Origin of the sequence: Corynebacterium sp. HMSC08F01, assembly GCF_001807545.1 — a bacterium.
Taxonomy (GTDB): domain Bacteria; phylum Actinomycetota; class Actinomycetes; order Mycobacteriales; family Mycobacteriaceae; genus Corynebacterium; species Corynebacterium coyleae.
In genome coordinates this window covers 57,672-112,556 of the sequence record NZ_KV789314.1, presented here as the reverse complement: position 1 = coordinate 112,556, position 54,885 = coordinate 57,672, and the positions used below count along the sequence as shown (strand labels likewise).

Genomic DNA, 54,885 nt, shown 5'->3' with positions numbered 1-54,885 from the left:
TCGCCCGAGAGTGCCACGTTGTCAGTGTTCATCACCCCGTGGACGAAACCGATGCGCATCCAGTGCGCAACCAGGTCGAAGTGGCGGCGGGTGACGGTTTCGAGCAGGCTGGCTGCATTGTCGAAACCGGCAGCGGTGACGATCTGGCGTACAAGGTCCTCGGATTGCGTTGCCGCGTACTGGACGCTGCCGACACGAAGATGGCTTTTCGCCACGCGGACCACGATGCCGCCGGGTACGGCGCCGTTTTGGCGGATCACCTTTTCGCCGGTGGTAAGTACTGCGAGGGAACGTGTCGTCGGTACGCCGACGGCGTGCATGAACGTAGAGACGAGGTGTTCGCGCAACATCGGGCCGATCGCACCGACGCCGTCAGATCCACGCCGTGAAAACACTGTCAGGCCGGATCCTTTGAGTTGGATCTCGTGGCCGGCGATGTTGCCGAGCAGCAACGCGCGGCCGTCGCCAAGCAATGGCACAAACTGACCGAACTGATGGCCCGCATATGCCAATGCGTGCCCGCCCTGGGCGCCGGTAAGCCAGGCGAGGCCGTCGCTGCTACGCAACCAAGCGACATCGAGCCCAAGTTCTACTGCGAGAGGCTCGTTGAGGGCAACCATCTGGGGGTTCTCAAAACTTCTGCCTGGTTCAGCGTGGGCGAGCTCGGGCAGGTTCTCGGCGAATGTGTGGTCGAGCTGGGGTCGTGTCATGGTGCCACCCTAGACTGTGTCGCTATGACGAAAGGCCACATCACTCTTGTCGGCGGCGGCCCAGGCGCATGGGACCTGCTCACCATCCGAGGCTTGCGCGCGCTGGAAGCAGCGGACGTAATCCTTGCGGACCATCTTGGGCCGGCCGCGGAGCTTGAGGATTTTCTGGATCTGACCGGCAAAGAAGTCGTAGACGTGGCCAAGTTGCCCTACGCGCGCCAGGTCGCGCAGGAGCGTATCAACGAGATGCTGGTGTCCTATGCGCGTGAGGGCAAGCAGGTCGTGCGGCTCAAAGGCGGCGACCCGTACGTGTTCGGTCGCGGCTTTGAGGAGCTGCAGGCATGCGCGACTGCCGGTCTTGAGTGCTCGGTAATCCCGGGCGTGACGTCCGCGGTGTCCGTTCCTGCGGCGGCAAACGTGCCCGTGACGCAACGCGGGGTGACGCATGCGTTCACCGTGGTGTCGGGACACTTGCCGCCGGAGCATCCCAAGTCGCTCGTGGATTGGTCCGCGCTTGCACAGGTCGGTGGCACTATCGTGGTGGTGATGGGGGTGCGCAACGTGCGTGCGATCGTCGAGAAGCTGCTGGAGGCATCGCTGTCCCCGGATACGCCCGCAGCGGTGATCCAGGAAGGCGAAACCGACGCGCAGCGCGTGTTCTTCGCTACCGCCGCCACCTTGCCAGATGTGATGGAGAACAACGATGTGACTTCGCCTGCTGTGTACGTTTTTGGGGAGGTCGCAGGCCTTGCGCACGCTGGATAGTCTGATTTGGGACACGGCCGATGTTGCTGCGGGAGAGGTCGTCCTCGTGTGCAACGACCCGACACTCGATCTCACCCGCACCGCACTCGCTGCTGGGGCGAAGGTCGTGTTTTTGGACTCCGACTACTCACGCTGCCAGGAAGCAGCGTCGCTCGGTGCGGAGATTGCGGGCGATATGCGTATCGACGACTACCTTGCCGGCTCTTCAGGCACAGCCGTTGCCATTGGGGAGATGCCGAAGTCCCTGGCGCGGCTGGACTACCTGGCACGCTCGATTGCGGGAGCTGGGTTTGCTTCGGCGCGGGTGGTGTTCGGCGCGAACAATAAACACTTGTCTCGTGGCATGAATGTGGTGCTGGGCGAATCGTTCGACCAGGTGGCGGCCTCCCGTGGGCGCGGGAAGTTTCGCTGTCTTGTGGCGTCTGGGCCGCGCGAGGTGTCCTATGAGCCCGTACGCGGCGATGGACTTGTCGCCATCGGAGGCGTGTTCTCAGGGGCGAAGCCCGACCGTGGTGGGGAACTGCTGCGCTCCTGCCTGCCGGCAGAGCCTGGACGACTGTTGGACCTGGGGTGCGGCAACGGCTCTGTCACGCGTGGCTTGGAGGCAGTGGCCACAGACGCTGACGCAGACGCGGTGCTCTCCGCCCGCGCCATCGGGCTGGAAGCGACCTGGGATGACGCCGGCTCACAGTTCCCGGACGGCTCCTTCGACACCATTGCGCTCAACCCACCGTTCCACGACGGGACCACCGTCGACGCAACCCTCGTCCAGCACCTCCTCGACGCCTCCAAGCGACTACTCGCGCCGGGCGGCACGCTCTACCTGGTCCACAATTCGCACCTGCGTTACCGCGGCGAGGTGGAGCAAAGGTTCGGCGCCGTGGAGCAGGTCACCCGCGATAAGACCTTCACGGTCCTGCGTGCTTCACTCTAGAGTGTGGTACCGTATTGCGGTACCACTCGGAGGAGGTTGTGATGTCTATCAGTGCATCTGAAGCGCGGCGCACGCTATATCCGCTCATCGAGCGTGTGAACAATGATCGCGATCCCGTTGAAATCGTGTCGCGTCACGGTAATGCAGTATTGATGGCTGCAGATGACTACGCGGCATGGGTTGAGACTGCCTACCTGTTTAAATCGCCAGAGAATGCGCGACGCCTGACTCAGGCCTACGAGGAAGCACTTAACGGGGCAGTGGCCGAACACGACATCGACCTGGACGCGTAATGCGGCTTGTGTGGACCACCAACGCGTGGGAGGACTACCTGTACTGGCAGGGCAACGACAAGAAAACGCTGAGGCGAGTCAACCAGCTTCTGCGCGACACCTTAAGGGATCCGTTTGAAGGCATAGGGAAACCCGAACCGCTGAAGTACGGAGCTGAAGGGGCGTGGTCGAGGAGGATCACGCAAGAACACCGCTTGGTCTATACGGTCGCTGGGACAGATTTGGTGATTCTCCAAGCCCGGTACCACTACTAACCCAGCAGCTTCGGCAGGGCGTTGGCGGCGGTGTCCTCGATGACCACGTCGGCGATATGCGACAGGTCCGTGCGCATCGGGGTGACCTCAATGATGGGGATTTCGCGCGCGTGCGCCATTAGCGGCAGGCCAGCGGCGGGGTAGACCACGCCAGAAGTGCCGACGATGATCAACGCGTCAGCGGTGCGCATGCGACGCTCCGCCTCCTTCCACTCAGCTTGGGGCAACATCTCGCCGAACCACACCACGCCGGGACGCACCGGCCCGCCACATAACGGGCACTGGGGCGGAGTGATCGTCGGGACAGGCTCCTCGGGCAGTGGGATTGGGTCGGTGTAGGGCTCGTCGCAAAGCGAACAGCGAAACGCGAAGAGCGAGCCGTGCAGGTGGACGACATTGTCGCTGCCAGCACGCTCGTGAAGGTTGTCGATGTTTTGCGTGGTTACCGTCGTCTTCGGCGATTGCGCGATGGCGAGATGTCCTGCATTTGGCTCGGCGCGCTGGGCGAGTTGGGCGCGCCAGAGGTACCAGGCGAGCATTGTGTCCGGGTCGGTGTGCCAGGCGCCGATAGACGCCATGGCCTGTGGGTCCACGTTCTCCCACAACCCGGTTTGTGCGTCGCGATAGGTCACAAGGCCACTGTCGGCGCTCATGCCGGCGCCGGTGAAGACCTCGATACGGCTGGCGTCGGCGAGTAGTGCGCGGGCGTTGTCGATTGTGGTCATGGTTTAAACGCTACCGGGAGAAGCAAAGGAGCGTGTTCTTTGTCACAAACCGTGTGCGCGCTTTAGACTCTTCGAGATCGACAGACATCTAACAGAGAGGTGGCCGCCGATGGCGATTGAATTCAACATGATCCAAACCATCGGCTTCGCCGTGCTCCTGCTCGTCGTTGGACGCTGGCTGCGCAACAACGTGGCGTTCTTTGAGCGCTTCGCCATCCCAGCGCCGGTGATCGGCGGGTTCCTTTTCGCCCTGTTCAACCTGGTGTTCAAACTCACCGGTTGGGTGGACATCACCTTCGACACCACCTTGCAGGGCTTCTTCATGACGATGTTCTTCACCACCGTCGGCTTCGGCGCCAGTGTCGCGCTTCTTGGCAAAGCCGGCAAGATGGTCACCCGCTTCCTTCTCGTCGCCTCTGTGCTGGTGGTGCTACAGAACCTTCTTGCGGTGCTGCTCGCGCCGATTGTGGACATCCCGTCCGCGCTCGCGCTGATGACCGGATCCGTTTCCATGACCGGCGGCCACGGTGTTTCCGGTGGTATGGCCCCGCTCGTGGAGGCGCAGGGTGTGGAGCGCGCAGAAACCGTCGCCTACACCGCAGCAACGTTCGGCCTGCTGATGGGCTCGCTCATAGGAGGGCCTGTCGGCGACCGTCTGATCAAACGCAACCGCCTCCAATCCAGCGGCACCCGCAATGTCGACGTGGACGATAGTTTGCTCACTGCGTATCGACGAGACCTGCGCAGCGACCAGGTCATGCAAGCCTTCATCGTCATCCTCATCGCGATGTTTATCGGCACCTACATCACCGACGGCATCAACTGGATCATCAGCCAGTTCACCGACAAAGCCGCCTTCCCGAACTACCTGGGTGCCATGCTCGTCGGCATTCTGTTCCGCTACATCTCAGACACGCGCAACCAGCGCCAGTACCACGAGTTTGTGCCCACACAAGAGGTGGAGATCATCGGCAGTGTTGCGCTCGCACTTTTCCTCGCGCAAGCACTGATGACGATCAAACTGTGGGAACTGGCAGACCTTGCCATCCCGCTTGTCATTCTGCTCATCGCCCAGACCGTGCTGATGCTCCTCTTCGCCCGCTTTGTCACATTCCGAGCGATGGGCAGCGACTACGACGCCGCCGTCCTGTCCGCCGGCCACTGCGGTTTTGGCATGGGCGCAACCCCCAACGGTGTGGCCAACATGGAGTCGGTGGTGCAGAAGTACTCGCCGTCGCGCCTAGCGTTTTTCGTTTTACCAATCGTCGGCGGGATGTTCATCGACTTCGTCAACATCCTCGTGGTGACGGTGTTCCTCAACGTGCTGTAGCCGTTAGATAAACACAAACAGGAGACAGACCACCAGGACTGCGACGACGCTTGTCATCACACGCCACAGGTAACGCTTGCCCGGCGCGTGTGCCGTGTTGACCGAGATCTTGCCCGGGGCCTGCGGCAGCACCGCGGCGACCATTGGGTCGTTCGGCTCCTTGTAGGTGCCCATGCCACCCTGCATCCGCAGCAGGTGGTTGCGTTGTTGCTCCGCTTCGTCGGGTTCGATGCCGTCCTTGGCCGTGGTCATGCGGATTGCTACGACGACGATGTAGACGGTGAATGCGATCCACAGTGCGATCTCCAGCCAGAATGGCAGCGAGATGTCCGGCAGCATCATCGAGACGTTGGTCAGCGCGAACAAGACCGCCATAGCGAGGAGGGTCTTCGACATGAAATCGGCTGTGGCATCGCACAGCTTCTCGACGCGCGCCGCCGCCGTCTCCGAATACGGCAACGCCTTGTCCTCCGGTACGTTCACGGTCTGGCGTGCGAGGGTTTTCGGCGGTACGCACGCGAGCATCGATATGGAGATGGCGATGCCGATTGTGATCAAGAACGTCGCGTGAAGCAGGGTTTTCGGTTCGAATCCGTCCGCGTCGCCGTTGACGTTGAAATGGACCGGCACCGGGTCGGGGATCGCGTCCCAACGCAGCAGGATGTACGCGAACGCGGCTGCGTAGGCCAGGGCAGCGAGGGCATAGCGACGGTAATGGGCAGGCATGTAGGCGATCTTAGACACAGCCCAAAAGACGATATCGTCTTTTGTGCCGGCGATGGAGCCGCGACCTGGGGTTTTAGATCCGCGCAAATGCTAAAAGACGATATCGTCTTTTAGGCTGTGGATAACCGGCGCGAAAGTATCCGGAGTTACCCGAAGTTATCCACAAAAACGGGCGGGGTCTTCCGCCGACACGGGATCTCTGCAATCGTTGTGGCATGGATATGGGGAGGCAACGGGAGATCCTGAGCAAGGTGATCGACCGTAGAGATACACAAGCAGGTAGGACAGTCGCGTTGTCGGCAAGGCATGCGATGCTACAGGCCGACTTTCACGCGTTGGCGTTTTACGAAAAGCGCTGGGTGCAGGCGGTTGCAGCAGGTCAGGCAGCGAGGAAGGCGGCGCTGGCTGGCAGGTCTGCGGCGCGTGTACTGGGGATGTGGCTGGTGACCACGGACTCAAACGAACCGGTAGAACTGTTGCTCCCGAACGGCAGGACACCATCGAGAAGACAGTGGCCGGACAATACCGTCTATCACCGTGCGCGCAACTGCGAGACTGTGATCAAGCACTTTGACACATTGCGCGTTACCGACGAGCTGACCACCGCATTCGAGATCGCCCTGCGCTACGGGTTCAGGGAGGGGCTGGTGGCGATGGACTGGGTGCTCAAACACCACACCGATCGTGCGACCGTGGAGGCGGAAGCCGACAAGCTTGGCCGTGTCAAGGGGATAGGTGTATTGCGGAAAGTGCTGCGATACGCGGTGGGTAACTCGCGGTCGCCGTTCGAGTCGTACGCACGCGCCGTGTTGATTGAGCGGGTGGCCGACGGCTGGATCGTCAACGGCATGTTCGCGGGCTACGAGGTGGACCTACGCCTCGGGGCACTGATCTTGGAGATCGACGGGGATTACAAATACGACGGGGTCACGTTTAAGAAAACCGACGAGACGCTGCGACAAGAGCGCAAGCGGGAGAAACATCTGCTCAAACGTGGTGTGTTCCTGCTCAGGGCGTCGCCGCATGATCTGTTGTTTAAGGAAGACGAGTTTGTCGACGACGCCCGCGCCCTGCTCGCCCTCGCCCAGGCGCGAGAAGCAGACAACGGGGCAGCACACACCCAGGCGGCGTGACACCTACACACGCATGGTCAACAGCGTGCCGTCGACAGACACGTCGAAGCCCGCAGCCACGGACAGGTCCACGACCTCCGAAGCAGACGCAGCGTCGTGTGGCGCCAGAACCCGGGCCAGCTCGCCCTTGTACTTCTTGTTGAAGTGGCTGACCACCTTGCCGGTGTCGGCCTGTTCCACGCGGATGGTCAGCGCGCCGGGGACAGGGCCGAGGTTCTGGTAGGCGCCGGAGCGCATGTCGATGACAAAGCCGCAGTCTGCAAGTGCATCCGTCACGGCGGATCCCCACCAGGCGCGCAACGTCTTGCCGCCCAGTTTCATCCCGGCGGACAGGCGGTAGCGGGGGATGAGGTCGCCCGCACGGACTACGCCGAACAGCGCGGAGCCAACGGCAAGGCGCGATAGCGCATCGGCGGACAACGTGGAGGCATCGAGCGAGTCGTACAGCACACCCGTGTAGCGCTCGATGGCATGCGTCACCGGATTGTCACGCAACGTGAGGTTCTCCTCCGCCTCTGCCTGCTTGGAGGCGGGGGTGTCGACGAGGGTGTGGGTGAGTTCGTCGAGAAGCGAATTGCGAATGGGATCCAACGACGGAAACGACAACGCCATCGCAGCGTCGGTGCCGCCGGGCGCTTTGGTTTCGGAAGGAGGGAGGACGATCAGCATGACGAACAAGCTACCGGGTAAACTGCCCCGCATGATTACTCGCCTGTCCACGCTGTTCCTGCGCACTCTGCGCGAAGACCCGGCCGACGCTGAAGTGCCGAGCCACAAACTGCTTGTCCGTGCTGGTTACGTCCGCCGTGCCGCGCCGGGCGTGTACTCCTGGCTGCCGCTTGGTCTGCGTGCGCTGCGCAAGATCGAGGGTGTGGTGCGCGAGGAGATGGACGCAATGGGTGGCCAGGAACTGCTGTTTCCGGCACTGCTGCCGCGCGAGCCCTACGAGGCGACGAACCGCTGGACCGAATACGGCGATGACCTGTTCCGCCTGAAGGACCGTAAGGGTGCGGACATGCTGCTCGGCCCGACGCATGAGGAGATGTTCACTACGGCGGTGAAGGATCTGTACTCGTCGTATAAGGATTTCCCGGTCACGCTGTACCAGATTCAGACGAAGTACCGCGATGAGGCACGTCCGCGCGCGGGCATCCTTCGCGGGCGTGAGTTTGTGATGAAGGATTCCTACTCCTTCGACATGTCGGACGAGGGCCTGGATGAGTCGTATGCAAACCACCGTGCGACCTACCAGCGCATCTTCGACCGCGTGGGATTGAAGTACGAGATCTGCCAGGCCACTTCCGGCGCCATGGGTGGCTCCGCATCCGAGGAGTTCCTCGCGTACTCCGACAACGGCGAGGACACTTTCGTGGTGTCCACCGCAGGCGATTACGCCGCCAACGTCGAGGCCGTGACCACGGTCGCTCCGGAAGCCCGTGCGGTCGAAGGGCTGCCTGAGGCTGTCGAGCACGACACCCCGAAGTCCGAGACCATCGCGGCACTCGTGGAGTGGGCGCAGAGCGCAGGAGTGCTTATCGACGACCGCCCTGCCGAAGCCTCCGACACCCTCAAGTGCATGATGATCAAGGTCAACGATCCGCGCGCCGTGGATGAGGACGGCAAGCCGGTCGGCCCACAGTTGGTCGGCGTGCTCATCCCGGGTGACCGCGAACTGGACGAGAAGCGCCTGGAATCATCGCTCGAGCCGGCGACCTTCGAGTTGGCAAGCGACGAAGACTTTGCCAAGAATGATTTCCTGGTCAAGGGCTACGTTGGTCCGCGTGCGCTCCAGGCCAACGGTGTGCGTGTGCTCGCAGACCCGCGTGTGGTCGAAGGCTCCGCGTGGATCACCGGTGCGGACGCTCCGCAGAAGCACGTCGTCGGACTGGTCGCTGGTCGCGACTTCACCGTCGACGGCTACATCGAGGCCGCCGAGATCAAGGAAGGCGACCCGTCGCCGTCCGGCAACGGCACCGTGAAACTCGCCCGCGGCATCGAGCTTGGCCACATCTTCCAGCTGGGCCGCAAGTACACCGAAGCCATGGACGTGCAGATCCTGGACGAAAACGGCAAGCGTGCCGTGCCGACCATGGGTTCCTACGGCATCGGTATCTCTCGCATGCTCGCTGTGGTGGCGGAGCAGCGCCACGACGACAAGGGCCTGGTCTGGCCGGTGGAGATCGCCCCGTACCAGGTGCATGTGGCTGTGGCGAACAAGGACGCTGCTGCGCTCGAGGCAGGCGACCGCATCGCGGCTGAACTCTCCGACGCCGGGCTCGAGGTGCTTTTCGACGACCGCCCGAAGGTCTCCCCAGGCGTCAAGTTCAAGGATGCGGAACTGCTCGGCATGCCGTTCATCGTGATCCTGGGCCGCGCATTCGCAGACGGCATCGTCGAGCTGCGTATCCGCGGTGGCGAGACTCTCGAAGTCCCTGCCGACGAGATCGTGGCGAAGGTCCAGGAACTGGTCGCAGAGCGCCGCGGCTAGGCGCTCAGGCTAGACGCGACGGCTAGGCCCGCTGGGCGTGGGCGGCGAGTTGGATTGCCGCCTTGCGCCACTGCTTGGTCTCTGCGTGAGCGGCGGCGTAGCGCCACTGTTTGACAAGGTCACCGTGCATCGTTTCGACGAGCGCGGTGGCCTCTTGCGTTGTCTGGGGGTCGTTGTAGCCGTCCGCGAAGGTGTATCCGGCGGCGGGAACTAACGATTGGCCGTCTGTGTCGCCGAGCAGTTCCGTAAGCGCCTCGGTGCGTTCGTGGGATGCCTCGCGCAGTTCGCTAATGCGGGTGCGCAAAGCCTCGTCGGCATGGGCGAGCGCGAGGCCGAGGCCGTAATACATCGCGTTTTCGCGGGCGAGGAGGTCGGCGGCGGATTGGGTCGCGGCGTCGTCGTCAAGCGGGCCCTCGATCTCAATCTTGACAGGAGTGAGCGCAAGTGCATCGATGGCTTGGGCTACTACGAGGTCAACCGAATCGTCAGGCACCTTGTCGGCGGCGGTGACGGTGTGCTCCAAAAGGGCTGCGCCGTCCGCTGCTGCCGGAAGGTCGGTGTCGCCATACCCGACGTTGCAGGACTGCGGGGTCTGTCCAGTTTCGTCCGTGCCGCACAGGCGCAGTGCTTCGTCTTGAAGCTGCTCGCTCTGGAACTTGCGCAGTTCCGCCCACTCGGGGTGCTCCCCGAACACCCAATCAGCGGAGGCTTGCTTGGCCAGCGACATGATCTCGCCGTTGGCGCGAGGGCCGACAACATCCATCACTGTGCAACTGGTCAGGAGCAGTACAGCTGGCAAAACAAGCAGTTTCTTCACCCGCTGCACGTTACACGCTAGGTTTGACGCATGGCATTTCCCACAAATAACGAACTTGAACAATTGGTCGCCCCTGTCGTGAAGGCGTACGCGATGGACATTGAGAACATTCGCACCGTCAAGGCGGGGAAGAAATCGCAGGTCGTTATTGCGCTCGACTCGGATACGCACCCGACGCTGGATGAGTTGGAGGAAGTGTCCAATGAGCTATCAACGCTTTTCGACGACCTCGAGCAGCGCGGGGAAGTCAACTTCGGCGCCGGATACACGCTTGAACTGACCACCCCTGGTGTGGATATGCCGCTGACGCAGCCGCGACACTTCCGTCGCAACCAGGGCCGTCTGATTAAGGCGGGTGAGCAGAAGTGGCGCATCGCCGTACTGGATGAGGCGCAGGAGCATGTTGCGCTGGTGCGTTCGTCGAAAAAGGGCGATGAGGTGCGAATTGCACCGGTTTCAGAAATTGCTGGTGCAGTGGTAGAAATTGAGTTCAACGCGCCGCCAGCAGCAGAAGTTGAGCTGGCGGATCAGACGTTTGCAGAGCTCGAAGCCGCAGCGGCGGCACAGGAAGGAAACAAGTGAATATCGACTTGAACGCGCTGAAAACCATCGAAGAGCAGCAGGGCATTTCGATGGAGGATCTGCTGACCACCATCGCAAACGCGTTGCTGTTTTCATACCGCGAGTTCAAGGAGGAAAGCGGTACGGAGCGTTCCAAGGCGCGTGTGGACATTGACACCGAAACGGGCGACGTTGCCGTTATCGTCAGCGAGCTCGACGCCGAAGGCGAAGTCATCTCTGAATACGACGACACGCCGGTGAACTTCTCCCGAATTGGTTCCGTCGCCGTGCGTGACGCGATCAAGGGCCGTCTGCGCCAAGCGGAGGCTGGCCGCGTTTACGGCGAGTACGCCGAACTCGAGGGCCAGATTGTCTCTGGGCTGGTCCAGCGCGATGCCCACGCAGAGGCGCGCGGCATCAGCATCGTCCAGCTCGGTACGGAGGCAGACCCGCAGGACGGCATCCTGCTGCCGGCAGAGAAGATCCCGGGCGAAGTGTTGCGCCACGGCGATCGCATCAAGGCTTACGTGGTGGGTGTGAACAAGGGCGACAAGCGCGTGCAGGTCAACCTGTCGCGCACGCACCCCGAGTTGGTTCGAGGCCTGTTCGCACTCGAGGTGCCGGAGGTAGCCGACGGTTCGGTAGAGATTGTCAGCATCGCGCGCGAGGCAGGCCACCGCTCCAAGGTTGCGGTGCGTGCAACCGTCAAGGGTGTCAACGCCAAGGGCGCGTGCATCGGGCCTCGAGGAGCGCGCGTGACCAACATCATGCAGCAGCTCGGCGGCGAGAAGATCGACATCATCGATTGGGATGCGGACCCGGCGAAGTACGTCGGTAACTCCCTGGCCCCCTCGAAAGTGGTGGATGTCACGGTGCTCGATGCGGATATGCAAGCGGCTCGCGTGACGGTGCCGGACTATCAGCTCTCCTTGGCCATCGGCAAGGAAGGCCAAAACGCCCGCCTGGCCGCCCGCCTGACCGGCTGGAAGATCGACATCCGCTCCGACGCTGATATCGCCGACGACGAATAAGGTCTTTGCCAACGTTTATGAAACCCGCAGGAAGTACAGATTCTGCGGGTTTTCGCGTACAGTGTTTAACGGCTTTGCGTCCGCACGTTGGGTGCGGCGGCCCACCACGCACACGAGTGCGCCGGTGTGAGACATAACGGCACAGTGTTAGACGGCAGATAGGTTGCGGGAAGGATGCGAATGAGCGGAATGCGTAAGCACCCCATCCGCACACGTACCTGTATTGCCACCCGAAAAACTCACCCCGACGTCGAACTGTTGCGCGTGGTCGCCGATCCGGACGTGCCGGGGAAGATCCTCGCCGACCCGGACCGGAAACTGCCTGGTCGGGGAGCATGGATTACCCCGTCGTTGGACGCAGTCGAGCTGGCGGAACAACGCCGCGCCTTTGGGCGAGCGCTCCGTCTGTCTGCGAAAGTAGACCTAGGTCATGTACGTACGTACCTCGCCTCGTCGCAAAGCAGAAGCGCCGAGGCGGTCGACCCAGAGAATGAAGGAAAGACCGAACACTGATGAGTACGCAACCATGAAGCAGCATCAGCGATGAAAGTCACTGACCACGTCTAGGGGCCGGTAGCCGAAGGGCACTGGGCTCCTAGCATGAACAACAAGGAGACATGTGTCCGGAAAGCTACGCGTACACGAGTTGGCTAAGCAGCTCGGCGTAACAAGTAAGGAATTACTCGCAACCCTGAAAGAACAGGGTGAGTTTGTGAAGACGGCGTCGTCGACCATTGAGCCGCCTGTCATCAAGAAGATGAAGGCGCACTACGCCAAGCTCAATGGCGGTGGCGCAGACGACAACGAAAAGAAGGAAGCACCGACTCCGGCGAAACCGCCGCTGAAGAAGCCTGGCCAGAACCGTGCCAAGCCTGCAGCGCCGAAGCCCGCCGGTTCCGCACCAAAGCCGGGCGAGGCTGCGAAGCCGAAGCCGGCTCCGGCTGCTCCGAAGGCACCGGCTGCGAAGGCTGCGGGTGAGCCGGCCCAGAAGCCAGGCGCCCCGAAGCCGGGCGCACCGAAGCCTGCAGCGCCGAAGCCTGCGGGTTCCGCCCCGAAGCCAGGCGCACCTAAACCCGCAGCTCCAAAGCCCGCAGCTCCAAAGCCTGCAGCGCCGAAGCCGGCTGCTGCGAAGAAGGACGGCCCGACTCCGGGCGGTATGCCTCGCCCGATGCCGAAGCCTGGTGGACGCCCGCGCGTTGCTAACAACCCGTTCTCGTCCAATACCGGCGGTGGGCAGCGCCCGCCGCGTCCGGGTGGACGTCCGGGGCAGGGTCGCGGTGGCCAGGGCCAGGGCGGCCCACGCCCGGGTGGTGCCCGTCAGGGTGGCGGCAACCGTCCGTCCCCGGCGGATATGCCGGCAGGTCCGTCGCCGACACAAATGCCTGCGAAGGCTGCACCGGCCGGTGGCCGCGGCGGTGGCCGTGGTCGTGGCCGTGGTGGCCAGAACGGGCCACAGCGTGGCGGTTTCGGCGGACCGGGTGGCGGTTTCCGCGGTCGCGGCGGACGTCGCGGCGGTACCGCAGGTGCATTCGGCCGTCCGGGTGGTGCACCCGGCAAGCGCCGCAAGTCCAAGGGCCAGAAGAGGGCTGAGTACGAGGAGATGCACAAGCCGAACGTCATCGGTGGCGTTCGTCTCCCCGACGGCGGTGGCAAGACCGTCCGCCTGCGCCAAGGCGCGACCCTGTCTGACCTCGCTGAGAAGATCAACACCGATGCATCGTCGCTGGTGCAGGCGCTGTTCAACCTCGGTGAGATGGTGACGGCAACGCAGTCCGTGTCTGAGGACACCCTGCAGCTGCTCGGCGCTGAGATCAACTACGAGGTCCAGATTGTCTCGCCGGAGGACGAGGACCGTGAACTGCTCGAATCCTTCGACCTGCAGTTCGGTGAGGACGAAGGCGGCGAAGAGGAGCTCGAGCAGCGTCCTCCAGTGGTCTCCGTCATGGGTCACGTCGACCACGGTAAGACCCGCCTGTTGGACTCCATCCGCAAGGCAAACGTGGGTCGTGGCGAGGCCGGCGGTATTACCCAGGGCATTGGTGCATACCAGACCGAGGTCACCCTCGACGGCCACCCGCGTAAGATCACGTTCCTGGATACCCCGGGCCACGAGGCGTTTACCGCCATGCGTGCCCGTGGTGCGAAGTCGACCGACTTGGCCATCCTCGTGGTGGCAGCGGACGACGGCGTCATGCCGCAGACCGTTGAGGCGATTAACCACGCCAAGGCTGCGGAACTGCCGATCGTGGTTGCAGTGAACAAGGTGGATAAGCCGGAGGCTTCCCCGGAGAAGATCCGTGGCCAGCTCACCGAGTACGGCCTCGTGCCGGAAGAGTACGGCGGCGACACCATGTTCATTGACATCTCCGCGAAGCAGGGCACCGGTATCGACAACCTGCTGGAGGCTGTGCTCCTGACCGCAGATGCGGCGCTTGAGCTCACGGCGAACCCAGACATGGACGCACAAGGTATTGCCATCGAGTCCCACCTGGACCGTGGCCGTGGCCCGGTGTCCACCGTCATCGTGCAGCGCGGCACCCTACGCGTCGGTGACTCGATTGTCGTCGGCGGCAACTTCGGTCGCGTGCGTCGCATGGTCGACGAGTGGGGCGAGGACGTGGAAGAGGCAGGCCCGTCCCGTCCGGTTCAGGTCCAGGGCCTCAACGGTGTTCCTGGCCCGGGCGACAACTTGCTCGTGGTTGAGGATGACCGTGTGGCTCGCCAGATTGCTGCGCAGCGTGACGCTCGTCAGCGTGCGGCGATGCAGGCACGTCGTAAGAAGCGTGTCTCTTTGGAGAACCTGGATCAGGCTCTCAAGGAGCGCAGCCAGCTCAACCTAATCCTCAAGGGCGACAACGCCGGTTCGGTGGAAGCCCTCGAGGAGGCGCTGCTCAAGATCGAGGTCGACGACGAGGTGCAGGTCAACATCATCGACCGTGGCGTCGGTGCTGTGACCCAGACCAACGTCACCCTCGCGGCGGCATCCGACGCCATCATCATTGGCTTCAACGTCCGCGCGGACGGCAAGGCCACGGAAGAGGCGAATGCCGAAGGCGTGGAGATCCGCTACTACTCGGTCATCTACCAGGCGATCGAGGATGTGGAGCAGGCGCTCAAGGGCATGCTCAAGCCGATCTACGAAGAGCGCGACCTGGGCGAAGCCGAGATACGTCAGATCTTCAAGGCTTCCGCAGTCGGCCTCATCGCAGGTTGCATGGTTACCGAGGGCAAGGTCAAGCGCGGTGCGAAGCTGCGCCTGGTCCGCGACGGCAACGTCATTACTCCGGATGCGTCGATCGATTCGCTGCGCCGCGAGAAGGACGACGTCAACGAGGTAGCCAAGGGCTACGAGTGCGGCATGGTGCTGTCCTACCCGGATATCCAGGTGGGCGACATCATTCAGACCTACGAGATGGTCGAGGTCCCGCGCGACTAGTCGTCGCAAAGCAATTGCTTATCGACGAAACCCCCGCCCCGCACGCACGTGCTCGGCGGGGGTTACACTATGCAGAAGTTTTGAGGAGGAGTGACATGGCTGATAACACCCGCGCCCAGCGGTTGGCGAAGCAGATTCAGACGATTGTTGCTTCCGCGATTGAGCGGGAGATTAAGGACCGCCGGCTGGAGTTGGTCACTGTGACCGACACCCGAGTCACCGGGGACCTTCATGACGCCACCATTTACTACACAGTGCGTGGCCAAGAGATCGACGACGAACCTGACTACGAGCAGGCCGCTGAGGCGCTCAACCGTGCTCGCGGGCAGATCCGCAAGATCGTGGGAGATCAGCTTTCGGTTCGGTTCACGCCGACCATCTCGTTTGAGCGCGATACCGTGCCGGAAGCTTCCGCGCACATGGAGGAGCTGCTCAACCGTGCCCGCGCGCGTGACGAGGAGCTAGCAAAGCTGCGCGCAAATGCGAAGCCGGCTGGCGATGCTGACCCGTACAAGCGCTCCGGTGAAGGGGAGTAGTGCCCTGAACAGCCAGCTGTTTGCGGAGCATGCTCCGCTATTTGCCGAGGTTGCCGCTCGTATCCGCGCCGCGGACCGCGTCAACGTGGTCGCACACATCAACCCCGATGCGGATGCGATCGGGTCGGCGTGTGCGCTCGCAAAGGGGCTCACGGCGCTTGGTATCGACAACGACGTTTACATTGGCCAGCCGTTGCCGCACCCGGCGAATATGCGCACTATCCCGGGAGTCGATGAGATCATCTACGGCGAAACTTTGCCGGAGGATGGCCTTGTTGTCACCGTGGATTGTGCCTCCGCAGATCGCACAGGAGCATTCCTGATTGATGTTACGGATAACCCGTCGCGCGTTGTTGTCATCGATCACCACAACACCAACCCCGGTTTCGGCGACATGAATTTGATCGTCGAGTCCGAATCGACCACAACGATGATCCGCGAGTTGCTTGATCATCTTGGGGTGGAGCTTGACGAGGACATCGCGTACTGCCTGTACGCGGGCTTGGTCACCGACACCGGCAGCTTCCGGTGGGGCACACCGAGGATGCACCGTTTGGCCGCGGAGCTGATGGGCTACGGCCTGAATACTCGCCAGATTGCGCTGGACCTGATGGACACGATGAGTGCGACTGACCTCCAGCTCATGGGCGCGGTGTTGGCGGAAACCCAGATCATTCCGGTCAAGGGGCTCTCCGTTGCAGTGCTCACCATCCCCACGGGGTTGTTAGCGCGAATGAGTCAGCCAACGGTCGAGGCGATCATCGACTACGCCCGTGCCCTTGAAGGCACCGACGTCGGCGTGGTGTTGAAGCAGTACAGCAGCAAGCACTGGGCGATGTCGCTGCGTTCTACGGTGCTGAACGTTTCAACCGTCGCGCGCTCTCTTGGCGGTGGCGGACACAAGGCAGCAGCGGGGTACTCGGCCACCGGTTCGCGCTCTGAGGTCGTCCGCGACCTGCTCGACGCATTGCCGGAACCCGCCGACCGATGAGGGGCGCGGACGCTGCCCGCACACCAACCGCGCGGGATATCTTGATGCTCGCGCTGCCCGCGCTCGGCGTGCTGGCAGCCAACCCGCTGTACCTGTTGCTGGATACCGCTGTCGTTGGCAGGCTCGGCACCGCGCAGCTGGCTGCACTCGCTGCAGGCGCTGCCATTCAGTCGACCGTGACAACCCAATTGACGTTTTTGTCCTATGGCACGACGGCGCGCAGCTCGCGGTTTTATGGTGCCGGAAAACGCGATCAGGCAGTCGAGGAAGGTGTACAAGCTACCTGGGTAGCGCTCGGGGTGGGCGCGATCTTGGCGCTGATTGTGTGGGTGTTCGCCCAGCCGTTGGCGATGGCGCTTGCAGGTGACGTTGACACGAGTGTGCGCGCTGCGTCCTGGATGCGTGTATCCGCATTCGCCATTCCAATGACGCTGATCATTATGGCCGGAAACGGCTGGATGCGCGGCGTGCAAAATACGCGATTGCCCTTTTACTTAACGTTGTGTGGCCTCATTCCCGGCGCGATCTCGTTGCCGTTGTTGGTGAACAAGTACGGGCTTGTGGGCTCCGCGATATCCAACGTGATTGGCATGGGGATCACATCAACGTTGTTCGTGGTGTTCCTGATCAGGGAGCACCGGACGTCGGGCCGGGGCTGGGCGCCGCAGTGGTCGGTGATTTCCAAGCAGCTCGTGTTAGGCCGCGACCTGATTTTGCGGTCGTTATCGTTTCAAGTCTCGTTGCTGACCGCTGCTGCAGTTGCTGGTCGCTTCGGCGTGGTTGCGCTTGCTGCTCACCAGTTGATGCTGCAGCTGTGGAACTTCCTCACACTCGTGCTTGATTCGCTGGCTATTGCGGCGCAGACCCTGACCGGCTCGGCTTTGGGGCGGGCAGGGGCGCAGGACGCACGCGCCGTTGGTGAGCACGCATTGAAGTACTCGATGGTCTTCGCGGTCGTGCTGGCCGTGGTGTTCGCGTTGTTCCGTGAGCCGATTCTGGGTTTGTTTACGCAGGATCAGGCGGTCGTCGATACGCTGCAGCTGCCGTGGCTGTTGTTTATCGCCATGATCATCGCCGGGGGAGCAGTGTTTGCGCTCGACGGTGTGCTGCTTGGTGCGGCGGATGCGGCGTACCTGCGCAACCTGACACTGTTTTCGCTGCTCGGGGTTGCGCTGCCGATCATCATCGCTTCCGGTTTCTTCGGCTGGGGCCTGACCGGTATTTGGGTCGGACAACTCGGCCAAATCCTTGTGCGCCTCGTAGGTGTAGTGCACAGGTTCCGTTCCATGCGATGGGCAGTGACAAGCGGTGATGGTAGGAATGACGCATGACCACGACACTCTGGGCAGTCAGCGACCTGCACGCCGCAGTGAAGCTCAACGGCCCAAAAATCGACGACATCCAGCCTACTGACCCGTCTGACTGGCTCATCGTCGCTGGCGACGTGGCCGAACGGTTCGAACTCATCGTTGAAGTGATGACAGAACTGGCCAGTCGGTTCGACACCGTCATCTGGGTGCCCGGCAACCACGAGCTATTTTGCCGTTCTGCGGACAGGTACCGCGGCCGAGAAAAGTACGCCATGCTGGTTCAAGCGATGCGCGCTATCGGTGTGATTACCCCGGAAGATCGCTATCCGGTGTTCGGCGGAGTGACCATCGCGCCGCTATTTACGCTGTACGACTATTCGTTCCGCAGCAGGGAAATGACTGTCGACGAAGCCCTGCAGGCCGCCCACGACAACAACGTGGTGATGACAGACGAGTTTGCCATCGCACCATTTGTGGATATCCGTGGCTGGTGCTGGGACCGTTTGGCCTACACCACCAAACGCTTATCCCGCATTAGCGGGCCGACGATTCTGGTCAACCACTGGCCGCTGGTGCAGGAGCCGGTGCAGCGCATGATGTGGTCCGAAATCGCCCTGTGGTGCGGGACCCGGCACACCAGGACATGGCCCAAGCGCTACAACGCGCAGGCAGTGGTGTACGGTCACCTGCACATGCCGGGGGTGACCAAGGTCGATGGCGTCGACCACATTGAGGTCTCCCTGGGCTATCCGCGCGAGTGGCGCCACCACCCGTCCACGCGGCAATTCCCGTACCCGGTCATGGAGGTTGAATAGTGATGCAAGATATTTCGCTGTTTCCTCCAGAAGCACGCTGCGTCTTTTTACTTACCGACGACGCCGGCGACCTCACCCGCTACGACGACCTGCACCCGGCGGAGCGCCAAGAGGTCAAAACCGCAGTCGATTTGCGCAAGGGAGAGTTCGGCGATGCCCGCTGGTGCGCACACCAGGCACTGCGCGAACTGGGCGTGGAATCTGCAGGCGCAATCCTGCGCGGGGAACGCGGTATGCCGTTGTGGCCAGAGGGGTTTACCGGCTCGCTGACCCATACCGATGGCCTGCGCGCCGCTGTCGCAGCACCAACCCGGTACGTACTGTCGATGGGGCTCGATGCGGAGCCGGCAGAATCGCTGCCAGACGGGGTGCTGGAGTCGATCGCCAGTGATACTGAGATCGCGATGGTCAACGGTATGCGTGAGCAGGGGCAGCAATGGGCCGACCGGCTGCTGTTTTGCGCCAAGGAAGCGACCTACAAGTGCTGGTTTCCGATGACACGGCGTTGGCTAGATTTCGACGAAGCCGAAATTGAGTTGCGCGCCGACGGCACGTTTGTCTCGCAGCTCCTCGCCCGTCCCGCGCCGGTGCCGGTGTTTGAGGGCCGCTGGGTGGTCCGTGGTGGCTACGTGGTGGCTTCCACGTACGTGCGCTAAGAGCTAAAGCGTGGATGGCCGCGCCACAAACACCGTGGCTAGGCGCTTGCCCTGCTCTTTCACTAGGGCGACTGCTTTGCCGTCTGGTCCGACGGCGGCGTGCACGCCCTTCAAACCGCGCGGCTCGAGCCACTTGCCCATGGATAGCGCCGCGTATTCATCAGTATTGACATCAAGCACCGGCCACGAGCGGGTCAGTGTCTCATCCATGGTCAGCGACAACACAGCATTGTCTTCCAACCCTTCGAGGGTGTGCGCGTCGTCGATGGAGAATGGGCCGACGGAGGTTCGTCGCAAAGCAATCAAATGCCCGCCAACCCCCAGTGCTGCGCCGAGGTCGCGGCCCAGCGAGCGGATATAGGTGCCGGAGGAACAATGCACGCGGGCGTCGATGTCGACGACGCCATCGTGGTGGCGGATCTCGCTGACATCGAAAGCGTGGACGGTCACGGGGCGGGGAGGAATGGTGACCTCCTCACCGGCGCGCACCAGTTCGTGGGCGCGGCGCCCATCGATCTTGATCGCGGACACCTTCGACGGAACCTGCATGATATCGCCGGTCAGCAGTGCGATCTGCTCGTGGATCGCGTCGTCGGTTACCTCAGACGCGTCGTGCGTTTCGGTGATCTCGCCCTCCGCATCATCTGTGGTCGTGGACGCACCGAGGCGGATCGTCGTTTCGTAGACCTTGTCCTCTGCGACCAGGTGCGCCAGCAGCTTCGTGCCGCGCTCAATGCCTGCGACAAGCACGCCCGTGGCCATCGGGTCGAGCGTGCCAGCGTGGCCAACCTTGCGAGTACCGAAGAACCGACGCAGACGCGCCACCACGTCATGACTCGTCAAGCCCTGAGGCTTATCGACGACAACAATGCCGGACTTTTCGAGGGGATCGTTCATGCTTTTGAAGTATGCCGTACTGTGTCCCCCGTGGATATTTTGCGTGGCCTCGACGCAGTGCCGGAAACGTTTGGCGAGCCTGGTGGCACCGTCGTCACTATCGGCGTCTTTGACGGTGTGCACAGAGGCCACCAACTGCTGATCTCGAAGGCCGTGGATACCGCACGTGAACTCGGTGTGCCGAGCGTGGTCATGACCTTTGACCCGCACCCCGTGACGGTATTCGCCCCAGGTCACACACCTGCGGCGCTGATGTCGCTTGAGGAGCGCGCCCGCCACATCGCTGAGTTGGGCGTGGACTACTTGCTTGTCATTGATTTCCGGCACGAGCTCGGCGGGGTTTCGCCCGAGGGGTACGTGGAGGACGTACTCGTGGGCCAACTGCGCGCCCGCCACGTGCTGGTGGGGGAGAATTTCACCTTTGGAAAGGATGCCGCAGGCACCGCTACATCCATGGCGCAGCTAGGGGAGCGCGCAGGCATCGACGTGACGATTGTGCGATTGCTTTCCGACGGCGGCGTCAAGGTCTGCTCCACCGCCATCCGCGACGAACTCTCCGGCGGAAACGTACAAACGGCGACCGACTACATGGGACGGCCGTTCTCTGTGATCGCACCGATTGAACGTGGTGCCGGCCGTGGCGGCAAGGAACTGGGGTACCCGACGGCCAACCAGTACGCATCCGATGCGGCCGCGATCCCGGCTGACGGTGTCTACGCGGGCTGGCTCACCATCATCGACGACGCCCCCATCGACGGCGACATGGAACCCGGCGTGCGCTACCCAGCGGCGATCTCCGTGGGGACGAACCCCACGTTTGGCGACAACCGGCGCAGCGTTGAGTCGTTTGTGCTCGACCGCGACGCTGACCTGTACGGGCGGATGGCCCGAGTGGAGTTCGTGGGCAAGGTTCGCGACATGGTCAAGTTTGACTCCGTTGAGGAATTACTTGAGCACATGGCGCGCGATGTGGACACCACCCGCGATATTCTCGGTGCATGACCACGAAGCTGATCCTGGACCTAGACACCGGCATCGACGATGCCCTGGCACTGGCGTACGCACTCGCGTCGCCCGAAGTAGAACTCATCGGCGTGACCTGCACCTACGGCAACGTGGTTGTCGAGGATTCAGTGCGCAACACCCTTGCCATCTTGGAGCTGTTTGGCCGCACAGACATTCCGGTGTTCGCAGGCCCAGACCACGCACGCGCGAAGGACTCCTTCGAGGTCCAGGAGATCTCCGCGTTCATCCACGGCAAAAATGGCATTGGCGAGGTGGAGATCCCTGATCCGACGCGTCAGGTGGAATCGACGTCTGCGGTGGACTTCCTCGTCGAATCGGTTACGGCGTACGGCGATGACCTCATCATCGTGCCCACAGGCCCGTCCACCACAATCGCAGCAGCAGTTGAAGCGTCCAACGTGTTCCGCGAAAACGCCAATATTGTGATGATGGGCGGCGCGCTCACCGTCCCAGGCAACGTCACCGCCTGGTCCGAAGCGAACATCAACCAGGACCCCGAAGCAACCGACCTGTTATTCCGCCAGCTGCGCAACGTCACCATGATCGGTCTTGACGTCACGCTGCAAACGCTTTTGACCACTAAAGAGACCGCGAAGTGGGCCGAACTGGGCACCACCGGCGGGAAGTTCCTTGCCGACATCACGAACTACTACATCGACGCCTACAAGACCACCTCGCCACACCTTGGTGGCTGCGGACTGCACGACCCGTTGGCGGTTGCCGTGGCTATCCAGCCGGGTTTGGTGGACACGCTTGGCATCAACATGAAGGTGGACACCGAGGGCGAGACGCGTGGGCGCACGATTGGCGACGAAACCCGCCTGAACGACCCGGACAAGTCCGCCGCAGTGGCCGTCACGGTAGACACCGCAGGTTTTCTCGAGGAGTTCATGCGACGTCTGACGAGTTTGGCGCAGTCCACGCCGGTCGTGTAACCTCTTTGAGGTCTTGCGCCAGACGACTGTGGTTCGCGGCAGTTATGGTGCAGCACAGACTTTTTCCGTAGAACGCGAACTGAAACAACCAAGGAGCACCTCATGGCACTGTCCACTGAGAAGAAGGCCGAAATCCTCAAGGAGTACGGCATCCACGAGACCGACACCGGTTCCACCGAGGCACAGGTTGCGCTGCTCACCGCGCGTATCAACAACCTGACCGAGCACCTGAAGGACCACCAGCACGATCACCACTCTCGTCGTGGCCTGCTGCTGCTCGTTGGTCGTCGTCGTGGTCTGCTGAAGTACCTGCGCGAGAACAATGTTGATCGCTACCGTGATCTCATTGCCCGTCTGGGTCTTCGTCGCTAAGCAATAGCGCCAAAAATAACGCCTCACCTGCACGGTGGGGCGTTTTTTGCTATTATTGCTGCCCGTTGCAAGAACACCTATGACATGGCGGCACCGATGATCGCCAACACGCCTTCGAAGGAGAGGGATCTTTTGCGCAACTTTAAGCCAAACAACTCGTTTGATGTCCACGTCGATGAAGATTTCGGCGTCACCGAAGCGGTTGCCACGCTGGATAACGGCGACTTCGGCACCCGCACCATTCGTTTCGAGACCGGCCAGCTCGCGCGCCAGGCCGACGGTTCCGTCACCACGTACCTCGACGAAGAGACCATGATGCTGGCCACCACCACCGCATCCAACCAGCCGCGCGAAGGATTCGACTTCTTCCCGCTGACCGTCGACGTTGAAGAGCGCATGTACGCCGCGGGCAAGATCCCGGGCTCGTTCTTCCGCCGCGAGGGCCGCCCGTCCACCCAGGCGATCCTGGCATGCCGTCTGATCGACCGCCCGCTGCGCCCGACCTTTGTTAAGGGCCTGCGCAACGAGGTTCAGGTTGTCATCACGGTGCTGTCGCAGCACCCGGAGGAGTACTACGACGTTGTCGCGATCAACGGCGCGTCCGCCGCGACGCAGCTTTCCGGCCTGCCGGTGTCCGGCCCGGTTGGTGGCGTGCGCATGGCACTGCTTGCCGACGATAAGCACCCCGAGGGCCAGTGGGTGGCATTCCCGAACTACGAGCAGCACGAGCGTTGCCTGTTCGAAATGGTCGTTGCTGGCCGCATGGTTGAGCGCAAGCGTGGCCGCAAGACCGAGGAAGATGTCGCCATCATGATGGTGGAGGCTGGCGCCGGCGTGAACGTGGTCGAGCAGATCAAGAAGGGCTACCCAGCCCCGACTGAGAAGACCGTTGCAGAAGGCCTCGAGGCAGCCAAGCCTTACATCGAGACCCTGTGCCGTGCGCAGCGTGCGCTTACCAGCGAGGTTTCCACCGAGCAGAAGGAATTCCCGCTCTTCCCGGCGTACTCCGAGAAGGTGTTCAAGGCCGTTGAGAAGAAGGCCGCGAAGAAGCTGGCCAAGCTGATGACCATCGCGTCCAAGGCTGAGCGCGAGAACGCCACCAACGAGTACATGGAAGACATCGAGGAAGATCTGTTCGACTCCTTCGATATCGACGATGACGAGCGCGAGGAGCGCGACGCAGCATCGAAGGAAATCCGCGCCGCGTACAACGCATTGCAGAAGCAGATCGTGCGCGAGAAGATCCTCACCGAGGGCTTCCGTATCGACGGCCGCGGCGTGACCGATATCCGCGACCTCGGCGTCGAGGTGGAGCTCATCCCGCGTGCCCACGGCTCTGCGTTGTTCGAGCGTGGCGAGACCCAGATTCTCGGCGTGACCACCCTGGACATGCTGAAGATGGAGCAGCACCTCGACTCGCTGCACCCGGAAGAGTCCAAGCGCTACATCCACCACTACAACTTCCCGCCGTACTCCACTGGTGAGACCGGACGCGTCGGCTCTCCGAAGCGCCGCGAAATCGGCCACGGTGCGCTCGCCGAGCGTGCCCTTGAGCCGGTGATCCCGTCGCGTGAGGCGTTCCCGTACACGATCCGTCAGGTTTCCGAGGCGCTCGGTTCTAACGGCTCGACCTCGATGGGCTCCGTGTGTGCTTCCACGCTGTCGCTGTACAACGCTGGTGTGCCGCTGGCAGCACCGGTTGCGGGTATCGCGATGGGTCTGGTCTCCGGCGAGGTCAACGGCGAAACCGAATACGTTGCGTTGACCGACATCCTCGGTGCCGAAGACGCGTTCGGCGACATGGACTTTAAGGTCGCCGGTACCCGCGAGTTCATCACCGCCCTGCAGCTAGACACCAAGCTCGACGGCATTCCGTCCAGCGTTCTTGCAGATGCGCTGAACCAGGCCCGCGACGCCCGCGAGGCTATCCTGGACACCATGGCTGAGGTCATCGACGGCCCGGACGAGATGAACCCGCTCGCACCGAAGATCACCACCGTGAAGATCCCGGTATCCAAGATCGGCGAGCTGATCGGCCCGAAGGGCAAGACCATCAACCAGATCACCGAGGACACCGGCGCAGACATCTCCATCGAGGACGATGGCACCGTGTTCGTCTCCGCCACCTCTGGTGAGGCTGCCGACGCCGCGATTGAGAAGGTCAATGCGATCGCGAACCCGCAGATGCCGAAGGTGGGCGAGCGCTACCTGGGCACCGTGGTCAAGACCGTGGCGTTCGGCGCGTTCGTGTCCATCACCCCGGGCACCGATGGCCTGATCCACATCTCCAACCTGGGTGGTAACACCCGTGTGGAGAAGGTCGAGGACGTCATCAACGTCGGCGACAAGGTCGAGGTTGAGATCCGCGACATCGACAACCGTGGCAAGATCTCGCTTGTCCCGGTGGAGGATAACGCGTAGTTTTTCGCAAACATCATGGGCGCTTCCCAGTTGGGGAAGCGCCCGTTTTGTCTTGCTAGGGCAGAAGACGCAACCTTTTGCCAAGCGCCAGTGCCGAGGTCATGAGCGGGCCGTAGAGCCGCTTCGGCATCGCGTATGGGCCGCGCATAGACACGATGCGTTGCTGTGCGATGTTTTTCACCTCGGTGTACTTGGTCATCCCGTCGCGTCCGTGGCGCCGGCCCATCCCGGATTCCTTTACCCCGCCCAGCGGGGTTGCCATCGAGCCCCATGTAGCGGCGTAGCCGTCGTTGATCGTCACGCTGCCGGCTTCAACGCGGCGCGCGATCTCCCAGGCGGTGTGCGGGGATGCAAACACGGAGGCGTTAAGTCCGTAGGGGAGGGCGTTGGCCAGATCGATCGCCTCATCGACGCTGCCCACACGCTGGACATACACGACGGGGCCGAACACCTCTTCCTCGCACAGGCTCGCGTCAGCGGGTAGGTCTGCGAGAACGGTAGGCGCGAAGTGGAGAGGACCAACATCTGGGCGAGGTGTGCCACCGGTGACCACCCGTGCACCCTTCGCTACGGCGTCGTCGACGTAGGTCTGCACCCGTTTGAGCTGGGTATCGTCGATAAGCGAGCCCATGTCATAGTCCCAGTTCAGTCCCTTGCCCAAGGTGAGTGATTCGGTGGCGTGGGTGAACGCGTGCAGGAAGTCGTCGTAAATGTCTGTGTGGACGTAGATGCGTTCGATGGACACACACAACTGACCCGCGTTGGAGAAGCACGCGATAGCCATTGTGCGCGCGTGCTTTTGCACGTCGACGTCCGGCGCGACGATCATCGCGTTTTTGCCGCCGAGTTCCGCGGAATAGCCGATGAGCCGTTCGCCGGCAGTGCGGCCCAGTTTCTTGCCGGTGGCGGTGGAGCCGGTGAACATCAGGTAGTCGCACCGCTCGGCTATCGCACCGCCGACTTTTTGGCCGGAGCCTGTCACGACTTGGAACACGTCCGCTGGAAGGCCAGCCTCCACGAGCAGTTGCTTGACGACGAGACACGAAAACGGCGTCTTCGAATCCGGCTTCGCCACTACAGCGTTGCCAGCGATAAGAGCCGGGATGGCATCAGAAATAGCCAGGGAAAGCGGGTAGTTCCACGGACTGATCTGGCCGACAACACCGACGGGGATGCGTTGTTCCCGCGCACGGGTCAGCAGTGGCAGTGCTCCGGGGCGGCGCTTCTCTGAGAGGAACGTTGCTGCGTTGCGGGCGTAGTACCGGGCATTATTGAGCACGTCGAGCACTTCGTCGAACGCTGCCGTTCGGTCCTTGCCGGTCTCGAGCTGCACGATGTCCGCCAGCACGTCGCGGTGCCGGTAGACCAGCGAATGGAACGCGTCGAACACCGCGGTGCGATCCGCCAGGCTGCGCTCCGCCCACGCACGCTGCGCCACACGGGCGCGGCGAAACGCTTCATCCACGTCGTCTGTGGTGCCTGCGGGGACGGTGCCGAGGGGCTCGTCGATAAGCGGAGATGCGACGGAGATCACCTCGCCGCCGTGGTTCGTCGTCAGGGCGACGAGCTCGCTCTGAAGGTGTGCGGGCAGTGGTTGTTCGCGGAGGCGTTTCGGCAGCATGACGCCGATGCTAGACGGGGCAACCGCCGGACGTTGCGTCTTGGCTCTTCGGAGAGTACGGGGTGATCAGTTTCGGTTCGTTGTACTTGCCGGAGATCATGCCGTTTTTGATCATCAGCGAGCGCCCTGGCTCCATGTAGCGCTTGTCCTCGGGCAGGATTTTGAACACACTGCGGATAAACCTTGCGATTCGGTTGAAGCGGCGCTGGTCGCGGTGCGTCCAGTCGAGGTCGAGGATCTGGCGCTCCTTGTCGTTGAGCGTGCCCACCGTCAGCCAAATCACGCTGCGCATGATCGGCTTCCAGATGACCTTCCACACAGCCTCGGGGACACCATCCGGTGCCTTCACCGGTTCGACGCGGGCGGTACGCAGCGCGAAATCGACGGTATCGTTGCGCTCAAGCACGGTGTCTTCCATCTCTTCGATGTAGGCGATCAGGTCGTCGTAGTTGTCAATGACAGGGCGCTCGGACAGGCCGTACAAGTCCCACCAGGTCACGCCTTCGCGCACGATCTGGTCTTTCTCCGCGTGGGTAAACGGGGTCCCGAACAGTTCCTGAGCGAGGATGACACGGTAGACGAATGTTGCGTGTGCCCACCAGTAGGTTTCTGGGTTGAGCGAGTGGTAGCGCTTGCCGTCGCGGAGCTTGCCCTTGATATCTACGTGGTAATCGCGGATTTGTTTACCGATCACGTCCTGGTCGTCGTAAATCGACGCGATGATTTGAGGGGTGGAGCGCTCGAGGCGTGCGAAGGGCTCCTCGAAAAACTTCGAGTGATCCAGCAGTGACTGGCCGATGGCTGGGTGCATATTCTGCAGCACGCCGGTGTAGCCGCGCAGGAGTTGGATGCGGTTGTCGGCGCCCCATTTCCACAGCAGCGAGTCAGGGCCGAGCGGTGCGCGTTTTACGTCGCGCTTGCCGGTTTTGACACTGCCGTCGAGCAGGTCGTCGAAGCTATCGGATGGCTGTGGCCTTGGCATGGTGTGAAGCGTAACACAATCACGCTCTCCCTTGACCTGTCTCACTGGAAGTTTCTTCCGAATCGTCACGATGGCCGAGCAATTCTTCGCGACGATTCCACGTAAACAATCCGGCAAGCGGCGAGATACCGAAAAGCAGGCCCCAGCGGCGCTTGGCGTCTTCGTCAAGATCGCTGCGCTGAATCTCGCGCAACTTGCGCCACAAGACGAACAACCCAAGGACACTCACCCCGATGACGAAGGCGAGCCCAAGCCACGATGCGGCGTTCATTACTTCTGAAAGTCCACGACGATGCGGGTCGGGTTTTCAAGCACGCTGAGCTTGTACGGGCGCTGCTTGTCCAAACCGACAACGTACTGGGCGTCCGCTTCGAACACGCCGCCGTCCGCGATCTCCGTGATGCTGCCGGCCGTCACGCCGGCAGGGCTGGACTTAGCCAAGACTGCCTCATCTGCAGACATACTTAGCGGCACACCCTGGATGATCAGCGTGAAGTACGCATTACCGGCGGGTTTCAGTGGGAGGCCGGAAGCCTGCTGGCGCGGGTCGGTGTCGTACCCGGCGATCACGCTCGGCGAACCGGTGCCAGACAGTTCCACTACGAGGCGGTCGTATCCCTCGTGCGAACCAGCACGCACGTCTTCGACCATCATCTCGGCGAGTTGCTCGGACTGGATGTGTGTGTCTTCGAGCGAGAACCCATCTTTGGTGGGGGGCTCTACGGGGGCAGCTGCTGCGGCAGGGGAGACATCAGTGGTCGTCGCCGCTTCGCTCGAGGTAGCGGTCGTGCTCTGCGACGTTGGTGCTGTAACGGTGGCGTCGGTATTGGAATCAGTGCCGGTGTCGTTGTCCGCAGAGCACGCGCCGAGCAGCAGCGCCGCAATGGCACCCGGGATAAGTAGTGTCGTGTGGCGTTTCATAGTCGCCCAGCTTAGGTGGCGCTACCATTGCGGGCGAGCGAAAGAAAGGATGCACATGATCAAGGTTGGAGTGCTTGGCGCACAGGGCAAGGTCGGCTCGGCAGTCGTCGCCGGGGTGAAGAAGGCGGAAGATCTCGAGATGGCGGCGGAGATCAACAAGGGGGACTCGCTGCAAACGCTTGTCGACGAAGGCGTCGACGTCATCGTCGATTTCACCGCCCCGAACGCGGTGATGGACAACCTGGAGTTCTGCATTAACAACGGCATCCACTGCGTTGTTGGCACGACTGGCTTCGACGATGCCCGCTACCAGCAGGTCCGCGACTGGTGCGCCGCCAACGAGGGCGTCGGCGTGCTCATCGCCCCGAACTTCGCCATCTCTGCGGTACTCACCATGGCGTTTGCCCGCCAGGCGGCGCCATTCTTCGAGTCGGCGGAGGTCGTCGAGTTCCACCACCCGAACAAACTCGACGCGCCGAGCGGCACCGCGGTCAAGACAGCGCAGGGGATTGCACAGGCCCGCAAGGAAGCCGGTATGGACGCGATGCCGGACGCGACCGAGCAAGCACTCGACGGCTCCCGCGGCGCCGATGTCGACGGTGTGCCTGTCCACGCGGTACGCATGCAGGGCATGGTCGCGCACGAAGAGGTCATTTTCGGCACCACCGATCAGTCACTGACCATCCGTCAGGACTCTTACGGCCGTGAATCCTTCGTCCCAGGTGTTTTGACTGGTGTGCGCGAAGTGGCCAACCGTCCAGGTCTGACGATCGGCCTCAACGAGTACCTCGGGCTCTAAATGCGTGCCGAACTCGTCGCCGCAACCGCCCTGCGCAACACCCGCCCCGCAGGCGGCACCGATGTCACCGACGCAGAGGCGGTTATCGCGCACGCCGCAATGTCGTCCCACGACGCCGAAACAGTGCTGCGCAGGCTTATCGACGACGACCGCACCGACCTTCTCGCCCACGCCAGCGCCACCCTCCACGTGTACGGGGTATCGCGCGCCGCGGCAGAAATCATCCATGCACACCCCGGTTTCGCGGTGAGCCTGCGTGACGACGACGGCGCGGTCGTCCCACACCTCATCGCGGAAGACGAGGACCTCGTCAACCTGTTTGACACCGCCATCGAACACATTGCATTCATCCGCCAAGAACTCCTCGACGGCCTCGAGCACGTGCTTGTCGACGACCCCAACCTGCTCTCTCGGCGCAAACGAGCCGCCGAAGCAGCACGCTTGCTTCAGCCCTTAGCCACCGCAACGCAACTGGTAATCACGGGGTCGTACGGGGCGTGGCGTGGTTTCGTCGAAAAGCACAGCGGAAAATATGAAGACAAAGAAATCAGAATGATCGCACGCGCGTGCCTCGATGTGCTCCAGCCGGAAGCGCCCTTGGTGTTTGAAGATTTGGCGGCAGGGGAACGTCGATAAGCACATACGTGTCAATAGGAGGTATTCTTCTTGCTCATGGGCTCATCATGCAAAGTTGATACAGGTGCCAACACATTCGGCACCGTCTGCGTCGCCATGGTTACGCCGTTTGATTCCGACGGCAACCTCGACCTCGCCGCAGGACGTCGGCTTGCTGCCCACCTTGTAGAAAACGGAATCGACACACTCGTCCTCGCCGGAACCACCGGCGAATCCCCAACAACCAGCGCAGAAGAAAAAGTTGAGCTGCTCAAAGCAGTGCGCGAAGAAGTTGGCACCAACGCAAAAATCGTCGCAGGCGCCGGCTCCAACAACACCCGCCACGCAGTCACGCTGGCACAACAAGCTGCAGACGCGGGCGCAGACGCCCTGCTCGCAGTCACCCCGTACTACTCCAAGCCCTCACAGGCCGGAGTAGTCGCGCACTTCAAAGCAATCGCAGCCGCAACCGACCTACCCGTCTGCCTCTACGACATCCCGGGACGCTCCGGGATCCCCATCACTGCCGAATCGATCCGCGAACTCGCCGAGGTCGACAACATTCAGGCAATGAAAGACGCCCGCGGCGACCTCTTCGAAGCCGCAGGGCTCATCCAAGAGACAGGCCTGGCGTGGTACTCAGGCGACGACCCGCTCAACCTGCCCTGGCTCACACTCGGCGCAACCGGAGTTATCTCCGTCGTCGGACACGCAGCACCACAAGCGCTGCGGGGACTCGTGGACGCATTCGAGGCTGGCGACCTCACCCGCGCACGGGAAATCAACGCCAACGTACTCAACGTCCTCGCACGGCAGCAGGCCGAGCTGGGTGGCGTGACATTTGCAAAAGCAGCTCTGCGACTGCAGGGCATCGAAGTGGGAGACCCGCGCCTGCCTGTCGCACCAGCGACAGCCGATCAGGTCAAGCGGCTCCAAGAAGATATGAAACAGGCTGGAGTCCTATAAATATGAACGAACCCCGCAACCGCGCCCGTAAGGTGACGCGCAAGGCAGGACCCCCGGAACCGGCTGATCAACAGCCGGTCTTCCAAGCTCCGGAGACCCCGGACACAAACGCACAGAAGAACACCGCCGATAATGGCGGCGACGCGGGCCGTGATGGCGGTCGCGACGGTGGTCGCAATGGCGGCGAAAGGCCGCGCGGCAACCGTGGTGGTAACGGCGGCAACAACGGTGGTGGCGGCAACGGTGGTGGCAGCAGCCGAAACCGTCGCCGTGGCCGTGGTCGCGGTGGCAACCAGGGCGGCGGTCGTCGCAACCCGGTGAAGGGAATGCAAGGCGCCGATCTGACCAAGCGCTTGCCAGCCCCGCCGAAACTGGCCAAGGACACCCTGCGTATCTACGCACTTGGTGGCATTTCCGAAATCGGCCGCAACATGACGGTCTTCGAATACAACGGCCGTCTGCTTATCGTGGACTGTGGCGTGCTGTTCCCGAACTCCGACGAGCCGGGCGTGGACCTGGTGCTGCCGGACTTCGGCCCGATTGAGAACAAGCTGGACAAGATTGACGCACTCATCGTCACGCACGGTCACGAGGACCACATCGGTGCGATCCCGTGGCTGCTGAAACTGCGTCACGACATCCCGATCTACTCGTCCAAGTTCACCAACGCTTTGATCAAGGCGAAGACGCAGGAACACCGCCAGCGACCGAAGCTGCACGACGTGAACAAGGACTCCGAGGTCACCGTCGGCCCGTTCCGCCTGCGCTTCTGGCACGTCAACCACTCCATTCCGGAGTGCCTCGGCGTGTCCATCAAGACCGGTGCCGGACACGTCGTGATGACCGGCGACGTCAAGGTTGACCAGACCCCGTACGACGGCAAGCCGACCGACCTGCCGGCCCTGTCGCGTCTTGGCGACGAGGGCATCGACCTGTTCATGTGTGACTCCACCAACGCCACCATCCCGGGCATCTCCGCCTCGGAGGCGGGTATTGAGGAGACGCTGATCCGTCTCGTCGGTAATGCTCGCCAGCGCGTTGTCATTGCCTCGTTCGCCTCCAACGTTGCACGTGTGCAGATGGCGGTCAACGCCGCTGTGGCCAACAACCGCAAGGTTGCCTTCAACGGCCGATCCATGCTCCGCAACATGGAGATTGCGGAGAAGATGAACCTGCTCAAGGCTCCGAAGGGCACGATCATTCCGATCGAAGAAGCCGCGAAGATGGCCCCGCATAAGACGGTACTGATCACTACGGGTACGCAGGGTGAGCCGATGGCGGCACTGTCGCGCATGTCTCGCCGCGAGCACCGTCAGATCACCATCCATGACGGCGACACGATCATCCTGTCGTCCTCGCTCATTCCGGGCAACGAGGAGGCCGTGTTTGCGGTGATTAACAACCTCGCCCAGATCGGTGCGAACGTGATCACCAACGCTGAGGCGCACGTTCACGCGTCCGGCCACGGCTACGCTGGCGAGCTGCTTGCGCTGTACAACGCAGCACGCCCGCGCAACGCCATGCCGGTGCACGGCGAATGGCGTCACATGCGCGCGAACAAGGAGCTCGCGATCTCTACTGGTGTGAAGCCGAACAACACGGCGCTTGCCCAGAATGGTGTTGTCGTCGATATGCACAAGGGCAACATCAAGGTTGCCGGCCAGTACCAGGTGGGCCAGCTCTACGTCGACGGCGTGACCATGGGTGACGTCGACCCGGACGTGCTCGCCGATCGTACGTCGCTGGCATCCGGCGGTGTCGTGTCGATTACCTGCGTTATCGACGACGCCACCGGTCGTCTCCTCGAAGCACCTCGCGTATCGACGACCGGCTACTCCGACGATGACCGCGACTTCAACAAGAAGGTCGTCGAGGGGGTCGAAGCCGTCATGGGTGACCTCGCCGCGGAAGGCGAGAACGATCCGTTCCGCATGGTGCAGCAGATTCGCCGCAAGGTCTCGCGCGCGATCGAGCAGAACTACAAGCGTCAGCCTGTGATCCTGCCGACCGTTGTGCCGATGTCGTCCGACAACCACATCGCGACTGAGGAAGAAATCGCCGCTACTCGCGAGTCCCGCTAGTTCGCTGCGTTAACCCCCCAAATCGGGGTCTGGCCGTAACGCCGGGCCCCGATTTTGCTATTTCAGAGGTATGAAAAAGTCACTCGTAGCACTCACCGCCACCGCGACCCTTCTCGCAGCCACGCCTGCACTTGCCGACGAGCGAGCACATCCGCTGCCGGAGGGGACACCGGTTCCGTACGATCCGGGCTACACCGGATACTGGATGAGCCACGACGTTGTGCGCCCTGGTGATAAGGACTACTACTCGGCTAATAACGATGCGATTCGTGTGCTGGGTCGTTTCGACGGCGACCAGATCCTGTGCGCACACTACAAAGGTGGCATGCAGGGGTGCTACGTCGAAGGTCATTCGGTCACCGATTTGGGTTACGGCGCGTCGGGTCGGGTCGTGACCACTGACAAGACGTGGGCGATGTTCGCACCTGTACTCCGAGTGTTCATCAATATCGAGCAGAATCTCTTTAGCGTGTTCCGGAGCGCGCAGCTGCTCTAAAGGCTCGTGGCTATGCTCGTTGGCATGTCTTTTGCACAACGAGAACGCTCACGTCTAGCCGAGTTGTTCCTTGAGGTAGGCCCTGATGCGCCCACCTTGAACGAAGGGTGGAACACCTTCGACTTGGCCGTACACCTGCTGATCCGCGAGTCGAAGCCCTTGGCGTTGCCGGGCATGTTCGTGGACGCACTGTCGGGTATGACGGAGAAGGAAACCTCAAAGGTGAAGGCCCGCCCATACACCGAGGTGGTGAACGAGTGGGCGGCCGGCCCGCCGGTGTGGATCAAGCCGTTCGATGCTGCAATGAACACTGCCGAGCACTTTATTCACCACGAGGATGTGCGCCGGGGTGGGGGAGAGGTGCGCCCGCGCGACTTTTCTCGCACGGTGAACGCGCAGCTTTTGGCGCTGGCGAAGCGCTTCGGCGCGATGACGTTGCGCAAGGCTCAAGCGCCCGTGATTCTGACACCGCCGGACCTGCCGCCGGTGACTCTCGGGGATAAGGCAGGGGTGGCACAGCGTGGCGACGACGTCGTGCGCGTCAGCGGAGCACCCGGCGAATTGCTGTTGTGGGTATCGGGTCGCAACGCTGCGGAGATTGAACTGACCGGCGCATTGGAAGCGCTCGATGGTCTGGATGTCAAGATTTAACGCTTGACACCGCGCCTCTGGTGTGGCGTATGGGGAAAATGTGACTTAAGGCGTTAGAGTTACACCCATGTCTGTCAAAAACACCGCACCGCGTAACTCGCGGTCTTCTTCACGCCGCTCGGCGGACGGCACCCGCTACGGCGGGCCGGTGTCGATGACACACCCGCCGACCTCTTCCACCGTGGCCGCCGACACTGCCGATGAGCGCGTCGGCTCTGCGTACAAAGTGGTCGGTAGTTCCCTCGGCGCCGCAGCCCGCGGCGTCGGTTCGTTTCTCCGGCGCGAGCCGCGCCACCATGAGCAGGAAGAAGAGAATCTGAGTACCTCACGCCGTCGCCCGCGACGCGACCAGTACGACGACCACGACGAGCTCGAGCAGCGTGACGACGACCCCACGCCGCGTTCCAGCACCTTCGAGCACCACGCCGACGCATGGGGTCTTGTACTTATCGGCCTCGCGGCCGTCATCGGCGGCTCAGTGTGGTTCGATGTTGCGGGCCCGGTCGGGGATTTGATCTCCACCGGCACGCACTGGTTGATCGGTGCGGGTGCGCTGATCCTGCCGGTCGTGCTCGTCGGCGTCGCTATTGCGCTCATGCTTAACGTGCGCGCGAGCGACGAGGTTCGCGCACGCGCCGCTCTGGGCTTCAGCATCATCGCAGTGGCGATGCTTGGCCTCATCCACGTGTTTGCCGGCAACCCTTCGGCATGGGAAGACCGCCGGATCGCTGGCGGCGCGATCGGTGCCTTCACCGGTGGTTTGCTCGCTGCTGGTTTTTCCTCGTTCGTTGCCGTGCCGCTGCTGGGCTTGATCGTGCTGTACGGCGCGCTCAAAGCGACAGGTATTACGGTGCGCGAGGCCTACGACTACGTCAAGGGCCTCGTTACCGGCATGCTCAACGCAGAAGACGATGAGGACGACGACCCGTACTCGCACGTCGACGCAGACCTCGATGACATTGCAGAAGGCCGCGACCGCCCACGCCCACGCGCGTCGCGTCCAGCGCCACGTCTGATGCCCCGTCCGCGCCGCCCGCGCACGCCGATGGAGAGTTACCCCACCAACGAGGACGAAGACGACGACCTGTTCGACTTTGCGGACGACCTCAACGACACCGACGACACCGACGACACCTCCGAACCAGAACCAGAACCGGAGGCGACCACGGTCGTTCCTCGTCCGAAGCGTCGCCCCGCACCGACGTCAGCGCCGGCACCAGCGCAGACGACCCGCGCCGACAACAACCCCAACGAGACGAAGGTGTTGGAGCGCCCGGAAGAGACGTCGGATCGTCGACAAGCAGTGGCCCCCGATGCCGTCGAGACCTCGCGCGAGCAGATGGCGAAAGCCATCGCCGCACGCTCCGGCATCGACGCCTCCAAAATCCCTGCAACCACCCCAAAGTCCGAAACCCAACCACCGGCACCGAAGCAGGTACGCAAGATCCCGCAGGGCGACTACACCCTGCCCTCAACCGACCTGCTCATCCCCGGCAACCCGCCGAAGACGCGCACCGAAGCCAACGACCGCATGATCGAAGCCATCACCGATGTCTTCGAAGAATTCAACGTCAACGCACAAGTCACCGGCTTCTCCCGCGGCCCGACAGTGACCCGTTACGAGGTCGAACTTGGCCCAGGTGTGAAGGTCTCCAAGATCACCAACCTGCAGTCCAACCTCGCCTATGCGGTGGCCACCGACAACGTCCGCCTGCTCACCCCGATCCCCGGCAAATCCGCCGTCGGCATCGAGGTACCCAACGCTGACCGCGAAATGGTACGCCTGCGCGACGTGCTCGACGCACCGAACGTGGCGTCGCAGGACGATCCGATGCTCATCGGTCTGGGCAAGGACATCGAAGGCGACTTCATCGCGTCGTCGGTACAGAAGATGCCGCACCTGCTGGTTGCGGGTTCGACGGGTTCCGGTAAGTCAGCGTTCGTGAACTCCATGCTCATCTCGTTGCTCACGCGCGCCACCCCTGAGGAGGTCCGCCTCATCCTGGTGGACCCGAAGATGGTGGAACTGACCCCGTACGAGGGCATCCCGCACCTGATCACGCCGATTATCACTCAGCCGAAGAAGGCGGCCGCAGCCTTGCAGTGGTTGGTGGAGGAGATGGAGCAGCGCTATATGGACATGAAGTCCGCGCGCGTGCGCCACATCAAGGACTTCAACCGCAAGGTGCGCTCTGGTGAGCTGACGGCCCCTCCGGGGTCGGAGCGTGAGATGCGTCCGTACCCGTTCATCGTGTGTGTTGTCGACGAGTTGGCAGACCTGATGATGACGGCGCCGAAGGAAATCGAGGACTCGATCGTTCGTATCACGCAGAAGGCGCGTGCGGCCGGTATCCACTTGGTGCTTGCGACCCAGCGTCCGTCCGTGGATGTGGTGACTGGTCTGATTAAGACGAACGTGCCGTCGCGTCTTGCGTTTGCGACCTCGTCGCTGACGGACTCTCGCGTGATCCTCGACCAGGGCGGTGCCGAGAGGCTCATCGGTATGGGTGATGGTTTGTTCATCCCGCAGGGTGCCGGCAAGCCGCAGCGTATGCAGGGCGCGTTCGTTTCGGACGAGGAGATCCAGGCGGTTGTCGACGCTGCGAAGTCCCAACAGGACGAACCCGACTACGTTGAGGGCGTCACGGAGGATAAGCAGGCGGAAGCCAAGGTCATTGACGACGACATCGGTAAGGACATGGACGACCTCCTCGAGGCCGTCGAGCTGGTGGTGACCTCCCAGCTGGGTTCGACGTCGATGCTGCAGCGCAAGTTGCGTATCGGTTTCGCCAAGGCTGGCCGCCTGATGGACCTGATGGAATCTCGCGGTGTGGTCGGCCCGTCTGAGGGGTCGAAGGCTCGCGAGGTGTTGGTCAAGCCGGAGGAGTTGGAGACGATCATCTGGATGATCAAGGGCGCCGATCCGGCTGAGGCACCCAAGGACGTCATGCTTGACGACGACACCACCACCGACGGCCCTGACTCTGGCAGTGACACTGGCGGCACCGACGGCGACACCCGCACCGTCACCGCCACGTACAACCCCACTGGGGGAGCCTTCTAGCCTGTCTGAGGGCATGTCGAATAACCCGCCGTGTGCGGGTTTTCGTCGTTAAGTAGCCGCTAGCCGAAGAGTTGCTGCATTGCCCCCGCTTCGGTCACGGGAACCGGCACACCACTTGGCGAGACCCATGTCGGGGTGCCGTTGATGATTTCGATGCGCCCTCGACTGGTGTGCCAAGGGTCGTCGTCGTTGACCCGGTTGTGGTAGCTGCACAGGGGTGCGAGGTTATCTATGTTGGTTTCTCCGCCGTGCTTCCAGGCCGTGATGTGGTGAATCTCGCACGAGTCAGCTCCATGACGGCAAGAGGGGAAGGGACAACGAGGCATGAGCAGGCGTGCGAGGTCGCGCTGCTTTTGGTTGGCGAAGCGCTGTGTCCGGTAGAGGTTCACCGCCCCGGCTTGCGGGTGGAACAGGGCGATTTCACCGAAGGTGAGATTGAGGTACTCGGCTCCGGTCATGGTGGTGCCGTCGGTAAGTACGAGGGTCACATCCTCGCCGTCGCCGGAGAGGATCCGGATGTGCTCAGGTAGCGGTGCGAGCACTATCGGGCGGGGAGCGGCGTGTGGGATGGAGGTGCCGTCGCGAAGCAGTGAGAGAAAGGCGTCAAGCATCTGCGGTGCCGCGGGCCGTGAGCTGTCCACGTGCTGGCGCAGTGCGTGCTCGAGATCCGCGATGTCTCGCTCGGAGGCGGTGACCCTCATCGTCCGCATCCCAAGGGTGGAGCAGGAGAACGTGACCTGTGCCTTCGGCATCCTCGGCGCCGTTGGTGGGATGAGGTCTTTTGCAGCCTGGCGCAGTGTGGCGAAGCTGCCGTGGACGGCGAGGAGCTTGTGGCGCACGCGCCAACGCTCGCTCTCATCGTCGATTGCAGTCAGCCGGTTCTCGATGTACGACAGCCGGTCCAAGTCGAACGCGCCAGCGCGGGCCGCCTCCAGGGCTCGGCGCTGCTGCTTGGTCCACTTTGTGGCGCCGAAGTAGACGTCGTGGATGCGGCCCCAGGCGGTCACGGTTGCTGGCCGGCAGCGGCTGGCAAGTGCGGCTGCACGGTTGAAGCCTTGCAGGCTATCCACCGTGGGTAGGTCCGCGAGGAAGGTTTCAAATGGGCTCATGCCTTGCACGTTAAACCAGTTCCGCAATGCCCGGCAGGGCCCTTGTGGATAACCGCGTTGACACATCAACAAACTGGGGTGGTTATCCACATTCGCGACACCAAAAAAGTGTGTGTATTGTGTTACCCACTTGGAGGGGAGTACCCCGGAAGTGTTCTGGATCGTCAACACGGTGTCGTCGAAAAGTGATGGCCCCGGTCCGAACAGCCCACTTGGGTGGGGGAGACCTCCGGTTGTTTCTGCTACCGGAGGATTAAACGCATGCATGTGCCGTTAAGTATATGGCTGATCACCTCTGCGGTGATCCTGGGATTTTTCATCTTTGACTTCGTCTCGCACGTGCGTACCCCGCACGAGCCGACGATGAAGGAATCGGGCGGCTGGGCCCTGTTCTACATGACCATGGCCTGCATTTTCGGCGGGATCGTGTGGTGGCTGTGGGACGGCGAACACGGCATGCAGTTCTTCACCGGCTACATCACTGAGCTGTCGCTGTCGGTGGATAACCTTTTCGTGTTCGCGCTGATCATGGGTGCGTTCAAGATCCCACGCGCGTATCAGCAAAAGGTGTTGCTGATCGGCATCGTGATCGCGCTGATCTGCCGTCTCGTATTCATTCTGCTGGGTGCCGTGATCATCGAGGCCTGGTCGGACGTGTTCTACATCTTCGCCGCCTTCCTGATCTACACCGCGATCAAGATGGTGTACGACGAGGTGACGGACCAAGAGGATCCGGATCCGAACGACATGATGGTGGTCAAGACGCTACGCAAGGTTATTCCGGTGACCAGCTCGTACCACGGAGACCGTCTCGTTTCGAGGACTCAGGCCGGAAAGAAGGCTGTCACGCCGCTGTTCGTCGCCCTGCTGTCCATCGGTTTCATCGACGTGATGTTCGCCTTCGACTCCATCCCGGCGATCTACGGCATCACCCAGGAATCCTTCCTCGTGTTCACCGCCAACGCGTTCGCGCTGCTGGGCCTGCGCCAGCTCTACTTTCTGCTCAACGGCCTGCTCGACCGCCTGGTATACCTGCCGTACGGCCTCGCGGTGGTGCTCGGCTTCATTGGTGTGAAGCTGCTGTTGCACGCGCTGCACGAGAACAACCTGTCGTTCATCAATGGCGGCGAGGGTCTCGACGTGCCGGAGGTCGGCACTGTCGCCTCGCTGCTGGTCATTGTCGGCGTGCTCATCATTACCGCGGTTGCATCTGTGATCAAGGACCGCGCCGACGTGAAGGCAGGTGTCCGTGATCCGAACGAAAACCAGTACCACATTGATTTCGACGACCACGGCAACCGCCGCAAGGTCGACCGTCACGGACACCATGTTGAGTGGATCGACGACCCGGCGACATCTGGCAAGGGCGATCACACCGCGACCGGATCGCGCGAGACCGCCCACCTCGATGTCGCGCGTGGCGGTAGGAAGGCTTAGCCGAAGATATTCATCACCGGGTTCCACTCCCGGATCTCGCGCGCTGCGAGTGCGCCGGCGGTCGTGTATGGGTCTTGATCCAGCACGGCCGCCGCATCAGCTTCAGTGGCAGTGTCGGGCAGTTGCAGGATGATTAGGGCTTGATTGACGCCGATAAAAGGGCCGGATCCCACGATGCGTCCGAGTGCGAGTTGCGAGGAGATGAATTCGCGGTGGGCGGGGCGGGTGTCGTCGACAAGCGTTTGCTCGCCGTAGGTGTAGGTTGCTGCGAAATACTTCATGGAGGGCAGTCTAGGTGGAACGCGTGAGATGGGTATGGTGGATCGCGTGATGCAAACGGATAAGCCGTCGAATTGGAATCTGCCGAATGTGTTGACGTCTCTGCGGATTCTGTTCATTCCTGTGTTCGCGTGGCTGGTGCTTTCGGAGCGCTGGTGGTGGGCGTTTGGCCTGTTTGTGGCGTTGATGATCACAGACAAGCTTGACGGGGATATTGCTCGTGCGCGGGGGCTGATTACGGATTTCGGCAAGATTGCTGATCCGATCGCGGACAAGGCGTTGATGATTACTGCGCTGGTTACGTTGAATATTGCGGGGCCGTTGCCGGTGTGGGTCACTGTGGTGATCGTGGCTCGTGAGCTGGGGATCACGGTGTGGCGTATGTGGATGTTGCGTCGCGGTCTGGTGGTGCCGGCGTCGAAGGGTGGCAAGGTGAAGACTGTCCTGCAGTCGCTGGCGGTTGGCCTGTACTTGTGTCCGTTGCCCGCATGGGCGGATACGCCGGTGTTTGTGGTGATGTTGCTCGCGGTGGCGGTCACCGTGGTTACGGGTGTGCAGTATTTGGTTGATGCAGGAAAGGCGAACAAATGACGACGGCGCAATTGCTTATCGACGAACTACGTTCCCGGAACCAAACCATCGCTTTTTGCGAGTCGCTGACTGCCGGGCTTGCTGCTGCGACCCTTGCGGACGTGCCGGGTGCTTCCGACGTACTCGTCGGCGGTTTGGTGACGTACTCGGCGGAGCTCAAAACCGAGTTGGCCCACGTTCCGGCCGACCTGATTGAGGAAGAAGGCGTGGTCTCCGCGGCGGTGGCCCGCGAGATGGCGCGCGGTGCTCGTAAGGTGTGCGGGACGGATTGGGCGGTTGCGCTTACTGGCGTCGCAGGGCCCGGTGCGCAAGACGGTATGCCGGCTGGCACGGTGTGGATTGGGCTGGCGGGGCCGAAGTGGACGGCGTCGTCGCAAGCTGCGGAACTGCTCGATTCGGAAGCGGGCCGGTATGCGCTTGTCGATGGACATGCGACCCCTGTCCGAGTCCTCGCAGGGTCGCGCAACGAGATTCGTCGACGCGCGGTCGAAGCGGCCCTGGTTGGTGCGCTGACTGGCGTTCGGGAACAAAACTAGACCACCGATCGTTGGAGCAGCTGATGACAACTACGACTCTGCTTTACGAAGCCCCGGTAGAACTGCCGATTGCATCCGCCCCAGCGCGTGAGCCGCTGTTCCGCGAAGCCCTCGGTATGTCGCTGCGCGCTTTTCGCGCTGATAAGGGCGTAACCCTTCGCACGTTGGCGAAGGAGGCTCGCGTGTCTTCCGGCTACATCTCGGAGCTGGAGCGCGGTCGCAAGGAAGTGTCCTCTGAACTGCTTGCAGCGCTGTGCGAGGCACTGGACACCACGGTGTCTGAGGTGTTGCTGGAAGCGGTGGCGAATATGTCGCTGCATTCCTTCAACGAGGAACTCGCGGTCACCTCTCCGGCGGCTGCGGAAGCGTAACGGAGCTCACCCGACTATTGTGGGTGGAGTTTGACGCACTAACTAATGAAGATGAAAGGTCGCGGTGATTAGCCATGGCGAACCCCTTTTCCAAGTTCTGGAACTACCTGATGGCTCTCTTCGACAACAAGATCGAAGAGAACGCTGACCCGAAGATCCAGATTGAGCAGGCCATCAACGAGGCGCAGCGCCAGCACCAGGCACTGTCGCAGCAGGCTGCCGCGGTGATTGGTAACCAGCGTCAGTTGGAGATGCAGCTCAACCGTCGCCTCGAGGATGTTGAGAAGCTGCAGGCGAATGCCCGCCAGGCGCTCAAGCTTGCTGATAAAGCTCGCGGCGAGGGCAACGCGCAGAAGGCGCAGGAGTACGAAAACGCCGCGGAGGCGTTTGCGGCACAGCTGGTCACCGCTGAGCAGGGTGTGGAGGATACTAAGCAGCTCCACGACCAGGCGCTGCAGCAGGCAGCTCAGGCGAAGCAGGCTGTGGAGCGCAACGCGGCGCACCTGCAGCAGCAGGTTGCTGAGCGCTCGAAGCTCCTGTCGCAGCTGGAGCAGGCGAAGATGCAGGAGAAGGTTTCGGAGACGATGCAGTCGATGAACTCGATTACTGCGTCCGGTCCGAACTTGGATCAGGTTCGTGAGAAGATTGAGCGTCGTTACGCTAACGCGCTTGGTGCCGCCGAGTTGGCGCAGAACTCCATTCAGGGTCGTATGGCTGAGGTTGAGCAGGCCGGTATCCAGATGGCTGGTCACGGCCGCTTGGAGCAGCTGCGTGCGGAGATGGCAGGCGAGCTCACCGCTGGCAAGAAACAGGCGATTGAGCCGGGGCAGTCCGCTACCGACGCTAACGTCAGCGATGATGCGGTTGCGCAGCGCATGCGCGAACTGCGCGGCGAGTAAATCACAACGTCGAAGGCCCGAAGCACATCGCTTCGGGCCTTTTCGCTGCGTGGGGTTAGTCGACGGCGCCGCGCGCCATGAGCGCTTCACCGATCATCTTCGCCCGCCGCACGGAGCGGATGACCAGGGGAGTGCCGAACGCTAGGAGGGAGAAGCCAGCCCCGCGGGCTTTGCGGGCGTCGAGGACTTCGTTCGCGGTCGCGAGTGTCAGCGGAATCAGGCGAATGGTGAGTGCAATGGTGAGCGAGATGAGTTCGCCTGTGCGTCCCAACGGTGCGAGTGCTCGGTCGAGGGCGTCAAGGAGTTCCTGGACCGGGGTGGTCAGTGTGAGCAGGTTCGCCGCCGCGATGGTGGCAAGCAGCCCGATGAGTAGCGTCGCCGCCGATTCGACGCCGTTTTGCCACACCATGAACGCGCCTAAAAAGATCAGGAAGGGCAGGAGTGGCACGAGTTGGCGCCACGCAATCTTCATTGGGATGCGTGCCCACAAGTAGAGCACCAGCACAAACCCGAGTGCGGCGGCTGCGTGCCAGGGCCGGGTGGGCAGGACAGTGACCCCGATGATGAAGACCACCAGCAGCACGAACTTCAGCGCTGGCTGGATGCGGTGGAGCAGTGTGTCGCCGGGGATGTAGACACCGAGGGGGAGTTCGCGGATCATGGTTTGTTATCCATGAGGTCGGTGTAGAACGCGATGGCGTCGGCGGGGTTGCTGTCGTAGACGAGTGCGCCGTCGTCGATGACGAGGACGCGTTCGAAGTCGCGCAGCATGTCCAGGTCGTGTGTGACCACGATGAGTTGCTGCTCGAGTGCGTTAAGTTCGCGCACGATTCGTTTGCGGTTGCGCAGGTCAAGCAGTGTCGTGGGTTCGTCTGCGATGATGGTGTCTGGTTCGATCACCATCACGGATGCAAGTGCGAGCATCTGTTTTTCGCCGCCCGACAGGGTGTGTGGTGAGTTTTCGGCGAGGTCGGTGAGTTCGAAGCGGGCGAGGGCGTCGTCGACACGCGATCGCACTTCGTCGCGGGGGAGTTTGAAGCGGCGAAGGGAGAAGGCGACGTCGTCGGAGACGCGTGGCATGACGATTTGGGATTCGGCGTCGGAGAAGACGAATCCGACGCGTTTGCGGACGTCGCGGCCTTGGGTGGTGGGGGAGAGGTCGTCGTAAAGCACTTGCCCTGAAGTGGGTTCGATGAGTCCGTTGATGAGGCGCACGGTGGTGGATTTGCCGGAACCGTTGGAGCCGATGATGCCGATGCGTTGCTCACTCAGGCGCGTGGTGAGTGGCTGAAGGACGGTGTTGCCGTCGTAGGTGACGGCTGCGCCTTTGAATTCGATGACGGGCATCGTGCTTATCGACGACTACCGCGCAGGTCAGGGAACGCCTGGTGCACCGCGATTGCGATGGCGATCATGAGAGCGACCTTGCCGGCGTCAGGCAGCAGGAATGGCACCTGTGCGGCCCATGCTGCGCCGAAGGACATCTCAGCGCGGGCCATGAGGCCGAATACGCCGCAGAGGTACTGGAAGAACAGGGCAACGTAGCCGGCGACGATGAGGACGCCGATCGTAGCTGCGGTGTTGCGGCGGAATGGCGCACGGTAGGCGATCAGGCCCGCGACGGTAGCGGAGACGAGGTAGCCCACAAGGTAGCCCACGGTCGTGCCGCCGAGTGCGGAGATGACGGTGCGGCCGCCTGCAAGCACGGGTAGTGCGAGGCCGACCAGGAGGAAGATACCTGCGGTGAACAGGCCGCGGCGCCAGCCGAGGACGAGGCCGGCGAGGATGATGGCTGCGTTTTGCAGCACGATAGGCACGCCTGCGGCGCCGACGGGGATGGAGACGAAGCCGAGAGCGATGATGATGGCCGCGAAGACGGCGATGAGCGCAATGTCCTGCGCGGTGGAAGATTTACTCATGCGCGGCAGTGTACCTGAACGCCGTTCAATAACGCGTGTTCGGGTAGCGTGTTGAGTCATGCGTTTGACGGAGTTTCATCAACTGGTCGAGGACGAATTTGGCGCGGGTCGAGCCAAGTGGATTATCGATACGCAGGTGATACCGGGCTACGAGCGCACCGCGGCGGACATGATCGAAAGTGGTGTCGATCCCCGCGAGGCGTGGCGCGGACTCTGTGAAGCGTTTGACATTCCGGAAGAGCGCCGACTTGGCATTGACAGGCCCGGGTTTTGAATTCCCGTTCGAACACGTTTGCGTGTACAGTGTTCGGTGTCGTAGCCGCATTCTAAAGTGGCTCCTGTATTCGCCCCCGAGGAACTTTCCTTGTTTTGGAGGGAACCGAAGGGTAGGCGCGTGCGTCTAATAGGCACGGACTAACACACAGTGTGGATGCGGCAACCATCGCGCCACCAACAATTTGGAGGATGAACACCACATGGCAACGAAGAAGAAGACTGCGGCTTCAGCCGCAAACTCGCGCCAGAATGCTCTTGATGCTGCGCTGGCGATGATCGAGAAGGATTTCGGTAAGGGTGCTGTGATGCGCTTGGGCGATGAGAATCGTCCTCCGATTCAGTCCATCTCTTCCGGCAACACGGCTATCGACGTTGCCCTTGGTATCGGCGGCTGGCCACGCGGCAGGGTCGTGGAGATCTACGGCCCGGAGTCGTCCGGTAAGACGACCGTTGCCCTGCATGCGATTGCGGAGGCGCAGCGCGCAGGCGGCATCGCGGCGTTCATCGATGCCGAGCACGCCCTCGACCCTGACTACGCCCGCAAGCTTGGCGTGGATACCGACAATCTGCTGGTCTCCCAGCCAGATACGGGTGAGCAGGCGCTTGAGATCGCGGACATGCTGGTGCGCTCTGGTGCTATCGACATGATCGTGATCGACTCTGTTGCAGCGCTGACCCCGAAGGCTGAAATCGAGGGCGAGATGGGTGACTCCCACGTCGGCCTCCAGGCACGTTTGATGTCGCAGGCACTGCGCAAGATGACCGGTGCGCTGTACAACTCCGGGACTACCGCGATCTTCATTAACCAGCTGCGTGAAAAGATTGGCGTGATGTTCGGCTCCCCGGAGACGACCACTGGCGGTAAGGCCTTGAAGTTCTACGCGTCGGTGCGTTGCGATGTCCGCCGTATTCAAACCCTGAAGGACGGCCAGGATTCCATCGGTAACCGCACCAGGATGAAGGTTGTGAAGAACAAGGTTTCCCCGCCGTTCAAGATCGCCGAGTTCGACATCATGTACGGCGAGGGCATCTCGCGGGAGTCCTCCATCATCGACATGGGCGTGGAAAACGGCATTGTGAAGAAGTCCGGCTCGTGGTTCACCTACGAGGGCGACCAGTTGGGGCAGGGTAAGGAAAAGGCGCGCCTGTTCCTCAAAGACAACCCGGACCTGGCCGACGAAATCGAAGACAAAATCTTCCGCGCGCTTGGTGTGGGCAAGTATGCCAAAGTCGACGATGATGCCTTGTCAGATGATCCGGTGGACATGGTGCCCAACATCGATTTTGACGACGAAGACGACGCCAAGGCGGACGAGAAGTAGCACATGGCGGACCCCGAAAAGATTGCGCGCCTCAAAGCAGCTCTCGAGGCGTACGAACCGGGGTCGGGATTCATCGACCACGCCCATGAGGAGGCGAAGGCCCCGGTACGCAAACGCGCATTAGGGCTGCTGGATCAGCGGGCGCGCTCGCGTGAGGAGCTGCGTGGTCGGCTGATCAAGGCCGAGTTTGAGCCTGCGCTTGTCGACGAAGTCCTCGACGACCTCGCCGCTTCCGGCCTGATCAATGACGCTTCATTTGCTTCTGAGTGGGTGCGTCAGCGCGCTGCGCGTCGCGGAAAGTCTGCTCGTGCGCTCGATATGGAGCTGCGTGACAAAGGAGTGGGGAGTGCGGACCGTGCGGCTGCGCTCGAGCAGATTACTGACGACGATGAAGAGCGCATCGCCCGCGGGGTCGCCGAAAAGGCAGCACGCAAGGTGAAACACGCACCCGAGGATCGGGCAGAGTACGACAAGTTTTTGCGCCGGATCGTTGGGGCACTTGCCCGCCGTGGGTTTCACCAGGGGATGGCAATGCACTTGGGGAGGGAAGCACTCGACGAACGCATCGCCGAGTGCGAAGCCCACGCGTGACGCGGGGTGGTGACCCCGCACACGGGGGGTTAGTGTTTCTCCACAGGATTGTCGATCTGCTGGTAACCAGGGGCTTGCCAGTCGAGGTTCACGGTGTCCTTTGTGTCCAAACCGACTTCCTTGCCGGCGGTGGGCACCTTGGCAAACGGGTTGCGGCGTGCGCGGCCAGCGCGCAGTTGGCGCTCGACGCGGGTAGCGAGCATTGTCAGCGCGTAGTTGATCAGGATCATGATGATGGCCACCACGATGAGCGACGCCAAGTAGTTCCGGTTTGCAGAGGCGACCTGCGTGCCGGAGCGAACAACCTCGACGTAGCCAATTTGGTAGCCCAGGGCGGAATCCTTCAGCGCAATGACCATCTGGGAAATCAGTGCCGGGAGCATGGCAGCAACGGACTGGGGGAGCAAGATCTTGCCCATCGTCTGCCAGTGGCTTAAGCCAAGTGCCTGAGCGGCTTCGGTTTGGCCGCGGGGTAGCGATTTGATGCCGGCGCGGAGGATCTCGGCGATAACGGAGCCGTTGTAGAGCGTCAGTGCCACAACGACGGCCCAAAACGCGAGCGACGCTGGTGGAACGATCTTGTATACCGCGAAGACCTGGTACAGGAAGATCATGAGCAGCAGCACTGGGATTGCGCGGAAGAACTCGACAACCACAGCGCAGAACCCGCGTACGAGTTTGTTTGGGGCAAGGCGGCCAAGCCCGAAGATGACACCGAAGACAATTGCGAGCAGCACCGATACGACGGCGGCCTTAATGGTGCCGACGAGGCCAGGGATGATGTATGTGGTCCAGGTGTTTCCCTGGATGAAGGGGGTCCAGCGTTCGGCGTCGAGTTGGCCGTGTGTGGCTAGTTTGCTCAGTACCCACCAGCCGACGAGCAAAAGCACAGCGATGGTGATTGCGGTGTAAATGTAGTTGCGGCGTACGGCTTTGGGGCCGGGGGCGTCGTAGAGAACAGTTGCGCGGACAGAGGATGCCATTATCGTTTCACCGCCAGACGGTTAGACAGCCAGCCGATGACGAGCCCTGTTGGCAGTGTGAGCACGATGAAGCCGAGGGCGAAGATGCCGAAGATGGCGAAGAGCTGGTTTGCGTGGAATTCGATGGTGGATTTCATCAGCAGCGATGCTTCCGCGACGCCGATGACCGATGCGATCGTGGTGTTCTTCGTCAAAGCGATCAGCGTGTTGCCCAGCGGAACGATTGCTGCACGCAGAGCTTGGGGGAAGATAATCAACGAGAAGATCTGCCCGAAGCTCAGTCCGAGGGAGCGTGCGGCTTCGGCTTGTCCGAAGTGAACGGTGTTGATGCCGCTTCGGAGCGATTCGGCGACGAAGCACGAGGTGTACAAAACGAAGCCGAGGATCGCGAGGCGGAAGTTTTGGTCTGCAAGGTAGGTGCTGGATTCGCGGCTCGCGAGCTCAAGGCCAAGGTTTTGGTAGAGGCCGAACGAGCAGAACAGGATCACAAGTGTCAGCGGGGTGTTGCGCACGGTGTTGATGTAAAACGCCGACAGGTTCCGCAGGATGGCAACGGGGGAGACCCGCATAGCAGTGAGTAGGGTGCCCAGGATCATTGATCCGATGGCGGAGTAGAAGGTCAGCTTGATTGTGGTCCAGAATGCTGGCCACAGTTTGGGCGCGAGATCAGCCCACATTGCATCCATGGTGGGAACTTCCAATACGTGAAGGAGATGAAGAAGGGTTGGGGCTCGGTGGCCGGGTGGGGTTCACCCAGCCACACGGCAGGTGCTACTCGACGAAGGACAGGTCGCCGACCTTGTCCTTTTCAACACCTTGGCCGCCGTCGAGGTTGTCGTTGACGAACTTGTCAAAGGATCCGTCCTCGTAAAGGGCGTTGAGTGCCTTGTTGACGGCCTCGAGTGCGCCCGGGTCTTCCTTCTTCAGGCCGACGCCGTAGTGCTCGTTGGTGAACTGCTCGCCGTCCTTCTTCAGCTCGACGACCTTGAAGTCGCCCGGGGACTGTGCGGAGTAGCCGCCGAGGATGGTTGCGTCGGTGGTGAGGGCGTCGACGTTGCCGTTGCGCAGGGCTTCGACGCAGGAGGAGTAGGTGTCGTATTCCTGGAGCTGGACGCCCGGCAGGGTGTCCTTGACCTTCTGTGCCGGGGTGGAGCCGGTGACGGAGCAGAGGATGCGGCCGTCGAGGGCTTCGAGGCCGGTGATCTCGGCGTCGTCGGAACGGACGAGCAGGGCCTGGTGGGTCAGCAGGTAGGGGCCTCCGAAGTCGACTGCTTCGGAGCGTGACTTATTGATGGAGTAGGTCGCGGCGATTGCTGCGACTTCACCGTTTTGCAGCACGGTTTCGCGCTGTGCCGAGGGGGTTTCGCGCCAGGTGATTTCTGGATGCTCCCAGCCGTTTTCGTCGGCAATGTGGTTGACCACGTAGGTGGCGACGTCGACGTCGAGGCCGGTCATGGAGCCGTCGGCTTCGCGCAGGCCTAGGCCCGGCTGGTCGTACTTAGTGCCGAGGGTGACGTTGCCGGCCTCGATCTGTGCGAGAAGGCCTTCGGCGTCGCCGGCGGAGTCGCCGCCGCAGGCGACGAGTGTGGTGGCCGCGAGCAGAGCTGCGGCAGTGGTCGATGCGAAACGTGCGGTGCGCTTCATGGTGATTCTCCTTGTAAGAAACGTGGGTGGGTTAATGGGGCAGGATCTTGCCGAGGAAGTCTCGTGCACGGCTGGACTGCGGGTTGGTGAAGAACGACTCGGGGTCGGTGTCTTCGACGATTTCGCCATCGGCCATGAACAAGATGCGGTCGGCAACTTTGCGGGCGAAGCCCATTTCGTGGGTGACCACGACCATGGTCATGCCGCTTTCGGCCAGTTCTGTCATGACGTCGAGGACCTCGCCGACCATTTCGGGGTCGAGGGCGGAGGTGGGTTCGTCGAAAAGCATGACTTTCGGCTCCATCGCAAGGGCGCGTGCGATTGCGACGCGCTGCTGCTGGCCGCCGGAGAGCTGTGCCGGATATTTTTCTGCCTGGTTGCCGATCCCCACGCGGTCGAGCAGTTCGCGAGCGCGTGCGGTGGCGTCGGTCTTTTTCACCTTGCGGACCTTGATGGGGCCCAGGGTGACGTTGTCCAGAATGGTCAGGTGCGGAAACAGGTTGAACTGTTGGAACACCATGCCTACGTCTGAACGGAGGTGGGCCAGTTCCTTCCCTTCGGCGGGGAGGGTACGGCCGTCAATTTCGATCGTGCCTTCCTCGATGGTTTCGAGGCGGTTGATCGTCCGACACAGGGTGGACTTTCCCGATCCGGACGGTCCCAGCACTACGACTACTTGTCCGCGGGGGACTTCAAGGTTGATGTTTTGTAGTGCGTGGAAGTCGTCGAAGTACTTCTCCACACCCACCATGCGAATCATGGGTTCGGCAATCTCCTGTGTCATACAGCGCACACTAGGCCATAAACGTGACCTGCGTGATAGGAATAGGGAAAGTATTTGTAATTACCAGTTAGGTCTCGGCGCTGTGCCTGGTTAGACTGTCTCGCCGTGACTACGGCAAATACCTCTGAAAACACCACTTCGCGCACCTATGAGGTGCGGACGTTCGGCTGCCAGATGAACGTGCACGATTCTGAGCGTCTCTCGGGCCTGCTTGAGGATGCGGGGTACGTGGCGGCAGACGAGGGGACTGAGCCCGACCTGGTGGTCTTCAATACCTGTGCGGTGCGTGAAAACGCGGATCAGCGCCTGTATGGCTCGCTCGGGCAGTTGAAGAACACGAAGGCGAATCACCCGGGCATGCAGATTGCGGTCGGCGGGTGTTTGGCGCAGAAGGATCGCGACACGGTGATTGAGAAGGCACCGTGGGTCGACGCCGTCTTCGGCACGCATAACATCTCCGCATTGCCGGCGTTGCTCGATCGCGCACGGGTGGAGGACGAAGCCCAGGTTGAGATCGTTGAGTCGCTCGAGGTGTTTCCGTCTGTCCTGCCGGCGAAGCGCGAGTCTGCCTACGCCGGTTGGGTGTCCGTGTCGGTGGGCTGCAATAACACGTGCACGTTCTGCATCGTGCCGTCGTTGCGTGGTAAGGAGCAGGATCGCCGCCCGGGCGATATTTTGGCCGAGGTGCAGGCGCTCGTCGATCAGGGTGTGTCCGAGGTGACGCTGCTTGGTCAGAATGTGAATGCGTATGGCGTGAACTTTGTCGACGAGGACATGGAGCGCGACCGTTCTGCGTTCTCCAAGCTCTTGCGTGCCTGTGGCGACATCGAGGGCTTGGAGCGTGTGCGTTTTACGTCGCCGCACCCGGCGGAGTTCACCTCGGATGTCATTGACGCGATGGTGGAGACTCCGAATGTGTGCCCGCAGCTGCATATGCCGTTGCAGTCGGGTTCCGACAAGGTGCTTAAGGACATGCGCCGGTCGTACCGGTCGAAGAAGTTCCTTGGGATTTTGGATGAGGTGCGTGAGAAGCTTCCGCACGCTTCCATCACCACTGACATCATTGTCGGCTTCCCGGGTGAGACTGAGGAGGATTTTCAGGCCACGCTTGATGTGGTGGAGAAGGCTCGTTTCACTTCTGCGTTTACGTTCCAGTATTCGCCGCGTCCGGGCACGCCGGCTGCGGAGATGGAGCAGCAGATTCCGAAGGCTGTGGTGCAGGAGCGTTTCGAGCGTTTGCTTGCGCTGCAGGATCGCATTAGTGCCGAGGAGAACGAGAAGATGATCGGCACGGAGCAGGAGTTGCTTGTGCAAGCGGGTGGCGGACGTAAGAATGATCGCACGCACCGCATGTCGGGTCGCGCTCGCGATGGCCGCCTGGTGCACTTCGCGGTTGAGGGTGACATTGATGGCGAGATCCGCCCGGGCGATTACGTCACTGTCACCATCACTGAGTCCAAGCCGCACTTCCTTATCGCAGATTCTGGGGTGCGTGATCACCGTCGTACGAAGGCCGGCGACAATTCGGCGGCGGGCCAGGTGCCGACGACTGCACCTGTCGGCGTGGGGCTTGGCTTACCGACGATCGGTCAACCGCCCAAGCAGCCCACCGGCGATTCGTCCTGCGGCTGCTAGGGGCTACAGTGGCTGCTATGACGCAGCAGGATTCGCAGACGTTGGCTCGCGCGGAGAAGTCCGCCGCTTCGCAGATCACGATGGGGGCGAAACGGTGGGTGCTCGCCGCGTGTGCGGTGGTGTACCTCGTGGCGTTGGTGTTGCCGTTTGCAGGTGGGGTGGCCGGTTGGCAGGTTTTGGGGCTGACCCAGGCGTCGCGCGATGCGCGCACTTCGGTGGCGGAGTACTTGTTTGTGTGGTTTTCCTTCATCGGTGTTGGGGTTTTGACATCGCTCGCAGTTGCTTTGCGACGATTCGCCGTCACCTTGCCTGCCTGGATGGTCACAACGGTCTCTGCCGTGTTTTCCATCCTCGGCATTTGGTTGCGCAACCAAAGTGCTCCGGAAACCTCACGCGACATCGGCTACTACCTGGCCATGTTGGCTGTGTTCGTTGCGGTGTTCACGCTGTTCCCGCTGATCCTGTCTCGCTCTGAGGCACAGGTGAAGGTGGCCGACGAGCGCGCGAAGGTGCAGCAGCGCGACGACGTGGCGTTGCTGCAGCAGTCGGCGACGCATCAGGCGAACGCGCACGAGGAGAACCCGTTGCTTGTGGACGACCGCCGCGCCCGTGCCGCCGAGCGCCACCGCAATATTTAGAGCTTTTGCCAACCGGTCGTCGCGGATACTACTTCCGCGGCGACCGTTTTCATGATGGCGGCTGCTGGCGCGGAGTCGGCGGGGTAGGAGCAGTACACCGTCTCCAAGTCTTCCCAGGTTGCGTGTGCTCGCTCGAGTGAAGCGCGCAGCAGGGATTTGCCGATGCCACGGCCGCGGTGCTCTGGCAGGACGTAGACAAGACCGAGTTCGCAGACCTTCGGGTCGTCGGCGTGGAAGCGCACGACTTCGCAGAGCCCGACGATGACGCCGTCGACGTAGGCCAGCCCGGTCAGTTGCGAGCCGCCTCGGTCTTGCAGCCTCGCGCCGGCGTCGCGGATGCGCTCAAGGTCCCAATTGATCGTGTCCATCACCAGGTCGCCGCGAGGGTAGTCGCGCGATGCCGCGGTGAGCAGACTGGAGAACTGCTCTACCTCGTCGGCGCCTGCTTTGCGTTTGGAGAAGAACCCTGGGCCTTCGATGACTGCGAACTCGGCGGCCACAGTACGAGGCAGGGCATCCAGTGCACTGATCTCGAACGTGGCCTGGTCTTCCCGGAAGGCCGCCGTGTAGCCGGCTTCGGTCAACGCGGGGGATGCCGGAGCGTCGGGCAGGTGTGTCACCCAGAGTTGGCGGATGGGGCGTTCGAGGCGGGTGGAGAGGTCGTCGAGAAGCAACAGCGCTGCGGCCCACGGTTCGGGCGGTTCATCTTCGCCGGGCATGGGCGCGATCTCGGCGTCGAAGGTGAAGTTCGCTTCGATCACGCGACGGTCTTCGAGCAAAGGCAGGGAGATGAAGAGCCAGGCGTCGGTGTGGTCGAGGTCGTCGTCGAAAAGTTCGCGGTAGCCCAAATCCGTCACAGGGCGGGGTGCCTGCTGGGAGGTGAGCGCGAAGAGGATTGCTTCCGACTCGGCGGACGGCTCGAGGCGCTTCGCAATGTGCGATGCGGACACACCAGAGGTGGCAAGGCCTGTGATGTCTTGGATGGCGAGCGTGGCGGAAAATGCGTAACCCCCGACCACTGCCTCCGATGAGCTGGGCCGGGGGACGTACTGCTGTGGTGTGAGCACTAGCCCTCGTTCACAGCCTTCGCAGCAACGTCGGCGAACTCCTGCCACTGCTTCGCCTGCTCACGCAGCGTTGCTGCCTTGGCGGCGTTGCCCTTGGCCTCCGCCTCCTGAGCCTGGCGCTCGAAGTCGTCGGCCTTGACCTGGAACTGGTTGACCTTGTCCTGCTGGGCAGGGTTGGTCTTGCGCCAGCGGGAGTCTTCGGCCTCGGAGACGCGTTGTTCGATGCGGGCGATCTTGTCCTCGTATTCGCGGACGCGACCACGGGGGACGAAGCCGATCTCGTCCCACTTGTCTTGCAGTTCGCGTAGTTTCGCCTTTGCGGCGCCGAGGCCCTTGGCGGGGTCGATCTGTGCGTCGTACTCAGCGATGAGCGCATCCTTGGCTTCCGCGTTGGCCTCGAATTCGCGGTCGCGCTCGGCGTTGACGGCGTTGCGGGCTTCGAAGAAGTGGTCCTGGGCTGCGCGGAAGCGCTCCCAGAGCTTGTCGTCTACCTCGCGTGGGGCGCGGCCGGCGGCCTTCCATTCCGTCATCAGGTCGCGGTAGGCGCGGGCGGTGTTGCCCCAATCAGTGGAGTCCTTGAGAGCCTCGGCACGGTCGACGAGTTCTTCCTTGACCTTCTTGGCTTGGGCGCGGTTGCGGTCCAACTCGGCGAAGTGGGCGCCGCGGCGGCGGTTGAAGCTGTCGCGGGCGCGGGAGTAGCGCTTCCACAGTTCGTCGTCGGTTGCGCGGTCGATGCCACGGATGCCACGCCACTCCTCGAGGATGTCGCGGATGCGGTCGCCGGCGCGCTTCCATTCGGTGGAGTTTTCCGCCAGGTCTTCGGCTTCGGCGGCGAGGGCTTCCTTGCGGGCGATCGCTGCCTTACGTCGCTCCGCCTTTTGCTCCTTGGCCTGCTCGCGGGCATCGGCGGATGCGGCGATGGCAGCATCGAGGCGGGCTTCGACGGCGTCGAGGTCGCCGATCACTGCGGCGTCGTCAAGCGATGCCTTGAGTGCCTCTGCGGATTTGCGGATCGCATCGGCGTCTTCCGGGTGAGCGCGCAGGCGAGTCTCGATGAGTTCGACTTCGGTAACCAGGTCGTCGTAACGCTGCCCGTAGTGTGCGAGCCCCTCCTCAGGGGTGCCGGCTTGCCAGGAGGCGATCTGGCGCTCGGTGCCACCGCGGGTGAGGAAGACGTTTCCGTCTGCATCAACACGGCCGAACTTCGACGGGTCCGATGGCGTGCGCGCTGGTACAGGAGTGGGTGTTACCGACGGGGCGCCCGTTGCCGTGGACGGGCGTGGCCCAGGCTTCGGACCCTTTTTCGCCATGGCGGCAGGCGATGGGATCTTGCCTGGTGTGTTGGTGGGGTTCGACTCGGTCATGATGGTCGTCCTTTCCGCGGCATGGGCCGCACTGTGCCGCGCGTCGCGGCTGCCTTTGCGCAATGCAAGCGATCGTACAGCC

58 protein-coding genes (1 of these 58 cut by a window edge) are annotated in these 54,885 nt (G+C 62.1%); 38 read left to right on the top strand and 20 right to left on the bottom strand.

Translation table 11 applies throughout. The annotated features are described in order from the left end of the window. Nucleotides 1–710, bottom strand: partial view of a protein adenylyltransferase SelO family protein gene (locus HMPREF3171_RS07060; protein WP_070483880.1) — the 5' portion only. Its footprint begins 496 nt before the window's first position; the window shows 710 of its 1,206 coding nt (coding positions 1–710); its start codon is at nt 708–710; its stop codon lies off the left edge, out of view. A gap of 24 nt (nt 711–734) precedes the next feature. Between HMPREF3171_RS07060 and cobA the strand changes: the two genes are divergently transcribed. Genes cobA through HMPREF3171_RS07040 form a run of 4 tightly spaced genes read left to right on the top strand, consistent with a single transcriptional unit; the run spans nt 735 to nt 2,956 of the window. Beyond that, nucleotides 735–1,475 (top strand): uroporphyrinogen-III C-methyltransferase, encoded by a 741-nt coding sequence (gene cobA, locus HMPREF3171_RS07055; protein ID WP_070483879.1) that lies wholly within the window; start codon nt 735–737, stop codon nt 1,473–1,475. After that, nucleotides 1,459–2,409: a class I SAM-dependent methyltransferase gene (locus HMPREF3171_RS07050; protein ID WP_070451002.1), complete on the top strand. Its 951-nt coding sequence runs from the start codon at nt 1,459–1,461 to the stop codon at nt 2,407–2,409. Before cobA ends, HMPREF3171_RS07050 begins: the two co-directional genes overlap by 17 nt. Before the next feature lie 41 nt (nt 2,410–2,450). Continuing rightward, nucleotides 2,451–2,702: a type II toxin-antitoxin system Phd/YefM family antitoxin gene (locus HMPREF3171_RS07045; RefSeq protein WP_070422281.1), complete on the top strand. Its 252-nt coding sequence runs from the start codon at nt 2,451–2,453 to the stop codon at nt 2,700–2,702. Continuing rightward, complete coding sequence (locus HMPREF3171_RS07040) at nt 2,702–2,956, top strand: Txe/YoeB family addiction module toxin (protein ID WP_070422282.1); 255 nt, start codon at nt 2,702–2,704, stop codon at nt 2,954–2,956. The genes HMPREF3171_RS07045 and HMPREF3171_RS07040 overlap by 1 nt, the downstream gene beginning before the upstream one ends. Here HMPREF3171_RS07040 and HMPREF3171_RS07035 read toward each other — a convergent pair. Further along, nucleotides 2,953–3,681: an NAD-dependent deacylase gene (locus HMPREF3171_RS07035; protein ID WP_070483878.1), complete on the bottom strand. Its 729-nt coding sequence runs from the start codon at nt 3,679–3,681 to the stop codon at nt 2,953–2,955. The genes HMPREF3171_RS07040 and HMPREF3171_RS07035 overlap by 4 nt on opposite strands. Before the next feature lie 109 nt (nt 3,682–3,790). Between HMPREF3171_RS07035 and gltS the strand changes: the two genes are divergently transcribed. Beyond that, entirely contained in the window at nt 3,791–5,011 is a 1,221-nt protein-coding gene (gene gltS, locus HMPREF3171_RS07030) for a sodium/glutamate symporter (RefSeq protein ID WP_070422284.1), read from the top strand. Nucleotides 5,012–5,014: 3 nt separating this feature from the next. On the opposite strand, the gene HMPREF3171_RS07025 is transcribed toward gltS, so the two are convergent. Beyond that, nucleotides 5,015–5,737 carry a DUF1648 domain-containing protein gene (locus HMPREF3171_RS07025; protein WP_070484119.1) on the bottom strand — a complete coding sequence of 241 codons (723 nt, stop codon included), beginning with the start codon at nt 5,735–5,737 and terminating at the stop codon, nt 5,015–5,017. A gap of 311 nt (nt 5,738–6,048) precedes the next feature. Between HMPREF3171_RS07025 and HMPREF3171_RS07020 the strand changes: the two genes are divergently transcribed. Then, nucleotides 6,049–6,870, top strand: a complete 822-nt coding sequence (locus HMPREF3171_RS07020) for a hypothetical protein (protein ID WP_070483877.1) — start codon at nt 6,049–6,051, stop codon at nt 6,868–6,870. 3 nt (nt 6,871–6,873) lie between these two features. Here the strand turns inward: HMPREF3171_RS07020 and HMPREF3171_RS07015 are convergent, their stop codons facing one another. Next, nucleotides 6,874–7,539, bottom strand: a complete 666-nt coding sequence (locus HMPREF3171_RS07015; protein ID WP_070483874.1) for a YaaA family protein — start codon at nt 7,537–7,539, stop codon at nt 6,874–6,876. Nucleotides 7,540–7,570: 31 nt separating this feature from the next. Between HMPREF3171_RS07015 and HMPREF3171_RS07010 the strand changes: the two genes are divergently transcribed. After that, a complete protein-coding gene (locus HMPREF3171_RS07010; RefSeq protein WP_070484116.1) occupies nt 7,571–9,358 on the top strand; it encodes a proline--tRNA ligase in 1,788 nt (595 codons plus the stop codon). A 22-nt stretch (nt 9,359–9,380) separates the two neighbouring features. On the opposite strand, the gene HMPREF3171_RS07005 is transcribed toward HMPREF3171_RS07010, so the two are convergent. After that, on the bottom strand, nt 9,381–10,175 hold the full coding sequence (locus HMPREF3171_RS07005) for a DUF4439 domain-containing protein (RefSeq protein WP_246815343.1): 795 nt from the start codon (nt 10,173–10,175) through the stop codon (nt 9,381–9,383). A 30-nt stretch (nt 10,176–10,205) separates the two neighbouring features. Between HMPREF3171_RS07005 and rimP the strand changes: the two genes are divergently transcribed. The 9 genes from rimP to HMPREF3171_RS06960 all read left to right on the top strand — a co-directional run bounded on the left by rimP (nt 10,206) and on the right by HMPREF3171_RS06960 (nt 19,511). After that, nucleotides 10,206–10,757 (top strand): ribosome maturation factor RimP, encoded by a 552-nt coding sequence (gene rimP, locus HMPREF3171_RS07000; RefSeq protein WP_070422288.1) that lies wholly within the window; start codon nt 10,206–10,208, stop codon nt 10,755–10,757. Beyond that, nucleotides 10,754–11,767 (top strand): transcription termination factor NusA, encoded by a 1,014-nt coding sequence (nusA, locus tag HMPREF3171_RS06995; RefSeq protein ID WP_070422289.1) that lies wholly within the window; start codon nt 10,754–10,756, stop codon nt 11,765–11,767. The genes rimP and nusA overlap by 4 nt, the downstream gene beginning before the upstream one ends. A gap of 189 nt (nt 11,768–11,956) precedes the next feature. Continuing rightward, the gene (locus HMPREF3171_RS06990; protein ID WP_070451066.1) at nt 11,957–12,280 is read left to right on the top strand and encodes a YlxR family protein; all 324 of its coding nucleotides are present in this window, start codon (nt 11,957–11,959) and stop codon (nt 12,278–12,280) included. A gap of 106 nt (nt 12,281–12,386) precedes the next feature. Beyond that, a complete protein-coding gene (gene infB, locus HMPREF3171_RS06985; RefSeq protein WP_070483872.1) occupies nt 12,387–15,203 on the top strand; it encodes a translation initiation factor IF-2 in 2,817 nt (938 codons plus the stop codon). Between the two features lie 95 nt (nt 15,204–15,298). Then, nucleotides 15,299–15,739 carry a 30S ribosome-binding factor RbfA gene (gene rbfA, locus HMPREF3171_RS06980; RefSeq protein WP_070422292.1) on the top strand — a complete coding sequence of 147 codons (441 nt, stop codon included), beginning with the start codon at nt 15,299–15,301 and terminating at the stop codon, nt 15,737–15,739. After that, a complete protein-coding gene (locus HMPREF3171_RS06975; protein WP_083292007.1) occupies nt 15,702–16,730 on the top strand; it encodes a DHH family phosphoesterase in 1,029 nt (342 codons plus the stop codon). The genes rbfA and HMPREF3171_RS06975 overlap by 38 nt, the downstream gene beginning before the upstream one ends. After that, nucleotides 16,727–18,061: an MATE family efflux transporter gene (locus tag HMPREF3171_RS06970; RefSeq protein ID WP_070483870.1), complete on the top strand. Its 1,335-nt coding sequence runs from the start codon at nt 16,727–16,729 to the stop codon at nt 18,059–18,061. Before HMPREF3171_RS06975 ends, HMPREF3171_RS06970 begins: the two co-directional genes overlap by 4 nt. Beyond that, nucleotides 18,058–18,855, top strand: a complete 798-nt coding sequence (locus tag HMPREF3171_RS06965) for a metallophosphoesterase family protein (RefSeq protein ID WP_070422294.1) — start codon at nt 18,058–18,060, stop codon at nt 18,853–18,855. The genes HMPREF3171_RS06970 and HMPREF3171_RS06965 overlap by 4 nt, the downstream gene beginning before the upstream one ends. Before the next feature lie 2 nt (nt 18,856–18,857). Next, nucleotides 18,858–19,511, top strand: a complete 654-nt coding sequence (locus HMPREF3171_RS06960; protein ID WP_070483868.1) for a 4'-phosphopantetheinyl transferase family protein — start codon at nt 18,858–18,860, stop codon at nt 19,509–19,511. A 3-nt stretch (nt 19,512–19,514) separates the two neighbouring features. Here HMPREF3171_RS06960 and truB read toward each other — a convergent pair whose 3' ends face one another. Next, nucleotides 19,515–20,408, bottom strand: a complete 894-nt coding sequence (gene truB / locus HMPREF3171_RS06955) for a tRNA pseudouridine(55) synthase TruB (protein ID WP_070483866.1) — start codon at nt 20,406–20,408, stop codon at nt 19,515–19,517. A gap of 30 nt (nt 20,409–20,438) precedes the next feature. Here truB and HMPREF3171_RS06950 point away from each other — a divergent pair, with 30 nt between their 5' ends. The 4 genes from HMPREF3171_RS06950 (at nt 20,439) to HMPREF3171_RS06935 (ending at nt 25,162) form a co-directional block, all read left to right on the top strand. Beyond that, entirely contained in the window at nt 20,439–21,410 is a 972-nt protein-coding gene (locus HMPREF3171_RS06950; RefSeq protein WP_070483864.1) for a bifunctional riboflavin kinase/FAD synthetase, read from the top strand. Then, complete coding sequence (locus tag HMPREF3171_RS06945; protein ID WP_070483862.1) at nt 21,407–22,369, top strand: nucleoside hydrolase; 963 nt, start codon at nt 21,407–21,409, stop codon at nt 22,367–22,369. The genes HMPREF3171_RS06950 and HMPREF3171_RS06945 overlap by 4 nt, the downstream gene beginning before the upstream one ends. 102 nt (nt 22,370–22,471) lie before the next feature. Further along, a complete protein-coding gene (gene rpsO, locus HMPREF3171_RS06940; RefSeq protein WP_070422298.1) occupies nt 22,472–22,741 on the top strand; it encodes a 30S ribosomal protein S15 in 270 nt (89 codons plus the stop codon). 96 nt (nt 22,742–22,837) lie between these two features. After that, on the top strand, nt 22,838–25,162 hold the full coding sequence (locus HMPREF3171_RS06935; protein WP_070422398.1) for a polyribonucleotide nucleotidyltransferase: 2,325 nt from the start codon (nt 22,838–22,840) through the stop codon (nt 25,160–25,162). A 55-nt stretch (nt 25,163–25,217) separates the two neighbouring features. On the opposite strand, the gene HMPREF3171_RS06930 is transcribed toward HMPREF3171_RS06935, so the two are convergent. Together HMPREF3171_RS06930 and HMPREF3171_RS06925 are read right to left on the bottom strand one after the other, a co-directional pair. Beyond that, nucleotides 25,218–26,783, bottom strand: coding sequence for a succinic semialdehyde dehydrogenase (locus HMPREF3171_RS06930; RefSeq protein WP_141743377.1), 1,566 nt, complete (start codon nt 26,781–26,783; stop codon nt 25,218–25,220). Nucleotides 26,784–26,793: 10 nt separating this feature from the next. Then, nucleotides 26,794–27,765 (bottom strand): oxygenase MpaB family protein, encoded by a 972-nt coding sequence (locus HMPREF3171_RS06925; protein ID WP_070483860.1) that lies wholly within the window; start codon nt 27,763–27,765, stop codon nt 26,794–26,796. 70 nt (nt 27,766–27,835) lie between these two features. Here HMPREF3171_RS06925 and HMPREF3171_RS12100 point away from each other — a divergent pair, with 70 nt between their 5' ends. Beyond that, a complete protein-coding gene (locus tag HMPREF3171_RS12100; protein WP_168161886.1) occupies nt 27,836–28,045 on the top strand; it encodes a hypothetical protein in 210 nt (69 codons plus the stop codon). Here HMPREF3171_RS12100 and HMPREF3171_RS06915 read toward each other — a convergent pair. Further along, nucleotides 28,036–28,686 carry an AMIN-like domain-containing (lipo)protein gene (locus HMPREF3171_RS06915; protein ID WP_070483856.1) on the bottom strand — a complete coding sequence of 217 codons (651 nt, stop codon included), beginning with the start codon at nt 28,684–28,686 and terminating at the stop codon, nt 28,036–28,038. The genes HMPREF3171_RS12100 and HMPREF3171_RS06915 overlap by 10 nt on opposite strands. A 55-nt stretch (nt 28,687–28,741) precedes the next feature. On the opposite strand from HMPREF3171_RS06915, the gene dapB reads away from it, so the two are divergent. From dapB to HMPREF3171_RS06880, 7 genes are all read left to right on the top strand, one after another. Then, entirely contained in the window at nt 28,742–29,485 is a 744-nt protein-coding gene (gene dapB / locus HMPREF3171_RS06910) for a 4-hydroxy-tetrahydrodipicolinate reductase (protein WP_070483854.1), read from the top strand. Further along, a complete protein-coding gene (locus HMPREF3171_RS06905; protein ID WP_070483852.1) occupies nt 29,486–30,121 on the top strand; it encodes an FAD-dependent thymidylate synthase in 636 nt (211 codons plus the stop codon). Nucleotides 30,122–30,157: 36 nt separating this feature from the next. Beyond that, entirely contained in the window at nt 30,158–31,066 is a 909-nt protein-coding gene (gene dapA, locus HMPREF3171_RS06900; protein ID WP_070483851.1) for a 4-hydroxy-tetrahydrodipicolinate synthase, read from the top strand. Between the two features lie 2 nt (nt 31,067–31,068). Beyond that, nucleotides 31,069–33,147, top strand: a complete 2,079-nt coding sequence (locus tag HMPREF3171_RS06895) for a ribonuclease J (protein WP_070483849.1) — start codon at nt 31,069–31,071, stop codon at nt 33,145–33,147. A 70-nt stretch (nt 33,148–33,217) separates the two neighbouring features. Beyond that, a complete protein-coding gene (locus HMPREF3171_RS06890) occupies nt 33,218–33,643 on the top strand; it encodes a hypothetical protein (protein ID WP_070483847.1) in 426 nt (141 codons plus the stop codon). 24 nt (nt 33,644–33,667) lie between these two features. Then, entirely contained in the window at nt 33,668–34,294 is a 627-nt protein-coding gene (locus HMPREF3171_RS06885; protein ID WP_083292016.1) for a TIGR03085 family metal-binding protein, read from the top strand. Nucleotides 34,295–34,361: 67 nt separating this feature from the next. Further along, nucleotides 34,362–37,358 (top strand): FtsK/SpoIIIE family DNA translocase, encoded by a 2,997-nt coding sequence (locus HMPREF3171_RS06880; RefSeq protein WP_070483843.1) that lies wholly within the window; start codon nt 34,362–34,364, stop codon nt 37,356–37,358. Nucleotides 37,359–37,417: 59 nt separating this feature from the next. Here HMPREF3171_RS06880 and HMPREF3171_RS06875 read toward each other — a convergent pair whose 3' ends face one another. Next, the gene (locus tag HMPREF3171_RS06875) at nt 37,418–38,467 is read right to left on the bottom strand and encodes an HNH endonuclease signature motif containing protein (protein WP_070483841.1); all 1,050 of its coding nucleotides are present in this window, start codon (nt 38,465–38,467) and stop codon (nt 37,418–37,420) included. A 261-nt stretch (nt 38,468–38,728) separates the two neighbouring features. On the opposite strand from HMPREF3171_RS06875, the gene HMPREF3171_RS06870 reads away from it, so the two are divergent. Then, nucleotides 38,729–39,904 (top strand): TerC family protein, encoded by a 1,176-nt coding sequence (locus HMPREF3171_RS06870; protein ID WP_070483839.1) that lies wholly within the window; start codon nt 38,729–38,731, stop codon nt 39,902–39,904. On the opposite strand, the gene HMPREF3171_RS06865 is transcribed toward HMPREF3171_RS06870, so the two are convergent. Further along, a complete protein-coding gene (locus HMPREF3171_RS06865; protein ID WP_070422311.1) occupies nt 39,901–40,185 on the bottom strand; it encodes a YciI family protein in 285 nt (94 codons plus the stop codon). The genes HMPREF3171_RS06870 and HMPREF3171_RS06865 overlap by 4 nt on opposite strands. Before the next feature lie 49 nt (nt 40,186–40,234). On the opposite strand from HMPREF3171_RS06865, the gene pgsA reads away from it, so the two are divergent. From pgsA to HMPREF3171_RS06845, 4 genes are all read left to right on the top strand, one after another. After that, a complete protein-coding gene (gene pgsA / locus HMPREF3171_RS06860) occupies nt 40,235–40,774 on the top strand; it encodes a CDP-diacylglycerol--glycerol-3-phosphate 3-phosphatidyltransferase (protein ID WP_083279421.1) in 540 nt (179 codons plus the stop codon). After that, on the top strand, nt 40,771–41,310 hold the full coding sequence (locus HMPREF3171_RS06855) for a CinA family protein (RefSeq protein WP_070451022.1): 540 nt from the start codon (nt 40,771–40,773) through the stop codon (nt 41,308–41,310). Before pgsA ends, HMPREF3171_RS06855 begins: the two co-directional genes overlap by 4 nt. A 23-nt stretch (nt 41,311–41,333) precedes the next feature. Beyond that, on the top strand, nt 41,334–41,681 hold the full coding sequence (locus tag HMPREF3171_RS06850; RefSeq protein WP_070422314.1) for a helix-turn-helix domain-containing protein: 348 nt from the start codon (nt 41,334–41,336) through the stop codon (nt 41,679–41,681). Between the two features lie 74 nt (nt 41,682–41,755). Continuing rightward, the gene (locus HMPREF3171_RS06845; RefSeq protein ID WP_070451023.1) at nt 41,756–42,580 is read left to right on the top strand and encodes a PspA/IM30 family protein; all 825 of its coding nucleotides are present in this window, start codon (nt 41,756–41,758) and stop codon (nt 42,578–42,580) included. A gap of 55 nt (nt 42,581–42,635) precedes the next feature. On the opposite strand, the gene HMPREF3171_RS06840 is transcribed toward HMPREF3171_RS06845, so the two are convergent. Genes HMPREF3171_RS06840 through HMPREF3171_RS06830 form a run of 3 tightly spaced genes read right to left on the bottom strand, consistent with a single transcriptional unit; the run spans nt 42,636 to nt 44,499 of the window. Next, nucleotides 42,636–43,241: an energy-coupling factor transporter transmembrane component T family protein gene (locus tag HMPREF3171_RS06840; RefSeq protein WP_070451024.1), complete on the bottom strand. Its 606-nt coding sequence runs from the start codon at nt 43,239–43,241 to the stop codon at nt 42,636–42,638. After that, nucleotides 43,238–43,927: an energy-coupling factor ABC transporter ATP-binding protein gene (locus tag HMPREF3171_RS06835; protein WP_070483837.1), complete on the bottom strand. Its 690-nt coding sequence runs from the start codon at nt 43,925–43,927 to the stop codon at nt 43,238–43,240. Before HMPREF3171_RS06835 ends, HMPREF3171_RS06840 begins: the two co-directional genes overlap by 4 nt. A gap of 5 nt (nt 43,928–43,932) precedes the next feature. Then, on the bottom strand, nt 43,933–44,499 hold the full coding sequence (locus tag HMPREF3171_RS06830; protein ID WP_070422318.1) for a biotin transporter BioY: 567 nt from the start codon (nt 44,497–44,499) through the stop codon (nt 43,933–43,935). 58 nt (nt 44,500–44,557) lie between these two features. Here HMPREF3171_RS06830 and HMPREF3171_RS06825 point away from each other — a divergent pair, with 58 nt between their 5' ends. The 3 genes from HMPREF3171_RS06825 to recX all read left to right on the top strand — a co-directional run bounded on the left by HMPREF3171_RS06825 (nt 44,558) and on the right by recX (nt 46,688). Further along, nucleotides 44,558–44,773, top strand: coding sequence for a DUF3046 domain-containing protein (locus HMPREF3171_RS06825; protein WP_070422319.1), 216 nt, complete (start codon nt 44,558–44,560; stop codon nt 44,771–44,773). A gap of 202 nt (nt 44,774–44,975) precedes the next feature. Then, on the top strand, nt 44,976–46,097 hold the full coding sequence (gene recA, locus HMPREF3171_RS06820; RefSeq protein WP_070483834.1) for a recombinase RecA: 1,122 nt from the start codon (nt 44,976–44,978) through the stop codon (nt 46,095–46,097). Nucleotides 46,098–46,100: 3 nt separating this feature from the next. Continuing rightward, the gene (gene recX, locus HMPREF3171_RS06815; protein WP_070483833.1) at nt 46,101–46,688 is read left to right on the top strand and encodes a recombination regulator RecX; all 588 of its coding nucleotides are present in this window, start codon (nt 46,101–46,103) and stop codon (nt 46,686–46,688) included. Nucleotides 46,689–46,717: 29 nt separating this feature from the next. Here the strand turns inward: recX and HMPREF3171_RS06810 are convergent, their stop codons facing one another. From HMPREF3171_RS06810 to gluA, 4 genes are all read right to left on the bottom strand, one after another. Then, the gene (locus HMPREF3171_RS06810) at nt 46,718–47,671 is read right to left on the bottom strand and encodes an amino acid ABC transporter permease (RefSeq protein WP_070483831.1); all 954 of its coding nucleotides are present in this window, start codon (nt 47,669–47,671) and stop codon (nt 46,718–46,720) included. Next, entirely contained in the window at nt 47,671–48,357 is a 687-nt protein-coding gene (locus HMPREF3171_RS06805) for an amino acid ABC transporter permease (RefSeq protein ID WP_070422323.1), read from the bottom strand. The genes HMPREF3171_RS06810 and HMPREF3171_RS06805 overlap by 1 nt, the downstream gene beginning before the upstream one ends. An 85-nt stretch (nt 48,358–48,442) precedes the next feature. Beyond that, entirely contained in the window at nt 48,443–49,315 is an 873-nt protein-coding gene (locus HMPREF3171_RS06800; RefSeq protein WP_070422324.1) for a glutamate ABC transporter substrate-binding protein, read from the bottom strand. Between the two features lie 31 nt (nt 49,316–49,346). Further along, nucleotides 49,347–50,075 carry a glutamate ABC transporter ATP-binding protein GluA gene (gene gluA / locus HMPREF3171_RS06795; protein WP_070483829.1) on the bottom strand — a complete coding sequence of 243 codons (729 nt, stop codon included), beginning with the start codon at nt 50,073–50,075 and terminating at the stop codon, nt 49,347–49,349. A gap of 129 nt (nt 50,076–50,204) precedes the next feature. Here gluA and miaB point away from each other — a divergent pair, with 129 nt between their 5' ends. Continuing rightward, a complete protein-coding gene (gene miaB / locus HMPREF3171_RS06790) occupies nt 50,205–51,734 on the top strand; it encodes a tRNA (N6-isopentenyl adenosine(37)-C2)-methylthiotransferase MiaB (RefSeq protein WP_070483827.1) in 1,530 nt (509 codons plus the stop codon). A gap of 17 nt (nt 51,735–51,751) precedes the next feature. Continuing rightward, nucleotides 51,752–52,372 carry an Rv2732c family membrane protein gene (locus HMPREF3171_RS06785; RefSeq protein ID WP_070451032.1) on the top strand — a complete coding sequence of 207 codons (621 nt, stop codon included), beginning with the start codon at nt 51,752–51,754 and terminating at the stop codon, nt 52,370–52,372. On the opposite strand, the gene HMPREF3171_RS06780 is transcribed toward HMPREF3171_RS06785, so the two are convergent. Together HMPREF3171_RS06780 and HMPREF3171_RS06775 are read right to left on the bottom strand one after the other, a co-directional pair. Further along, nucleotides 52,369–53,439, bottom strand: a complete 1,071-nt coding sequence (locus HMPREF3171_RS06780; protein WP_070483825.1) for a GNAT family N-acetyltransferase — start codon at nt 53,437–53,439, stop codon at nt 52,369–52,371. The genes HMPREF3171_RS06785 and HMPREF3171_RS06780 overlap by 4 nt on opposite strands. After that, entirely contained in the window at nt 53,439–54,803 is a 1,365-nt protein-coding gene (locus HMPREF3171_RS06775) for a DUF349 domain-containing protein (protein ID WP_070483823.1), read from the bottom strand. The genes HMPREF3171_RS06780 and HMPREF3171_RS06775 overlap by 1 nt, the downstream gene beginning before the upstream one ends. Nucleotides 54,804–54,885: the final 82 nt, after the last annotated feature.

Bases quoted from the DNA above. Each gene is read 5' to 3' on its own strand.
- cobA (WP_070483879.1), top strand. From the start codon at position 735: ATGACGAAAGGCCACATCACTCTTGTCGGCGGCGGCCCAGGCGCATGG.
- HMPREF3171_RS07045 (WP_070422281.1), top strand. From the start codon at position 2,451: ATGTCTATCAGTGCATCTGAAGCGCGGCGCACGCTATATCCGCTCATC.
- HMPREF3171_RS07040 (WP_070422282.1), top strand. From the start codon at position 2,702: ATGCGGCTTGTGTGGACCACCAACGCGTGGGAGGACTACCTGTACTGG.
- HMPREF3171_RS07035 (WP_070483878.1), bottom strand. From the start codon at position 3,681: ATGACCACAATCGACAACGCCCGCGCACTACTCGCCGACGCCAGCCGT.
- gltS (WP_070422284.1), top strand. From the start codon at position 3,791: ATGGCGATTGAATTCAACATGATCCAAACCATCGGCTTCGCCGTGCTC.
- HMPREF3171_RS07025 (WP_070484119.1), bottom strand. From the start codon at position 5,737: ATGCCTGCCCATTACCGTCGCTATGCCCTCGCTGCCCTGGCCTACGCA.
- HMPREF3171_RS07020 (WP_070483877.1), top strand. From the start codon at position 6,049: ATGCTACAGGCCGACTTTCACGCGTTGGCGTTTTACGAAAAGCGCTGG.
- HMPREF3171_RS07015 (WP_070483874.1), bottom strand. From the start codon at position 7,539: ATGCTGATCGTCCTCCCTCCTTCCGAAACCAAAGCGCCCGGCGGCACC.
- HMPREF3171_RS07010 (WP_070484116.1), top strand. From the start codon at position 7,571: ATGATTACTCGCCTGTCCACGCTGTTCCTGCGCACTCTGCGCGAAGAC.
- rimP (WP_070422288.1), top strand. From the start codon at position 10,206: ATGGCATTTCCCACAAATAACGAACTTGAACAATTGGTCGCCCCTGTC.
- HMPREF3171_RS06990 (WP_070451066.1), top strand. From the start codon at position 11,957: ATGCGTAAGCACCCCATCCGCACACGTACCTGTATTGCCACCCGAAAA.
- rbfA (WP_070422292.1), top strand. From the start codon at position 15,299: ATGGCTGATAACACCCGCGCCCAGCGGTTGGCGAAGCAGATTCAGACG.
- HMPREF3171_RS06975 (WP_083292007.1), top strand. From the start codon at position 15,702: ATGCTGACCCGTACAAGCGCTCCGGTGAAGGGGAGTAGTGCCCTGAAC.
- HMPREF3171_RS06970 (WP_070483870.1), top strand. From the start codon at position 16,727: ATGAGGGGCGCGGACGCTGCCCGCACACCAACCGCGCGGGATATCTTG.
- HMPREF3171_RS06965 (WP_070422294.1), top strand. From the start codon at position 18,058: ATGACCACGACACTCTGGGCAGTCAGCGACCTGCACGCCGCAGTGAAG.
- HMPREF3171_RS06960 (WP_070483868.1), top strand. From the start codon at position 18,858: ATGCAAGATATTTCGCTGTTTCCTCCAGAAGCACGCTGCGTCTTTTTA.
- truB (WP_070483866.1), bottom strand. From the start codon at position 20,408: ATGAACGATCCCCTCGAAAAGTCCGGCATTGTTGTCGTCGATAAGCCT.
- HMPREF3171_RS06945 (WP_070483862.1), top strand. From the start codon at position 21,407: ATGACCACGAAGCTGATCCTGGACCTAGACACCGGCATCGACGATGCC.
- rpsO (WP_070422298.1), top strand. From the start codon at position 22,472: ATGGCACTGTCCACTGAGAAGAAGGCCGAAATCCTCAAGGAGTACGGC.
- HMPREF3171_RS06935 (WP_070422398.1), top strand. From the start codon at position 22,838: ATGATCGCCAACACGCCTTCGAAGGAGAGGGATCTTTTGCGCAACTTT.
- HMPREF3171_RS06930 (WP_141743377.1), bottom strand. From the start codon at position 26,783: ATGCTGCCGAAACGCCTCCGCGAACAACCACTGCCCGCACACCTTCAG.
- HMPREF3171_RS06925 (WP_070483860.1), bottom strand. From the start codon at position 27,765: ATGCCAAGGCCACAGCCATCCGATAGCTTCGACGACCTGCTCGACGGC.
- HMPREF3171_RS12100 (WP_168161886.1), top strand. From the start codon at position 27,836: ATGGCCGAGCAATTCTTCGCGACGATTCCACGTAAACAATCCGGCAAG.
- HMPREF3171_RS06915 (WP_070483856.1), bottom strand. From the start codon at position 28,686: ATGAAACGCCACACGACACTACTTATCCCGGGTGCCATTGCGGCGCTG.
- dapB (WP_070483854.1), top strand. From the start codon at position 28,742: ATGATCAAGGTTGGAGTGCTTGGCGCACAGGGCAAGGTCGGCTCGGCA.
- HMPREF3171_RS06905 (WP_070483852.1), top strand. From the start codon at position 29,486: ATGCGTGCCGAACTCGTCGCCGCAACCGCCCTGCGCAACACCCGCCCC.
- dapA (WP_070483851.1), top strand. From the start codon at position 30,158: ATGGGCTCATCATGCAAAGTTGATACAGGTGCCAACACATTCGGCACC.
- HMPREF3171_RS06895 (WP_070483849.1), top strand. From the start codon at position 31,069: ATGAACGAACCCCGCAACCGCGCCCGTAAGGTGACGCGCAAGGCAGGA.
- HMPREF3171_RS06890 (WP_070483847.1), top strand. From the start codon at position 33,218: ATGAAAAAGTCACTCGTAGCACTCACCGCCACCGCGACCCTTCTCGCA.
- HMPREF3171_RS06885 (WP_083292016.1), top strand. From the start codon at position 33,668: ATGTCTTTTGCACAACGAGAACGCTCACGTCTAGCCGAGTTGTTCCTT.
- HMPREF3171_RS06880 (WP_070483843.1), top strand. From the start codon at position 34,362: ATGTCTGTCAAAAACACCGCACCGCGTAACTCGCGGTCTTCTTCACGC.
- HMPREF3171_RS06875 (WP_070483841.1), bottom strand. From the start codon at position 38,467: ATGAGCCCATTTGAAACCTTCCTCGCGGACCTACCCACGGTGGATAGC.
- HMPREF3171_RS06870 (WP_070483839.1), top strand. From the start codon at position 38,729: ATGCATGTGCCGTTAAGTATATGGCTGATCACCTCTGCGGTGATCCTG.
- HMPREF3171_RS06865 (WP_070422311.1), bottom strand. From the start codon at position 40,185: ATGAAGTATTTCGCAGCAACCTACACCTACGGCGAGCAAACGCTTGTC.
- pgsA (WP_083279421.1), top strand. From the start codon at position 40,235: ATGCAAACGGATAAGCCGTCGAATTGGAATCTGCCGAATGTGTTGACG.
- HMPREF3171_RS06855 (WP_070451022.1), top strand. From the start codon at position 40,771: ATGACGACGGCGCAATTGCTTATCGACGAACTACGTTCCCGGAACCAA.
- HMPREF3171_RS06850 (WP_070422314.1), top strand. From the start codon at position 41,334: ATGACAACTACGACTCTGCTTTACGAAGCCCCGGTAGAACTGCCGATT.
- HMPREF3171_RS06845 (WP_070451023.1), top strand. From the start codon at position 41,756: ATGGCGAACCCCTTTTCCAAGTTCTGGAACTACCTGATGGCTCTCTTC.
- HMPREF3171_RS06840 (WP_070451024.1), bottom strand. From the start codon at position 43,241: ATGATCCGCGAACTCCCCCTCGGTGTCTACATCCCCGGCGACACACTG.
- HMPREF3171_RS06835 (WP_070483837.1), bottom strand. From the start codon at position 43,927: ATGCCCGTCATCGAATTCAAAGGCGCAGCCGTCACCTACGACGGCAAC.
- HMPREF3171_RS06830 (WP_070422318.1), bottom strand. From the start codon at position 44,499: ATGAGTAAATCTTCCACCGCGCAGGACATTGCGCTCATCGCCGTCTTC.
- HMPREF3171_RS06825 (WP_070422319.1), top strand. From the start codon at position 44,558: ATGCGTTTGACGGAGTTTCATCAACTGGTCGAGGACGAATTTGGCGCG.
- recA (WP_070483834.1), top strand. From the start codon at position 44,976: ATGGCAACGAAGAAGAAGACTGCGGCTTCAGCCGCAAACTCGCGCCAG.
- recX (WP_070483833.1), top strand. From the start codon at position 46,101: ATGGCGGACCCCGAAAAGATTGCGCGCCTCAAAGCAGCTCTCGAGGCG.
- HMPREF3171_RS06810 (WP_070483831.1), bottom strand. From the start codon at position 47,671: ATGGCATCCTCTGTCCGCGCAACTGTTCTCTACGACGCCCCCGGCCCC.
- HMPREF3171_RS06805 (WP_070422323.1), bottom strand. From the start codon at position 48,357: ATGGATGCAATGTGGGCTGATCTCGCGCCCAAACTGTGGCCAGCATTC.
- HMPREF3171_RS06800 (WP_070422324.1), bottom strand. From the start codon at position 49,315: ATGAAGCGCACCGCACGTTTCGCATCGACCACTGCCGCAGCTCTGCTC.
- gluA (WP_070483829.1), bottom strand. From the start codon at position 50,075: ATGATTCGCATGGTGGGTGTGGAGAAGTACTTCGACGACTTCCACGCA.
- HMPREF3171_RS06785 (WP_070451032.1), top strand. From the start codon at position 51,752: ATGACGCAGCAGGATTCGCAGACGTTGGCTCGCGCGGAGAAGTCCGCC.
- HMPREF3171_RS06775 (WP_070483823.1), bottom strand. From the start codon at position 54,803: ATGACCGAGTCGAACCCCACCAACACACCAGGCAAGATCCCATCGCCT.